At 69.8% G+C, this 53,593-nt stretch carries 33 protein-coding genes and 1 pseudogene (1 of these 34 running past the window's edge); 15 read left to right on the plus strand and 19 right to left on the minus strand.

Annotated elements, in window-relative coordinates:
* From ABZ441_RS15260 to ABZ441_RS15270, 3 genes are all read left to right on the plus strand, one after another.
* Positions 1-205 carry the final stretch of a LacI family DNA-binding transcriptional regulator gene (locus ABZ441_RS15260; RefSeq protein WP_358973145.1) on the plus strand. The gene continues 866 nt to the left of window position 1, outside the view, so the window shows 205 of its 1,071 coding nt (coding positions 867-1,071); the start codon falls outside the window, past its left edge; the stop codon is at positions 203-205.
* On the plus strand, positions 202-741 hold the full coding sequence (locus ABZ441_RS15265) for a GNAT family N-acetyltransferase (RefSeq protein ID WP_358973148.1): 540 nt from the start codon (positions 202-204) through the stop codon (positions 739-741). Before ABZ441_RS15260 ends, ABZ441_RS15265 begins: the two co-directional genes overlap by 4 nt.
* Before the next feature lie 157 nt (positions 742-898).
* Entirely contained in the window at positions 899-1,984 is a 1,086-nt protein-coding gene (locus ABZ441_RS15270) for an exo-alpha-sialidase (protein ID WP_358973151.1), read from the plus strand.
* Positions 1,985-2,017: 33 nt separating this feature from the next.
* Here the strand turns inward: ABZ441_RS15270 and ABZ441_RS15275 are convergent, their stop codons facing one another.
* The 4 genes from ABZ441_RS15275 to ABZ441_RS15290 all read right to left on the minus strand — a co-directional run bounded on the left by ABZ441_RS15275 (position 2,018) and on the right by ABZ441_RS15290 (position 6,334).
* Positions 2,018-2,434: a universal stress protein gene (locus ABZ441_RS15275; protein ID WP_358973154.1), complete on the minus strand. Its 417-nt coding sequence runs from the start codon at positions 2,432-2,434 to the stop codon at positions 2,018-2,020.
* A gap of 1 nt (position 2,435) precedes the next feature.
* Positions 2,436-3,929: an APC family permease gene (locus tag ABZ441_RS15280; RefSeq protein WP_358973157.1), complete on the minus strand. Its 1,494-nt coding sequence runs from the start codon at positions 3,927-3,929 to the stop codon at positions 2,436-2,438.
* A gap of 110 nt (positions 3,930-4,039) precedes the next feature.
* The gene (locus ABZ441_RS15285) at positions 4,040-5,260 is read right to left on the minus strand and encodes a saccharopine dehydrogenase C-terminal domain-containing protein (RefSeq protein ID WP_358973161.1); all 1,221 of its coding nucleotides are present in this window, start codon (positions 5,258-5,260) and stop codon (positions 4,040-4,042) included.
* A 396-nt stretch (positions 5,261-5,656) separates the two neighbouring features.
* Positions 5,657-6,334 carry a uracil-DNA glycosylase gene (locus tag ABZ441_RS15290; RefSeq protein ID WP_205023791.1) on the minus strand — a complete coding sequence of 226 codons (678 nt, stop codon included), beginning with the start codon at positions 6,332-6,334 and terminating at the stop codon, positions 5,657-5,659.
* Positions 6,335-6,542: 208 nt separating this feature from the next.
* On the opposite strand from ABZ441_RS15290, the gene ABZ441_RS15295 reads away from it, so the two are divergent.
* Together ABZ441_RS15295 and ABZ441_RS15300 are read left to right on the plus strand one after the other, a co-directional pair.
* Complete coding sequence (locus ABZ441_RS15295; RefSeq protein WP_358973164.1) at positions 6,543-7,532, plus strand: BadF/BadG/BcrA/BcrD ATPase family protein; 990 nt, start codon at positions 6,543-6,545, stop codon at positions 7,530-7,532.
* A 149-nt stretch (positions 7,533-7,681) separates the two neighbouring features.
* A complete protein-coding gene (locus ABZ441_RS15300; RefSeq protein WP_358973166.1) occupies positions 7,682-8,605 on the plus strand; it encodes a hypothetical protein in 924 nt (307 codons plus the stop codon).
* Between the two features lie 109 nt (positions 8,606-8,714).
* On the opposite strand, the gene ABZ441_RS15305 is transcribed toward ABZ441_RS15300, so the two are convergent.
* The 4 genes from ABZ441_RS15305 to ABZ441_RS15320 all read right to left on the minus strand — a co-directional run bounded on the left by ABZ441_RS15305 (position 8,715) and on the right by ABZ441_RS15320 (position 15,037).
* Complete coding sequence (locus ABZ441_RS15305; protein WP_358973239.1) at positions 8,715-9,785, minus strand: lactonase family protein; 1,071 nt, start codon at positions 9,783-9,785, stop codon at positions 8,715-8,717.
* Between the two features lie 359 nt (positions 9,786-10,144).
* Entirely contained in the window at positions 10,145-11,617 is a 1,473-nt protein-coding gene (locus ABZ441_RS15310; RefSeq protein ID WP_358973242.1) for an FUSC family protein, read from the minus strand.
* A gap of 991 nt (positions 11,618-12,608) precedes the next feature.
* Positions 12,609-13,898: a condensation domain-containing protein gene (locus ABZ441_RS15315; protein WP_358973169.1), complete on the minus strand. Its 1,290-nt coding sequence runs from the start codon at positions 13,896-13,898 to the stop codon at positions 12,609-12,611.
* Complete coding sequence (locus ABZ441_RS15320; protein WP_358973172.1) at positions 13,895-15,037, minus strand: acyl-CoA dehydrogenase family protein; 1,143 nt, start codon at positions 15,035-15,037, stop codon at positions 13,895-13,897. The genes ABZ441_RS15315 and ABZ441_RS15320 overlap by 4 nt, the downstream gene beginning before the upstream one ends.
* Before the next feature lie 1,676 nt (positions 15,038-16,713).
* On the opposite strand from ABZ441_RS15320, the gene ABZ441_RS15325 reads away from it, so the two are divergent.
* The 4 genes and pseudogenes from ABZ441_RS15325 to ABZ441_RS15340 all read left to right on the plus strand — a co-directional run.
* Positions 16,714-18,498: an ABC transporter ATP-binding protein gene (locus tag ABZ441_RS15325; protein ID WP_358973175.1), complete on the plus strand. Its 1,785-nt coding sequence runs from the start codon at positions 16,714-16,716 to the stop codon at positions 18,496-18,498.
* Positions 18,495-20,255 carry an ABC transporter ATP-binding protein gene (locus ABZ441_RS15330; RefSeq protein WP_358973177.1) on the plus strand — a complete coding sequence of 587 codons (1,761 nt, stop codon included), beginning with the start codon at positions 18,495-18,497 and terminating at the stop codon, positions 20,253-20,255. The genes ABZ441_RS15325 and ABZ441_RS15330 overlap by 4 nt, the downstream gene beginning before the upstream one ends.
* 159 nt (positions 20,256-20,414) lie before the next feature.
* A complete protein-coding gene (locus ABZ441_RS15335) occupies positions 20,415-21,557 on the plus strand; it encodes a pyridoxal-phosphate dependent enzyme (protein WP_358973180.1) in 1,143 nt (380 codons plus the stop codon).
* 407 nt (positions 21,558-21,964) lie between these two features.
* Positions 21,965-25,354 (plus strand): annotated as a pseudogene (locus tag ABZ441_RS15340) (amino acid adenylation domain-containing protein); the annotation flags it as partial.
* A 129-nt stretch (positions 25,355-25,483) separates the two neighbouring features.
* Here the strand turns inward: ABZ441_RS15340 and ABZ441_RS15345 are convergent.
* From ABZ441_RS15345 to ABZ441_RS15395, 11 genes are all read right to left on the minus strand, one after another.
* Complete coding sequence (locus ABZ441_RS15345) at positions 25,484-26,050, minus strand: cysteine dioxygenase family protein (protein ID WP_358973183.1); 567 nt, start codon at positions 26,048-26,050, stop codon at positions 25,484-25,486.
* A 58-nt stretch (positions 26,051-26,108) separates the two neighbouring features.
* Complete coding sequence (locus tag ABZ441_RS15350) at positions 26,109-28,745, minus strand: condensation domain-containing protein (RefSeq protein ID WP_358973187.1); 2,637 nt, start codon at positions 28,743-28,745, stop codon at positions 26,109-26,111.
* A gap of 2 nt (positions 28,746-28,747) precedes the next feature.
* On the minus strand, positions 28,748-29,956 hold the full coding sequence (locus ABZ441_RS15355; protein ID WP_358973190.1) for a hypothetical protein: 1,209 nt from the start codon (positions 29,954-29,956) through the stop codon (positions 28,748-28,750).
* A 78-nt stretch (positions 29,957-30,034) separates the two neighbouring features.
* Positions 30,035-30,280 (minus strand): acyl carrier protein, encoded by a 246-nt coding sequence (locus tag ABZ441_RS15360; RefSeq protein WP_205023780.1) that lies wholly within the window; start codon positions 30,278-30,280, stop codon positions 30,035-30,037.
* Positions 30,281-30,320: 40 nt separating this feature from the next.
* Positions 30,321-31,172 carry a 3-hydroxyacyl-CoA dehydrogenase family protein gene (locus ABZ441_RS15365; RefSeq protein ID WP_358973194.1) on the minus strand — a complete coding sequence of 284 codons (852 nt, stop codon included), beginning with the start codon at positions 31,170-31,172 and terminating at the stop codon, positions 30,321-30,323.
* A 224-nt stretch (positions 31,173-31,396) separates the two neighbouring features.
* Positions 31,397-32,377 (minus strand): alpha/beta fold hydrolase, encoded by a 981-nt coding sequence (locus ABZ441_RS15370; protein WP_358973197.1) that lies wholly within the window; start codon positions 32,375-32,377, stop codon positions 31,397-31,399.
* Positions 32,378-32,470: 93 nt separating this feature from the next.
* On the minus strand, positions 32,471-35,962 hold the full coding sequence (locus tag ABZ441_RS15375) for an amino acid adenylation domain-containing protein (RefSeq protein WP_358973200.1): 3,492 nt from the start codon (positions 35,960-35,962) through the stop codon (positions 32,471-32,473).
* Between the two features lie 56 nt (positions 35,963-36,018).
* Complete coding sequence (locus ABZ441_RS15380) at positions 36,019-36,777, minus strand: alpha/beta fold hydrolase (protein WP_358973203.1); 759 nt, start codon at positions 36,775-36,777, stop codon at positions 36,019-36,021.
* The gene (locus ABZ441_RS15385) at positions 36,774-36,989 is read right to left on the minus strand and encodes an MbtH family NRPS accessory protein (RefSeq protein ID WP_358973206.1); all 216 of its coding nucleotides are present in this window, start codon (positions 36,987-36,989) and stop codon (positions 36,774-36,776) included. Before ABZ441_RS15385 ends, ABZ441_RS15380 begins: the two co-directional genes overlap by 4 nt.
* A gap of 36 nt (positions 36,990-37,025) precedes the next feature.
* Positions 37,026-38,732: a condensation domain-containing protein gene (locus ABZ441_RS15390; RefSeq protein ID WP_358973209.1), complete on the minus strand. Its 1,707-nt coding sequence runs from the start codon at positions 38,730-38,732 to the stop codon at positions 37,026-37,028.
* Positions 38,733-39,890: 1,158 nt separating this feature from the next.
* On the minus strand, positions 39,891-40,823 hold the full coding sequence (locus ABZ441_RS15395) for a TauD/TfdA family dioxygenase (RefSeq protein ID WP_358973212.1): 933 nt from the start codon (positions 40,821-40,823) through the stop codon (positions 39,891-39,893).
* 327 nt (positions 40,824-41,150) lie between these two features.
* Here ABZ441_RS15395 and ABZ441_RS15400 point away from each other — a divergent pair, with 327 nt between their 5' ends.
* From ABZ441_RS15400 to ABZ441_RS15425, 6 genes are all read left to right on the plus strand, one after another.
* A complete protein-coding gene (locus tag ABZ441_RS15400; protein WP_358973244.1) occupies positions 41,151-41,375 on the plus strand; it encodes an acyl carrier protein in 225 nt (74 codons plus the stop codon).
* 963 nt (positions 41,376-42,338) lie between these two features.
* A complete protein-coding gene (locus ABZ441_RS15405; RefSeq protein ID WP_358973215.1) occupies positions 42,339-44,330 on the plus strand; it encodes a carbamoyltransferase C-terminal domain-containing protein in 1,992 nt (663 codons plus the stop codon).
* A 421-nt stretch (positions 44,331-44,751) separates the two neighbouring features.
* On the plus strand, positions 44,752-45,315 hold the full coding sequence (locus tag ABZ441_RS15410) for a class I SAM-dependent methyltransferase (protein WP_358973218.1): 564 nt from the start codon (positions 44,752-44,754) through the stop codon (positions 45,313-45,315).
* Between the two features lie 91 nt (positions 45,316-45,406).
* The gene (locus tag ABZ441_RS15415; protein WP_358973221.1) at positions 45,407-47,926 is read left to right on the plus strand and encodes an amino acid adenylation domain-containing protein; all 2,520 of its coding nucleotides are present in this window, start codon (positions 45,407-45,409) and stop codon (positions 47,924-47,926) included.
* Entirely contained in the window at positions 47,919-52,538 is a 4,620-nt protein-coding gene (locus tag ABZ441_RS15420) for an SDR family NAD(P)-dependent oxidoreductase (RefSeq protein ID WP_358973223.1), read from the plus strand. Before ABZ441_RS15415 ends, ABZ441_RS15420 begins: the two co-directional genes overlap by 8 nt.
* Positions 52,535-53,593: polyketide synthase (locus ABZ441_RS15425; protein ID WP_358973226.1), on the plus strand; the 1,059-nt coding region annotated here is incomplete at its 3' end. The genes ABZ441_RS15420 and ABZ441_RS15425, both read left to right, overlap by 4 nt.

Consider the following 53,593-nt stretch of genomic DNA (forward strand, 5'->3'; position numbering starts at 1 on the left):
CTTCGACGACCTGCCGCTCACCCGCTGGATCGGACCGCCGCTCACCACGGTGCGCCAGCCGCTCGTGGAGATGGCGGAGACCGCCGCCCGCCTGGTCCTCGACCTGGGCCGGGGCAAGCAGCCCGCGACCACCCGGGTCGACCTGGCCACGAGCCTGGTCGTCCGCAGCAGCACGGCCCCGCCGTCGACGGGCGCCCGTCCGTGACTCCGGAGCTGCGGACGGCACGGCTGCTGCTGACCCCGTACGCGCCGTGCGACGAGGAGGAGTTCGTCGCCCTGTTCCAGGACGCCCGGGTGTCCCGGTGGATGGGCGACGGCCCTTCCGCGGAGGCGGAGGACCGCGCCGTCTTCGGACGAATCTTCAGCAAGGTGTACGCCCGGGACCTCTTCGACGTGTGGGTGGTCCGCGAAGGCGGCACGACGGTGGGCCATGCCGAGATCAAACCCACCCCGGAGTCCGGCGGGCACGAGATCATCTACGCCCTGGCCCCCGGCGCCTGGGGCCGGGGGCTCGGCACCGAATTGGCCGGGTCACTCGTGGACTACGGATTCGGCGTACTGGGCCTGCGCGACGTGTACGCCACGGTCGCCGCGGAGAACGGGGCTTCCCTGGCGCTGCTGCGGCGCATCGGCTTCCGGCACGTCCGTGACATCCCCGAGGCGGACGGGAGCACGACCCGGCTGCTGGTCCGCGCCCGCGAGGACTCCCGGGAGCAGCCGCCCGGCAGCGGGACGCCGTAGACGTCCCGGCATCGACCGGCGCGGCAGGCGTGCCGGGGACCGGGCGGGCCTGCCGCGACCGCTCCGACCTGGGCCGACACCGCATGTCCCGGGCACTGTCAGTGGCCGGGTGCAGACTGGGCCCATCCGGCACAACGGCGTCTCGGGAGGTCCACTCATGACCGATGTACTGCTCACCGTAGGCACGCGCAAAGGGCTCTTCATCGGCCGCAGACACGGCGGCTCATGGACGTTCGGCGATCCGCATTTCAACGCGCAGGCGATCTACTCCATCGCGATCGACACCCGCGGCGACGAGCCCAGGCTGCTGGTCGGCGGGGACAGCGCGCACTGGGGGCCGTCGGTCTTCCACTCCGACGACCTGGGAGCGACCTGGGTCGAACCGAAGCAGCCCGCGGTGAAGTTCCCGCAGTTCACGGAGGCGTCGCTGGAGCGGGTGTGGCAGCTGCATCCCGCCGGCCCCGAAGCGCCCGGCGTCGTGTACGCGGGGACCGAGCCCGCCGCGCTGTTCCGGTCCGACGACCGGGGCGAGTCCTTCGAGCTGGTCCGCCCGCTGTGGGAACACCCGACGCGGTCCAAGTGGGTCCCGGGCGGGGGTGGCGAGGGGCTGCACACCATCCTGACGGACCGACGGGACGCCGGAGCGGTGACCGTCGCCGTCTCCACCGCGGGGGTGTTCCGCACCAGGGACGGCGGCGAGCGCTGGACCCCTGCCAACAAGGGCGTCTCCGCCGTGTTCCTGCCGGACCCGGACCCCGAGTTCGGCCAGTGCGTGCACAAGGTGACCCGGGACGCGGTGGACCCCGACCGGCTCTATCTGCAGAACCACTGGGGCGTGTTCCGCAGCGACGACTCCGGGGAGCACTGGAGGGACATCGGCGCGGGCCTGCCCTCGGACTTCGGCTTCGCCGCTGCGGCGCACCCCCATCGCGGGGACACGTTCTACGTCTTCCCGATCAACGCCGACGCGGACCGTGTGCCGGCCGGGCACCGCTGCCGGGTGTTCCGCACCAGGGACGCGGGAGAGTCCTGGGAGCCGCTCTCGCTGGGTCTCCCGGACGGCGATCACTACGGCACAGTGCTTCGGGACGCGCTCTGCACGGACGACGCCGACCCGGCAGGCGTCTACTTCGGCAACCGCAACGGCGAGGTGTACGCGAGCGCGGACGACGGTGACAACTGGCAGCAGCTCGTGTCGCATCTGCCGGACGTGCTGTGCGTGCGTGCGGCGGTGCTGGGCTGACCGGAGGGGTCGTCGCGTCCCGGTCCGGTCCGGTCACACCTCGGTCGGGACGCACAGCACCGGAACGGTCGACAGGTGCAGGAGCTTGTGCGGGACGGAACCGAGCAGCGCCCCACGAATCGGGCTCTCGCCCCAGGTTCCCACCACGATGACCCTCGCCCCGTGGCGTGAGGCGGCTTCGATCAGCGCCTGCGCCGGACTCATGTCGATGACCTCGACCGTGGTCGGCACACCGGCCTCCTCGGCCGCGGCGACCGCGTGTTCCAGCCCCGCGCGCCCCGCCTCGCGGATCGCGTCGTAGTGAGCGCGGTACTCCTCGCCGGTGGGTCCGGGCGGCGCAGCGCCGTAGACCAGGACGAGCGGCTCGCCGTACGCGGCGGCCACCTCGATCGCCGTCCGCAGGGCGCGCGCGGCGCCGGGTGACTCGTCGTACCCGAGGACCACGGACATCTCAGGTCTCCTTGCCGCGTACGAGGTCCGGGTCGACGACGCCACGTCGTTCGGCCCAGAAGGACGGCGACCGGAACCGCAGCACCACCATGAGCACGACTCCGATCAGGCTGATGCCGATGCCGATGACGAGCGGGGGGCCCAGCCCGAACCAGGAGGTTCCGCTGTAGGAGTTCGCCGGGTCGGACATGTCCATGACCGACCGGACGAGCAGCCAGACGAGCAGCCCGGCTCCGACCAGCGGGCCGAGGCCGATGAGCAGGAAGTTGCGCACGCTCTCGGTCAGATGGCGGCGGTAGTAGACGACGCACGCCACTCCGGTGAGGGCGTAGTAGAAGGCGATGAGCAGGGACAGTGCGGTCAGCGAGTCGAAGAGGGCGTTCTCACTGATCTGACTGACGACGAGATACCAGGCGATGGCGATGGCGGCCACCCACCACGTGCTCACGTCGGGAGTACGGAACCGGGTGCTGATGTGGGCGAAGTGAGCGGGCAGCGCCTGCCGGCGGGCCATCGACAGCGCGGTGCGCGACGCCGGGATGATGGTGGTCTGGGTCGAGGCGATCGCGGACGTCGCCACGGCGAGCAGTACGATCCAGTCCCAGCCCCCCATGACCTCGCCGGCGAGCAGCGCGAAGATGAACTCCTCCTCGGCGGCGTTGTCCGCCAGGTACGCCGTTCCGGCGAACGCGACGACCCCGAAGCCGACGGACAGATAGGTCACCAGCAGGATGACGGTCGACCACACACCGGCCTTCCCGGGCGCGCTCGCGGAGTCCTCGACCTCCTCGGTGAGGTTGACCGCCGATTCCCAGCCCCAGTAGATGAACACGCCCAGCAGCAGGCCGCTCGTGAGCGCCGCGCCACCCGCTCCGAAGGGGTTGAGCCACTCGGCCGAGGGTTTGACGGAGTCGAAGGACGTCGTGCCCGCGTAGACGCGGTAGAGCGCGACGATCACGAAGATGATCAGGAAGACCACCTGCGCCAGGATGAGGACGTTCTGCACCTTGGCCGACAGCTCGGTCCCGATGACGCACAGCCCGGTCATCACGATGATCAGTAGCACCGCGAGCAGCTGCCGCACGAACTCGTTCTCGGCCCAGCTGTCGAGGCCGACGGCCAGCAGACCGAAGCTGACGGCGACATCCGCCAGTGACCCGACCACGAGCACACCGGTCATGGCGATGGCCCAGCCGCCGAGCCACCCGGTCCAGGGCCCCATCGCCCGGGTCACCCAGGAGAACGTCGTCCCGCAGTCCTGGTCGACCTTGTTCAGGTAGTAGAAGGCCGAGGCGATGAAGAGCATCGGTACGAAGGAGGCGAAGAGCACTCCGGGTGCGTAGATGCCGACGAGTGCCACGATCGGGCCGATGACGGCCGCCACCGAGTAGGCGGGGGACGTGGCGTTCAGTCCGATGACCAGTGCGTCGACGAATCCGATCGCGTTCGGCTTCAAGCTTGCCGGTGGTGCTGAGCCGGCGCGTTCCTCTGCCATGCTCCCTCGCTCGGGTCACTGGCCTGAAGAGCAGGCGGAATATTTCCTTCCACATGCTAGGGAGACACCCGCGGGAGCGCACGTCCGGCGGGTGCCCGTCCAGCCGGCGGTCACTGCTCGCGGATGCCCCAGGGAGTCCCGTACTCCGTCAGCAGGTCGAGGAAGGGCCGCGGCGGCATGGCCTCGGGGCCCAGCACTCCGCTGCCGCCCCAGAGGCCGCCGGCGATGAGTTCGAGCGCGGCGACAGGGTTGATCGCCGTCTGCCAGACCACGGCCTGGGAGCCGTATTCACGCATCGACCACTGGTTGTCGACCACGTGGTAGAGGTAGACCTCTCTGGGCCGCCCGTCCTTGCTGCCCTTCACCCAGGTGCCCGCGCACGTCTTCCCGTGCATCCGCTCACCGAGCCCGGCCGGGTCGGGCAGGCACGCGGCCACCACGTCACGGGGCGAGACCCTGGCGGGGCCGGCATCGCTCTTCACCGGGACGGGCTCCGTACGGTCGAGACCCAGCTTGTGGAGCGTACGCAGCACCCCGATGAACTCGTCGCCCAGCCCGTACTTGAAGGTGACGCGCCGGGCCTTCAGCCAGCGCGGTACGAGCAGCACTTCCTCGTGCTCGACGTTGACGCACTCGACGGGCCCGATGCCCTCGGGGAAGTCGAAGACCTCCGGATCGCTGAAGGGGGCGGTGGTGAACCAGCCCCGCCCCTGCTCGTAGACGACCGGAGGGTTCAGGCACTCCTCGATGGTCGTCCAGATACTGAAGGACGGGGCGAAGTCGTAGCCCTCCACCGTCAGGTCGGCACCGTCGCGGATACCGATCTCCTCGATGTCGTCGAAGAGTTCGTCGGAGGCGTACCGGGCGAACACGTCCGAGAGCCCCGGCTCCACCCCCATGCCGACCAGTGCGAGGCGTCCGGCCGCCTCCCACTCCGACGCCCGGTCGAACTGGGCGTCCCCGAGCTTGACGCCACACTCCTCGTACGGCCGGGAAGGGTGAGGCCGGGACAGGGACATGGCCATGTCGAGGTAATGCGCGCCGTGCGCGAGAGCGGCCTCGAACAGAGGCATGACGAACCGGGGGTCGGTGGCGTTGAGCAGGACGTCGCAGCGGTGTTCCTCGAGCGCGGCACGTACGGCCACGGGGTCGGAGGCGTCCAGCCGGACCGCGCCGAAACGCCCGCCCCGCTCCCCGAGCGCGGCGACGGCGCTCTCCGCCCGTCCGCGGTCGTAGTCGGCGACCGTCATGTGCTCGAAGAAGGACCGGCGGGCCGCGATCCCGGTGATCGCCGTGCCCACCCCTCCCGCACCGACCAGGAGGACACGCATGGGACACCACTCCTCTGCGACTTCGCCGCGGCAACCGCTGCGGCCGGGCCGGCCGGGCCGGTGGAGTGGGGACGTTAACAGCCTGTCTGCCCGGTTGTGGGGAACCGTTCGGGTGTGTCCCGCGCCCGGGGTGCCCACGTCGCGGGGCACCACCCGGACGGGCTCCCGGCGTCATGGCTCACGCTGCGTCAGGCCGGGGCGCGGCCCCCGACCGGCACATCGCTCCCGGAGAAATCCGGCCCCACCGGCGGGGGGGGCCGGTGGGGCCGGGTGCTCACGGACGGGAGGGGGGTCACCGCCGGAGCTCGTACCAAAGGGTCTCGTGCCCCGGAAACGAGAAGGTATGCGACGCCGCGGCCCCTGGGTGCGGGACGCATCGTGTGCCGCACCGGCCGCTCACGGCAGACGCCAGTCCACCGGCTGTTCCCCCGCGTGCACCAGGTGTTCGTTGGTACGGCTGAAGGGCCTCGAACCGAAGAAGCCGCGGTCGGCCGACATGGGGGAAGGATGGGCCGATTCGATCGCGGGCAGGTCACCGAGGAGCGGCCGCACGTTGCGTGCGTCCCGGCCCCACAGCACGGACACCATCGGCTTGCCCCGTGCCGCCAGGGCGCGAATGGCCTGTTCCGTCACTTCTTCCCAGCCCTTGCCACGGTGGGCGGCGGGCTTGCCGGGCGCCGTGGTCAGCGCCCGGTTGAGCAGCAGTACACCCTGCTGCGTCCAGGGTGTCAGGTCTCCGTTGGAGGGCCGGGGAAGGCCGAGGTCGGAGTGCAGTTCCCTGAAGATGTTCTCCAGGCTGCCCGGGAGGCGTCGCACGTCGGGCGCCACCGCGAAGCTGAGCCCGATGGCCATGCCCGGTGTCGGATAGGGATCCTGACCCACGATCAGGACGCGTACGTCGGCGAACGGCTGCTGGAAGGCGCGGAGGACGTTCTGCCCCGCGGGAAGATAGGTGCGGCCCGCTCCGATCTCGGCACGGAGGAAATCACCCATCGCCGCGATCCGGCCCGCCACGGGCTCCAACGCCTCGGCCCAGCCGGGCTCAACAAGTTCACTCAACGGTCGCGCTGCCACAACCGTCACTCTACCGGCCCACACGGCACCGAGTGATCATGCGGCCCCCCACGGAGCCGGGTTGAGCGATAGGGTGCCGCTCGTCTCCAGTCCTCCCCCCCTTTCGGAGTCCCTATGAGGTCCCGCAGGCGTTCGTCCGCGGCCGGCGGTTCGCGTTGCTTCCGGTGACCCGGCCGACCGGTCCCGAGCCGGCGGACGGGCGGCTGCCGTGACGGGCGCGCTCGTCCTCGGGGTGGATTCCGGGGGCTCGGGGCTCCGTGTGGCGCTCGGCCCGGTGGACGCGGGACACCCTGCGTCCACGACCGTCTGCGCCGAACCGGTACGGACGGGCCCGGACGGCATCGACGCCGGGCACCTCCTGGATCAACTGCTGCCCGCTGTGCGCCGGCTGCTGGGGCAGGCGGGACCAGGGGCGGCCGTCACCGCCGCGGCGGTCGGAGCCGCCGGCATGGCGACCCTCGGCGACCAGCTGCGCGCCCGGCTGCCCGGCGCCCTCGCGGACGCGCTGGGCGTACGCCGGGTGGCGCTGGCCGCCGACGCGGTGACCGGGTACGCCGGAGCACTGGGGCAGCGGCCCGGCGCGGTCGTCGCGGGCGGAACCGGCATGATCGCTCTCGGCACCGACCTGGTGACATGGCGCAGGGCGGACGGCTGGGGGCATCTGCTGGGCGACAGCGGCGGCGGGGCCTGGATCGGCCGGGCCGGGCTCGACGCTGCGATGCGGGCCCACGACGGCCGGCGCGGCGGCTCGCCCGTACTGCTGGCGCGGCTCGAGGCGGTCTTCGGACCGGCCACGGATCTCCCGGGCCTGCTCTATCCGCGTACGGACCGCCCCGCGCTGCTGGCCTCCTTCGCGCCCGAGGTCGGGGCATGCGCACCCGACGACGAGGTCGCGGCGGGAATCCTGCGGGAGGCGGCGGGGCACATCGGCGAAGCGGCTGCCGTGGCGTGCCCCGGCGCCGCCGGATCCCGTCCCGACGGCTGCGATATCGCTCTCACCGGTGGCCTGTTCCGCATGGGCGAGCCCCTTCTCGGGCCGCTGCGGGAGGAGCTGGCACAGCAGGTCCCGCAGGCGCGCGTGGTCCCGGCGCAGGGCGACCCGCTGAACGGCGCGCTGGAGATCGCGCGAGCGCTCGCCGGCCCGGGGCTGCGACTGCCGCTCCACCCGTCCCTCCTGTTCGTACCGGGAGTAACCTAGGCGAAACGGGGCCGATTCGAGCGATCGCCCGCCCGGACAGAGCAGGTCAGATGCCTACTTTGCCTCTCGGCAGACATATACGGACAGATAACGCCTGACCACCCCCTCCCCGAACAGAGCGGCACCCAAAACCAGTAGCATGCGGCGCCATGAGCACCCCCACTGGGCCCGCTTCCGGCCTGCCTGTACGAATGCCGCGACCTCGCCAGTCCGGACGGCACCGCCGCCCGGAGCCCGTGGTCGCACCTGAGGGCGCTGCCGCGCTCGTTCTTGCCCTTCCCGGTACCCCTTCCCCGGCCTCGCGCAGCCTGGCCGAGGAAGTGATCAGCATCGCCCGCTCCGAGCTGCCCGGTCTGAATGCACAGATCGGCTATCTCGACGGCGACGACGCCGAATATCCCACGCTCTCCTCCGTACTCACCCATGCCGCCGCGGAGCGCGTCGCGCGCTACGAGCAGGCCACCGCCGCGGGCCGTGAGGTCGCCGAGCCCTCGGGCCCGTCGGCCGTCGTGGTGCCGCTGCTCGCGGGGCCGGACAGCTCTCTGATCCGGCGTATACGGCAGGCGGTCATGGACAGCGGCACGCAGGCCGAGCTGACCGACGTGCTGGGTCCGCACCCGCTGCTCGCCGAGGCGTTGCACGTACGCCTTTCGGAGGCCGGTCTGGCGCGTGCCGACCGTGCGCGGCTGTTCACCGTGGCGACCGCGGCCGACGGCATCGTGCTGGCCACGGTGGGTGGCGAGGAGGCCGTGCAGGCCGCCGGGATCACCGGCATGCTGCTGGCCGCCCGTCTCGCCGTACCCGTGATGGCCGCGGCCCTGGACGTGGAGGGTTCGGTCGCCTCGATCGCCGCCCAGCTGCAGAACTCCGGGTCGGCGCAGCTCGCGCTCGCGCCGTACCTGGTGGGCCCGGAGATCGACGCGGGCCTGCTGGACGCCGCCGCGAAGGAGGCCGGCTGCGCCACGGCCGAGCCGCTCGGCGCGTACCCCGCCATCGGCAAGCTCGTGCTCTCGCTGTACGCCACGACGCTGGGGATCACCCCGGCGACGCCGCAGGGAGCCCAGGCGCACTGATCCACCCGGGTACGGGGTGGACCGGTTCCCTCCGGTCCACCCCGTACACCGTCGTGTGCACCTGTCGGCACTCCCCCGGACGCGGCACCCCCGTCCGGTGGGGAGGGAGTCAGGCGAACACCACGCAGGATGCGGCCGGAACCTCGACGGAACCCGTGTGCACCGGGATTCCCGTACCCGCGTCCACGGCGAACCAGCTGACGTTCCCGGAGTGCTCGTTGGCGGCGTACAGCCACTGCCCTGACGGGTCGAGGGTGAGATCGCGGGGCCAGCGTCCACCGCAGCCCACTGCCGCCGCCAGGACGGGCTTCTCGGCCGTCTCGTCGAGCGTGAGGACGGAGATGCTGTCGTGCCCGCGGTTGGCGGTCCACAGGAACCGGCCGTCGTGCGAGACCACCACCTCCGAGGGGTACGTGCGCACGGCGCCGTCCTCGTCGTGGTCGTGCGGCAGCACCTGTGCCTCCCCGAGCGGTTCGAGCACGCCTCCGGCCGCGTCCCAGCGGCACACGGTGACCGTCGGTTCCAGCTCGTTCAGGACGTAGGCGTGCTCTCCCGACGGGTGGAAGACGAGATGACGCGGCCCGGTCCCCGGCCGCAGCGCCGTCTCGGTGTGCAGCCGCAGCGAACCGCTTTCGGGGTCGAGGGCACAGACGCGTACGGAGTCCGTGCCGAGGTCCACGCTCAGTACCCAGTTCCGTGAGGGATCGGCCAGCACCTGGTGCGCGTGAGGGCCCGACTGGCGGCCCTCGTCGGGACCGTGGCCCTCGTGCACGAGGACGCCGGTCGCCGGGCCGAGTGAGCCGTCGTCCCGCACGGGCAGCGCGGTGACGCTGCCGGAGCCGTAGTTGGCCGTCAGCAGATGGCCGGCCGCGAGGGCCAGGTGCGTGGGGCCTGCCCCGTCGACCGGCCGCACCTCACCGATCAGCCGCGGCGCGCCTTCGTCGTCGACACGGAAGGCCGCGGCTGCGCCTTCGGAGGTCTCGCGGACCGCGTACAGCACGGCGTCGCCCGTTCCGGGCGCTCGGCCGACCGCGAGGAACGACGGATCGGCCACGGCGTCCGTGGACGCGAGGAGGGACAGCGCTCCGGTGTCACGGTCGAAGGCGGCGACGCTGATGCCACGGCCGCCCGCCGAGGTGAACGACCCTATGAATGCCCGCTGTGCGTGGTCGGCGCCCATCGCGCTACCCCTCTTCACGTCCGTCACGATCTTCACGGCCGACGGTAGCAGGCAGCGGTTTTGAGTCCGGACCTGTCGGGGCGACGGGCGAGATCCTCCGTGGCGAAGGGCGTCCGTCAGGAGTCACGCGGCGCACGGCCGGGCGGGAGGTGGGTGCCGAAGTGCGTCGCGCGTGCGGCGGCATCGGGCGGCGGCACGGTCGAAGCCCTCAGGCACCGTGCGAAGCGGAACGCGGGCCCGGCGACGCACGGCCGCCACACCTCTCCGCCCTCCGGGAGGGCGATCGCGACATCGCGGTCATTCGCGCCCGGATCCCGGAGGCCGGGATGGGGCCCGGCCGTACCGCCGCGTGCGACGGCTCAGGCGCCGGCCGGAACTCCGCCGGGCCTCCGCAAGGGGACGGCGAGTTCGAGGAGGGCCCGCTCCAGCGCATGGAGGTGGGCAAACACCGGTTCGACGCCTGTGGGCGGTGTGGCCGTCACGTTGTCGTGACGGAGGTGCTGCCGCACGGACGGCGCATCGGTGAGGGCCTCGACGGCGGTCTCCACCCGCCAGCAGGCCGCGGCGAGCCGGATGTCGTGCGAGGCCTCCGGGTCGGCGGCCACGGAGGCCAGGCCGCGTACCTCGCGTGCACAGTCGTCGAGCAGCGCGAGCACCTGCCGCGCCCGTCGCTTGCGGGCCTTCATGGGGTTGAGCGGATGAACCAGCGGCGCGAGTGACAGTCGTACCCGGCCGAGGATCGCCTCCAGCTCTCCGACGCGCCGGGGCGGGTCGGCGTCCTCGCTCCCGGCGAGCCGGGCGGCGGCCTCCGCCGTGCACGTGTGCACGCACCGCAGCGCCCGTTCCACCCACGCCTCGGTCACCGAGTGCGTCGTGACCGGGAGCACGAAGAGCACCGCCAGTACGGCACCGAGCGCCCCGACAGCCGTTTCGGTGACCCGCAGTACGAGCAGACCCGCGTCGAGCACGCCGAGCAGCCCGTACAGCGTGCTCGCCATCACGGTCACGGCCAGCATCATCCAGGTGTAGGAGACAGCGGCGGTGTAGAAGATCCCGAACACGCTCATCGCCACGACCACGGCGGCCACGATCGGCTCATGGTGCAGGGGCATCGCCACGGCGAAGCCCAGCCCGATCCCGAGCACCGTCCCCAGGAACCGCCTGAACCCGCGGACGACGGCCTCGCCTCGCGAGGTCGTGGCCACGAACACCCACCAGGTGGCGCCGACCGCCCAGTACCAACGCTGGTCGGAGAGCACCTGCCCCAGGGCGAGGGCGAACCCCGCACCCACCGTCGCCTGCACGGCCTGTCGTGTCGTGATCCTCCGGAGCCCCGCCGCTCCGGTGGGGAGGGCGACCGCCACGGGTGCCGAGAGCCGCCGCTCGTAGCACCACACCCCGAACCGCACCACCGAGGAGGTGACGAGCGACAGCAGCACGGCCGCGTACAGCTCGGGCAGCTGGCCGGGCACGGTGTGCAGGAACTGGGCGGAGAAATAGGCCATGAAGCCGAACACACCCAGCGAGTGCCCGCGAGGTCCCCACCGCCGCGCGTACACCCCCGCTCCCACGACGGCGAGGAACGCCAGGTCGCGCGCGACGGGGACGTCGTGCAGCACGGCGGCGAGCGTGAGCACCGGGAGACCGACGACGGGGAGGAGCGCGGTCGTGATCGCCTGTCCACGCACCGTCGGGTCGGTCACCGTGAACAGTGCGAGCAGCGCGGCCAGACCACCGGTGATGGCCGCCACCAGCGAGTGCCCGGCCGCCCCGCACAGCGCGACGGCGAGCCCGATGCCGAGCACGGCCCGGGACGCGAACCGAAGCCGCATCTGCCCCGGGTCGGGTGCGACGAACGCCCTCTTCAGCAAGTTGCCCCGCCCTTTCGCCCGTGGAAGAGCGCAGACATGAGAAAAGCGCCGCATGGATCCCGGAGGGACCCGCAGCGCCATTGACGGACTCATCTCAGCACCTGCAGGGCTGGTGGTTCAACTCGAACCCGGTCTTGTGTACCAATGGCCCATAACAACTCCGGCGTGCGATGCCACAGCAGAGCCAACGGACCAACCTCACGCGCCAGTGCGTTCGCGGCAGGACGAGGACGGACACGAGGCTCCACGACCTCCGCCTGATCACCGCGCTCCATGACTCCAGCACGTAGCCTCCGAACCCAGCACGTAGCCACGGAGGCATGGACCGGGTCTTGAGGTTTCGGCCGCCCCCGGCCCCGTACGGAGCGAGCCCGAGCGTGCGGACACGCGATGCGCCCGGGGATCGGCGTGTCCGCTCCCGATCCCGTGCCGCACGGCGAATACCTCGCCCCCTTTTCCTTCAGCCGAAGGCCACCGGGCGGGGTCGTCGACCACGAATCGGCCGGGGAATGGTCGAGAAGCGGTCGCGAATCAGCCGCGCCCGGCTCCGGACCGAATGCGGTGACGTCGAGCGCACGAGGTTCCGCCTTTCGCCGGCCGAGAGGGGCGGGGTACACCCCTCGGGCGCCGCACCAGGGCTTCCGCGACGCCGCGCCGCAAGCCACCCTGACCCGCCAACAGCGCCGTACGCCAACTCCGTTCGGCCCCCCGGCCGCTGCCCGTGACCGCATTCGGTGTGCACCGTGCGCGACGCCCGGGCCTTTCTCGCACCTCGGCGAGAACCGTCTTCCCTCTCCGACCGCCTGTGGCTATAGTCACCGCATATGGGGAGGTGTGAATTATGAAGAAGAGGCGTCGCGGAATCTGCGCAGGTTTCTGAAACCGGCCCACCCCGGCTACGAGAAGACGAATTGCGGGGGGAGAGGAATTTCCCCCCGCATTTCGCGATCGCTCAGACAGACCTCCACGGATTGTCCAGCGACACCTCACCCAGGGAGCTTCCGGAGCCCTTGGCGATATTGATCAGACCGGCCTCGATCGAAGCCGCGAGGACGGCCGGGAGATCTCCTCCGAGATAGTCGCGACTCGCGCCCACGCCGATGAGGATCCCCTTCCCGGTGGCCACCGCGAGGTGGAAGTTCGGCCCTGATCGCTGGGTGGACGCGCGCCACTGGATCCCGGTGTGCAGGACCGATCCGGCCTCGGGCTCGGCGTCCACGTCGCCGAGGAAGTTGAAGTGCTTGGCGAAGGCGGTGGGGTCCGAATCCCGCTGACCCGCTTGCTGAAGGCTCGTCCGCAGGGCGTCGACGTCGTAGCAGCCGTGCATGTAGGCCGTCAGGCACTGGAGGTAGCCGGCCCGTAGGTATTCCAGCGGGTCGGCCTGCTCGTCGACGGTGATGGTCACCGGGGCGAACTGGTTGAGCGAGCTGACCAGCGGCACCCACCGGGCAGTGAGGCGATTGGCGGCCATCAGCGCGAGGGTCACCTGCTCGGTCTGCTTGAGCCGGGCCAGCGCGAGCGCGCCGACGCCGAGCACCACCGACTGGACCGAGATCTTCAACCGTTCGGAGAGCTCCCGCGTGGCGGCCAGCGCCTCCAGGCTGTACAGCGACGCCCTGCGGCGCTCACTGCCGTCCTCCGGGTCCCGGTCCGCGGGGACGAGTTGGCCCCATGCCTCGGTCCAGTGCTGGACGCTCCGCGAAGCCGGTTCCTCCTGTTGCGCCCGCGCCATCTCAAGCGGTTGCACCACCGGCCCGGTCGCCCCGCCTTCCAGGAGCCGGCCGAGCTGCTCCTCCAGCACGCGCAACGCGCCGTTGTCGGCGGCCACATGATGGATCACGGTGGCCAGGTGGAGCGCTTCACCCTGGTGGGTCGTGACGAACGCACGCCACGGAAGCTCGGACTCGATGTCGATCGGTTCGGCCGCGGACTCGGCGGCCAGCCGAAGAGCCGCCGCGAAACTGTCCTCGGCCAGCTCCACCGCCGCCACCTTGGACGGACGGTGCGGGTGGACCGTCTGGGTCGGTACGGGGCCGCTGAGGTCATAGGTGGTCCGCAGCGACTCGTGCGCCTCCACCAACTGGAGCCAGGCGTCCATCACCTGGGCCGCCCCGACGCCGAACGGCACCTCCCAGACGCTGACCAGGTTGGCGACCGACCGGTGGTCGGGCCCGTGTGTCTCCAGCGAGCGCAGCACCGACAGCTGACCGTAGGTCACCACTCCCGTCCGGAGATCGCTCACAGCTGGGCCGCCCGGACGGCGAACTGACCGAGCATGGTCTGCTGGATCTGCGTGGTGCCCTCGATGATCTCCATCACCTTGGCGTCCCGGTGGTGCCGCTGTACGGACGCCTCCGCGCCGATGCCCTGGGCTCCGTGGATCTGCACCGCGTCGGCGGCCACTTTGACGGCGACGGTCGAGGCCCGGTACTTCGCGAGCAGGGTGTGGTTGACCGCCTCCATCTCACCCTGCTCCTTGCTCACTCCGGCGTGGTGGCAGAGCAGCCGGGCCGTGATGGTGTCGGTGAGCATGTCGGCCAGCAGTTGCTGGACCAGTTGATGGTTACTGATCTCGGTGCCGTACTGGGCGCGACGGGAGGCGTACTCCGTCGAGGCCTCCAGGCAGGCCTGGGAGAGACCGACCGAGCCCCAGGCGGTGCTGTAGCGGCCGAGATCCAGCGCACTGGACGCGACGAAGGTGAGCCCGAGGCCGGGGCGGCCGATCAGGTTCGCGGCCGGGATGCGGCAGTCGTCCAAGGTGATTCGGCCGAGCATCGACCCCCGCAGGCCGAGCAGCCCTTCGATCGGCTCCACCGACAGACCGGGAGTGTCCCGCTCCACCAGGAAGGCGGTGTGCTGCCCGTCGAGCTTGGCGAAGACCAGGAAGAGATCCGCGATCTGGGCGAAGCTGATCCACTTCTTCGTGCCGCGAAGGACGATCTCGGTGCCGTCAGCCGTCGCCGTGGTCTCGACGGCGGCGGCGTCACTGCCCACGTCCGGTTCGGTCAGGGCGAAGGCGGCAAGAGTCCGGCCTGAGGTGATCCGGGGCAGCCACTGCTCCTTCTGTTCCTTGGTACCCCACTTGTGGATCGAGTGGGCGACCATGTCGTCCACGGCCACGAAGTTCCGGATCGACTGGCAGCCCCGGCCCAACTCCTCGGTGAGCAGCCCGTATTCGATCCAGTCCATGCCGAGACCGCCGAACTCCTCGGGAATGAGCGCGCCGAGGTGGCCCTGCTCCGCCAGGTCTTCGACGACCTCCCGGGAGATCGCCTGCTCGCGGTCGAAGCGGTCCGCATGCGGGACCAGGGCACGATCGGCGAAGGCGCGGAACTCGCCGTGGCGCTCGGCCTGCCGCGGGGAGAGGTGACTGAGTATCAACGGAATCCTTGCGAAGGTAGGGGCTCCGGTGGGAGCGGCGGCATCCGACGGGGTAGAGCTCAGCTGACGGTGGCAGCACCGGCGGGTGCCTGCCCGGCGCCGGTGAACCGCTCACCGTTCGTCATCGGTGGTTCCCGTCTGGCGGGACTGCTCCTTCACCCGCAACCGGGGAAGCCGATGGCCGCTCCGAGGTGTGGGGCCGGACGACGGGTGGTCCGCCCGCCTGCGCGGGTGTCGAGGAAGTGCCTCGGATCGTCCGGAAAGGAAGTCCGGGCAGGCCGGTTCGGACCGGGCGGCGGCACGCTCGGTGACGTTCTCCGGGTTCGGCTCCGAATCGAATACCCCCGGGCACCGGGGACGTCCGAGCCTGAAATCCGGGTCGGATTCCCGTCCGCACCCGAGGCGGGCCGGGCTGCGCTCGGGCGGTGATTCGGTTTTGGCCTGGTGGTTGACGACCGGCATTCTGCGCTTCCCCACAAAGGTTCCCGGCCGATGAACCGAATGACCCGAATTCACGCCGGAGTCACGAAGCCGGTGCACCGGCATGCGATCGAGTTGAGAATATATGGACCGTCCGGTGCCTCGTCAATGACGCCGGACGATCATCCTGTCCGCCGGGGGCGGAACATGACTTGATGTCCGATTCCTCGTCGTCCGTCGTGCGGGCCGGCGAGATTCCGGCCGGTCGGCGGGCTCTGCAGCGGGAAGGCGGCGGATTGGGGCACAAGTGGCCGGGGGTAGGAGCCCCACCCGAGCGCCCTGCCCGGCCGCTCCACCGATCGGCGTGACGCCCGCACCGGCCGGACCGCCCGTGGTGCGGGCACGGGAAGGTGTGCCGGTGGTGGGAGCGAACCCATTCCGCGCCCCGCTCTCCGCGCCGTCACGGGCGGGAGACGCAGCGAGTTCCTCCGTCCACGGCGAAGCGGCGTTCGCGCACGCACCCACCGACGACGCTGCTGCTGCTTATGACCGCACGGGCCGCCTTTGTCTTTCCGGAGTGCCTGCGGATTTCCGGTGGGCTGGAGTGTCAGGACCACAGCACCCAACTGCCAACCGAGTATGATTCAGGCCATATTAATGGAATCCAGTCACGGATTCGCCTCTGCCGACCGGACCCCCGACCCACCGGCATCGGGCATACGGACCAAGGTGCAAACTATGGCCCGAGGGGCAGTTGGCATACACATGCGCCTCCCACGACAGAATTTCATGAATGGTTCATTCTCGGCGCGTGAGGTTGAAATGAGGACAACATGGACGAGTGTCTCCGGCCGGACGGCCGAGGCGCGTACCCCCCACGGTCGGGCACCGTTTCTCCCTCGCCATGACTGTCGGGCACCGGACGCACCGTCACCGCCGCTGTCCGACCGGCAGACATTGACAAGCCGCCTACGCACTAAGAACATGGGCCCCACGTTGGAGCACTGCGACCTCACGCCATACGACCCTCATCGGTTGTGTGGCGTATTCCCGTTGACGGCGCGTGGCGGACCGCGGCGAATCGGTCGCCCGCGGGAGCCCTGTGGATATCTGCCTCCCCTCTCCGGCGGTGGCCCCGCGGCAGATCTCCCCCGCGCGACCCGCCCCCGCAGGCCGGTCGACCGCCTCCAGGCCCCGGCAGTCCGCTGCTCCCGTCAGCCGGGCCTGTCCCCCAACCTCATGCAAGGACGGCCGAGATGATCCACGGACGAGACCTGCCCGAAGGCGCGCGCCGGGTCCCCTACGAGGATCCGGGCCTGCCGGATCACCGGAGTCCGCTCCGGTACCTCTGGTGGCTGACGACCAGTCAACGCAAGCGCGTACTTCTCGGCACGACGTGGGGAACCACGTGGATGTCCGCGCTCATGGTTCCGCCGTACCTGATGTCGAAGACGATCGACGACGGGCTCAGGGCCCGGGACACCCAGGCGCTGCTCCTCTGGATCGGCGCTCTGCTCGTCACGGGGGCCGTGGTAGCGGTCCTCGGCATCCTGCGGCACCGCACCATGACGCTCATCCGTGTCGACGCGGCCTACCGCACGGTGCAGGTCGTCACACGCCACGTCACACGCCTGGGATCGACGCTGCCCCGCCAGGTGTCCGCGGGTGAACTCGCGCACCTTCAGGCCGGTGACATCAGCAGGATCGCCCAGACACTGACCATCACGGGCCCCGGCGTGGGCGCGGCCATCGCGTACGTCGCGACCGCGGTGCTCCTGTTCCAGATCTCCGCCGTTCTCGCCCTGGTGATCCTTCTCGGCGTCCCGGCGGTGGCGCTCACGGTCGGCCCCTTGCTGGGGAGGCTGCACGGCGCCGAGAACAGCTACCGGGAGGACCAGGGAGCCCTGACCGCTCTCGCCGGCGACATGGTGACCGGCCTGAGCGTCCTCAACGGGATCGGCGGCAAGCGCATGTTCGCCGGGCGGTACCGGGAACGCTCCCAGGCCCTCGTGCCTCTCGGATACCGCGTCGCCGCCATCACCAGCTGGGTCCAGGCACTCACGGCCTGCCTTCCCATGGTCTTCCTCGCCGTGGTGACGTGGATCAGTGCGCGTATGGCGGCCAGCGGGGCCATCACCGTGGGTGAACTGGTCGCGGTCTACGGCTACGTTGCCGCTCTGCTCGGGCCCGTCTCGTTCCTCATCGAGGGAGCGGACGACCTGCCGCGCGGGCTCGTCTCCGCACGGAGGGTGATCGACATCCTGTCGCTCGCCCCGGCTCCGGAGGAGCAGCGGACCCGGCAGGACCCGCCGGTCGCCCCCGGCCGGCTGCACGACCCCGCGTCGGGCCTGGTGGTCGCGCCGGGAAGGGTGACGGCCCTGGTCGGCGCCCGCCCCGACGAGCCGCGCGCCGTGGTGGACCGGTTGGCCGGGTACACCGACTCCGACGTCACCTGGGGCGAGACCAAGCTGTCCGAATGGGACCGCACCGCTCTCAGGCGGCACATCCTGCTCGCCGACAACGACGCCTACATGTTCGCGGGACCACTGCGTTCCGTCGTCTCCGGAAGCACCGAACACTCCAGCGAGGACATCGTGCGGGCGCTGCACGCCGCCGCCGCGGAGGACATCGTCGACACGCTGCCCGACGGGCTCGACAGCCAACTGGAGAATCAGGCGCGCAACGTCTCGGGGGGCCAGCGTCAGCGCCTGCAGCTGTCCCGGGCACTGCTGGCGGACCCCGCGGTGCTCCTGCTCGTGGAACCGACGTCCGCACTGGACGCGCACACGGAGGCGACCGTCGCCGGCTGGGTGGCACAGCACCGACAGGAGCGGACGACCCTCGTCGTCAGCACCTCGCCGCTCGTGCTCGGCCAGGCCGACGAAGTCGCCTATTTGGTGGACGGGAAGGTGCGGGCTACCGGCACGCACGGCGAACTTCTCGCAGATCAGCCCGGATACGCGGCACTGGTGTTCCGCGGCAGCACCGAAAGCCCCGACGGAGCCGCCGTGGAGCAGCTTGTGGAAGGACAGTCCCGATGAGCCGATCCGACGAGACGCCCCGCCTGCCGATCGCCGACGGCAGGACGGCGCGCCGGGCCGCGTTTCAGCTGTTGAAGGACGACCCCCGTGCCGTCTTCGGGATGCTGCTGCTGACGTCGCTCGCCGCACTCGCCGGCGCGGCCGGCCCCTGGCTGCTCGGCCGCATCATCACCAGGTTCGAGGCCGGTGATCTGTCCGTCTCCCAGGTCGACGGGCTGGCCGCCGCCGTGCTGGGCTTCGCAGCGGCCCAGCTGGTGCTGACGCGCTATGCCCGCGGCCTCTCGCACCGCTTCGGCGAGCGCGCCCTCGCCCGGCTCCGCGAGGAGGTCGTCGACCGCGCCCTCGCGCTGCCGGGGCGGCTCGCGGACGAGGTGGGCACCGGCGACCTGGTCACCCGCTCCACGCTGGACGTCGCAACGGTCTCGGCCACGCTGCGCAACGCGGCCCCGGACATCTTCATCGCAGGCGTCCAGGTCGTGTTCATCTTCGCCGCGGTCTTCGTCCTGGACCCCCTGCTCGGGCTGTGCTCCATGGTGGGGCTGCCGCTCGTCTGGGTGGTGAGCCGTTGGTACCTGGCGCGTTCCCGCGACGCCTACCTCGCCGAGGGAGCGGCCGCCGGTGAGGTCTCCGAGATCCTCAACTCCACCGCGCACGGCGCCCGCACCGTCGAGGCCTACGGACTGCAGACACTGCAGAACCGCTCCCTCGACCAGGCAGTCGACACCACGTACCGCGCCAGCACCCGCACCCTGGCACTGCGGACGGTGCTGTTCCCGGTCACCGAGTTCGCGCACGCCCTGCCCATGGCACTCGTCCTGCTCGTGGGCGGACTCGCCTACCTCGACGGGTCGATCGCCCTGGGTACCGTGGTGGCGGGCAGCCTCTACATGTGGCAACTGGTCGACCCGCTCAACCAGATGCTGATCTGGGTCGAACAACTGCAGCGTAGCGGTGCCTCGTTCGCGCGCATCAAGGGCGTCGGACTGGTGTCGCACACACCGGACGCCCCGGTACCGCCACCTGCGGACGACCTCATCGAGGTCCAGGGCGTGCGGTACTCCTACCTCCCCGGCCACGAGGTCCTCACAGACGTCGAACTGCAGGTCCGACCCGGTGAACGGCTGGCGGTGGTGGGCCGCTCGGGCGCGGGCAAGTCCACCCTCGGCAAACTGCTGTCCGGCGTGGACACCCCGGACACGGGATCCATCCTGGTCGGCGGTGTCCCCGTCGCCGACCTCGCCGCGGCGGGCGAACTGGGGAACCGCATCGTCCTCATCACGCAGCAGCACCACGTGTTCATGGGCACCCTTCGCGACAACATGATGATGGCGGCACCCGAGGCCGACGACGAGGCCATCCTCGCGGCACTGGCCCTGATGGAGGCGGACTGGGCCGCCGAGCTGCCCGAGGGTCTGGACACCATGCTGGGCTCGGGCGGAGTCGACCTCAAGGCCGCTCAGGCTCAGCAGCTCACCCTGGCCAGGGTGCACCTGGCTGATCCACACACCCTGATCCTGGACGAGGCCACCTCACTGCTCGACCCGACGACGGCCCGGCAGGCGGAGCGTGCGGTGGCCGCGGTCCGGTCGGACCGCACCGTCATCGCCATCGCGCACCGGCTCCAGACCGCACACGACGCCGATCGTGTCGCCGTGATGGAGTCCGGCCGCATCGTCGAGCTGGGCACACACGAGGAGCTGGTCGGCGCGGGCGGAGCGTACGCGGCACTGTGGCGGTCGTGGAACGGCGAGAGCTGAGCCTCCGATCATCCGTACGCCCCCGGGGAGCCCTCTCCCCGGGGGCGCACTCGTTTTCGCTCCCGCCCCCCTGCTCGCCGCTCCGCCCCTGCTCCTCCCCATCCGAGAACGACGTGAAGGAAATCAGCCGTGTACACCTCCGCCCCGAAGGAGCGCAGCATGCGCGCGAAGTTCGTACTGGTCTGCATGCTCTGCCAGAGCGAGTTCGACGCGGCGCCGATGTACCGATGTCCCGAGTGCACCGGAGCACTGGAACCTCGATACGACCTGGCCTCCATGGTCCGCCATGACCACGCCGACCCGGAACAGGTCTATTTCGACCTGCTCCCGTTGGCCTCACGGGACTTCCTCGACAGCGGTGTGACCGTGCGGACCCCGTGCCGTCCCGCGCCGCGCCTCGGCGAAGCCATCGGTGTCCCCGGGCTGTGGATCAAGGACGAGTCCCAACAGCCGACCCGCACCACGAAGGACCGGCTGGCCTCGCTGGTGACCTCCGTGCTGCGCCAGTTCGGAGTGAAGGAGTTCGTCGGCTCCAGCACGGGGAACAGCTCGACCGCTCTGGCCCGGGCGGTGCGCATGGACCCCACGATGCGGGCACGGTTCTTCTGCGGCAAGGACTTCGTCGCCAACCACGACATCCCGGACCACAGCCGGACCGCCCTCACCGTGGTCGACGGCAGTTATGTGGACGCCTCCGCCGAGGCCCGTGCGTACGCGGCGCGGGAAGGCATCCACTTCGACGCCGGCTTCTTCAACTGGGCCCGCAGGGAGGGTCTCAAACTCGCCTACCTCGAGGCCTTCGACGCCATGGACCGCGCTCCGGACGTCGTCGTGCAGGCGATCAGCAGCGGCATGGGCATGCTTGCCGCCCACAAAGGTGCGCGGGAGTACCTGGCCCTGGGCGAGCTCTCCGGCATGCCGGCGTTCCTGATGGTCCAGGAGGAGTCCTGCGCCCCCGCCGCACGAGGCTGGCAGGAGGGCCGCACGGAGCTGTCGGACGCCCACCTGATCGAGGACCCTCGCGGTCTGGCGACCGCGATCCTCCTCGGTGACGGCTCGCCCTACTATCCCTACCTGCACTCCATCGCCGCCGGCACCGGCGGCGCCATCGTCTCCACGGCGCGGGCGGACCTCGTCACGGCCCGCCGCATGCTGAGCGACCTCGAGGACGTCGACGTCTGCTACGCGTCGGCCGCTGCCGTCGCCGCCGTACGCGACGGGGCCGCTTCGGGACGGATCGGCCCGGACGAGACCGTCCTCGTCAATCTGACGGGGCGCAGCCGGATGATCGACGGCCTCTAGTCCTCCGCGCCGGGAGTTCGGTGGAGCTGCGGCCCTGCGCCATCGCTGGTGAGGGACGGCCGGCGGCCGTGCTGACGTCGACCGATGAGGAACGCGAGACGCTGGTCCGCCGGTCACGGCGGGCCGGGGCCACGCGAGCGCCGGCGCGGCGCGGCCGGATCGCCCTCGACCCCGGGCCCCGGTGCGGCTGCCCCAGGCACGGGGAGCGGCGGCGCACGCGGGAACGGCTTTCCGGCCCGTGCCGGGCGGACCCACCCACGCAACGGCGTGGAAGGCCGACGGCCACACCACCACACACGAGGGGCGTGCCGGGCCCCGCCGGAGCCCGGCACGGTCCCATGGACAGTCCGACAACAAGGGGAAGTGACGTCATGAGCGACACACCAGCTCACGACATGGCGGCAGAGACCCTGCCGGATCTGTTCGCGGCCCAGGTGGCCCGCACGCCCGACGCCGTCGCGCTGGTGTCCGGCGACGACTCCATGACCTACGCCGAGCTGGACGCCAGGGCGCACCGGATGGCACGGTCGCTGGTGGCCAAGGGTGCGGGACCCGGGGCGGTCGTGGCGGTCTCGGCGCCGCGCTCCGTGGAACTGCTGGTCGCCCTGTACGCCGTGCACAGGGCGGGGGCCGCCTACCTGCCCGTCGACCCGCTGCTGCCCGCGGAGCGGGTACGGATGATGGCCGAGGACGCCCGGCCGTTGCTGACCGTCGGCGTCGAGGACGTCCGACGGCTGTCGGAGAGGGACGGGCTCGCGGCCGCGGAGTGCGAACTCCGCTCCCCCCACCCGTCGGACCTCGCCTACGTCATCTACACCTCGGGATCCACCGGCCGGCCCAAGGGCGTGGCCGTCTCCCACGAGGCCATCGTCAACCGGCTGCGCTGGATGCAGGCCGAGTACCCCCTGGACCACGACGACCGCGTCCTGCAGAAGACACCCGCCGGATTCGACGTGTCCGTGTGGGAGTTCTTCTGGCCGTTGTGCGTCGGCGCGCGCCTTGTTCTGGCCGAGCCGGACGGACACCGTGACCCTGCCTCTCTCGCCGGGTTGATCCAGTCGCAGGGCATCACGACCGTGCACTTCGTGCCGTCCATGCTGCGGCTCTTCGTGGAGGAGCCCGCCGCGGCCGGGTGCACCTCGCTGCGCCGGGTGTTCGCGAGCGGCGAGGCACTCTCGGGTGAGCTGCGGTCGCGGTTCTTCCGCGTCCTGGATGCCGAACTGCACAATCTCTACGGGCCCACCGAGGCCGCGGTGGACGTGTCCTTCTGGCGCTGTCGCCCCGGCGACCCGCCCGGCCCGGTCCCCATCGGCGCCCCGGTCCTGAACACCGTGCTGCACGTCCTGGACGCGGATCTTCGCCGGGTCGCACCCGGGGAGACGGGCGAGCTCTACATATCGGGCCTCCAGCTCGCCCGGGGCTACGTCAACCGGCCGGGGACGACCGCGGAGCGCTTCGTCCCCGACCCGTACGGTCCCGACGGCAGCCGGATGTACCGCACCGGCGATCTCGCCCGGTGGGACGCCGACGGGGTCCTGCACTACGCCGGCCGTGACGACCACCAGGTCAAGGTGGGCGGCGTACGCATCGAACTGGGCGAGGTCGAGGCGGCGTTGGTCCGTCACGACGCGGTCGCCGAAGCGGTGGTGACCGCGGTGCCCGACGAGACCGGCGAGACGCGCCTGACCGGTTACCTCGTACCGGATTGCGACGGCGCAGGCGCCCTGCGGAACCTGTGCCGTCTCGAGAAGGCCGGTCTTGTCGACCGGGAGGAACTGCACACGCTGCCCAACGGGATGGCGGTCGTGGGACCCAACCGGGCGGAGACGGACTTCCTGTACCGCGAGATCTTCGAGCAGGACGAGTATCTGCGGCACGGGGTCGTGCTGCCGGAGAGCGGGGCCTGTGTCTTCGACGTCGGCGCCCACATCGGGTTCTTCTCCCTCTCCGTCGCCCGTTCCTGCCCCGACAGCGTGGTCTACTCGTTCGAGCCGATACCGCAGTTGTTCCGGATGCTGGAGCTGAACACCCGGCTGCACGGGGTCGACGCCAGGCTGTTCGCGTGCGGCCTCGCCGAGGCGTCGGGGACGGCGTCGTTCACGTACTACCCGCAACTCTCGATCATGTCCGGGCGGTTCGGTGACATCGGCGAGGAACGCCATGTCCTGGACGCCTTCGTCCGCAACGAGCGCCCGGCGCACGAGGATCTCCTTCGAGGCGGTCCGGCAGAGGCGGATCTCGACAGTCTGCTCACCGAACGGCTGCGGCACGTCGATGTGACCTGCGATCTGCGCACGCTGTCGGACGTGATCGAGGAGACCGGCGTCGAACGCATCGATCTGCTCAAGATCGACGCGGAGAAGAGTGAACGAGAGGTCCTGCTCGGACTCCGCGACGAGCACTGGGGCCTGGTCAGCCAGCTGGTGATCGAGGTGCACAGCACGTCGGGGCAACTCGAATGGATACGCACCCACTTGGAGGAGCGGGGGTACCGGGTCACCGTCGACGGACTGCGGATGCTCTCGGACACCGGCCTGGTCACCGTCCACGCGTTTCGCGACGGTCCGGCACAGCTGCCCGCGCCCGCCCGGGGGGCGAGCGTCGTACCGGCGTACCGCACTCCGGGCTGGTCCGCCCCCGACCTGTACATCGAGGACGTGCGGCGGGAGGCGGAACTCCGGCTGCCCGCCCAGATGGTGCCCGACCACTTCGTGATCGTCGACGAGCTGCCTCTGACGGCCAACGGCAAGATCGACCGCACGGCGCTGCCGGCGCCCCGGGTCCGGCCCGCCAGGATGCCGGTCGCCCCGCGCGACGCTGCCGAGGAACTGCTCTGCGCGTTGTTCGCCGATGTGCTCGGCGTACCCGGCACGGGAGTCCACGACGACTTCTTCCGGATGGGAGGCAACTCGTTCGACGCCATCCGCCTGGTGGCCCGGATCCGCGAGGCGCTGGGTACCGCCCTGAGCGTACGGAGCCTGTTCGAGGCCCCGACCGTGGCCGCCTTCGCGGAGCTGCTGGCCCGCGGCGCCGGCGGAGATCCGCTCTCGGGCATCCTGCCGCTTCGCACCGGAGGCGCCCTGCCTCCGTTGTTCTGCGTGTACCCGGCGGCCGGGGTCGGATGGGTCTACTCGGGGCTGCTGCGGTTCACCGAGAGCGCCCGGCCGGTGTACTCCCTCCAGGACAGCGGGCTGACGGGAGCCGACCCCGCCGCGGACGTCGAGGAGTTGGCGGACAGCTGTGTCCGCAGGATCCGGGCCGTCCAGCCCGCCGGCCCCTATCACCTGCTCGGCTGGTCGTTCGGCGGCCTCCTGGCGCAGGCGATCGCTACGCGGCTCCAGGCTGCCGGTGAGGCGGTGGCCCTGCTGGCGCTGCTCGACTCGTATCCCCTGCATCACCGCCCCGAGCCCGTCCTGAGCTCGGCTTCCGGACTGCGTGAGCTGCTCGAGTCCCTGGGCGGCGACGATGCGGCGCCGGGAGCGGACGACGGTGTCCTCGCGGGCCTGGAGCGGGAGCAGGTCGACGCCATGGCAAGGGCGTTCAGGAGCAACGTCGGCCTTGCCCACGCCTTCCGCCCGACGGTGTACGACGGCGATCTCCTGCTCTGGACCGCCACGGAAAGCAAAGGCGAGGGGGCGCCCGCGCCGGACGACTGGGCCCCGTACGTCACCGGACGGATCAGGACGCAGCAACTGGAATGCGGCCACGGGGAGATGATGTCGCCACAGGCACTCGACCGGATCGGGCCACGGCTCGCCGCTCTCCTCTCCGGTGGCCCGTGGCCCGGCGACCGCTGAGGACCGAGCGGTCCGGGAAACGGCTGAAAGACCAAAAGAGGGGCCCCGAGGTCATCGCGATGGCGATGACCTCGGGGCCCCTCTTCCGTCGTCCCTGCTCCGGCCTCCCGCACCGGCACAACCGCGGCCTCAGATGACTTCTTCGGCCGACCTCACCGGGAGGTCGTAGGTGCGCCGGATGCTCGAGCCGAGCCTGCCCACGTCGGCTCCGTACACGTGAATGGACACGGTGGTGCACCCGGCCGAGTTCCGGACTTCGTGGATGTCGCCGGGCGGGGCGATGAAGTCGACCGCTTCGGCCTTGTTCGTCGTGACGGCGACGGGGACGAGACAAGGCTTCTCCTGGTCCTCCACGAACCGGTAGCGGATCTCCTCCTCCGCTCCGACATAGGTGCCCGTCACGCACCAGGAGACATGGTCGTGTATGGCTGTCCGCTGGCCGGGCAGCCACACGAGCGCGACGACCGAAAAAATTCCGCCGGGCTCCACATGCAGGATGCGTTGCTTGTACGAGCGCGGATCCGGCTCCAGTTGCTCCGGCGTCAGGAGGCCTTCGCCCCGGAGGTGGGGCGCGACGGCTGCTGCGACGCGCCGTCCGCTGTGCTCCTCGTCGGCTCCTCCCGCCCGTACCGCCGCGCGGATGTCGGCGACGAGATGTGCCAGTGGCGACGACGGGGTCTTGAGATGTTCACTCACGCGGATCGTCCTTTCCGGCTGTCCTCACCGACCTGGCGCCCCTGTCGGAGGCGTCCGTTCACACCCCGAGGCCCTGCAGCGTGCGCAGCGCGTCGAGCAGACCCGTGCGGTCGTCGTCACTCCGTCGCATGGTCGTCACGACCGTGGCGCCGGTGGCGGAGTCGTCGACGCTCTGCTGGAGTGCGGGGGCGAGGACGGGATGGGCGCTGATCTCGACCAGGACGTCGTTCTCCCGCAGAAGGCGGCTGACTGCGTCGGCGAGGAGAACCGGGTGGCGGAGGTTGCCGGCGAAGTAGCCTGCGGTCGCCTGCTGCCAGTCGAGCTCCTCGCCCGTCACCGAGGACACCATCGGGATGCGGCCGGGCTTGGGGGTCAGGGTGCCGACGGCGCGTTCGAGGTCGGCCATGATCGGGTCGATGGCCGCGCTGTGGGCGGGCAGGTCGACGCGGACCATCGCGCACAGGACGTCGCGGCCCTGGAGTTCGGAGACGATGGCCTCGAGGACGGAGCGCTCCCCGGCCAGGATGGTGGTCCTGGGTCCGTTGCGGGCCGCGATGGAGACACCTTCGCGAAGGTGCGGTGTGAGATCGGCCGCGGACAGCTCGAACGCGGCCATGCCGCAGGTGGGGCCCGCGACCCGGCGCTGCTGGTCGCTGTAGTGGTGGACGAGCCGGGCCGCGTCAGGGATGTCGAGTATGCCCGCGATGACGCAGGCGGCGATCTCGCCGATGCTGTGGCCCGCGACGGCGGACGGCAGGACGCCCTTCGACTCCAGCCAGCGGGCGATGCCCACCTGCACGGCGAAGGTGATGGGCTGCATGACCCCGACGTCCCCCGTCCTGGCCTCCGGTTCGTCGAGGAAGAGCTCGTGCACCAGCGACCAGCCAGTGTGCCGGGCCAGTTCCCTGTCGCACTCCTCGAGGACGGTGCGGAACGCGGGTTCGGCCCGGAACAGCGTCCGCCCCATGCCGACCCACTGCTGGCCGTAGGGGGAACAGACGAAAGCGGCCCGCAGCGCGCTCTCGGTGGAGGGCGCCGACTCGGCGGGCCGGCTCCGGTCCGGTTCGTGGAGGGGCGCCCTGTCGAGTTCACTCAGCCGCAGGTGCGGAGCGGTCGCGACCACGTTCAGCAGGTCGGCGAAATCCTGCGTCAGCCGCTCGGCGTCCGCGGGCGTGAACAGGTCGAGGGCGTAGGTGAGGCCGGCGTCGATACCGGCCGGCGTGCGACGGTCGGCGAAGCGCTCGAACAGCTCGAAGCGCAGGTCGAAGCGTGTGATTCCCTCGTCCACAGGCTCGGCGCCCACGGCGAGACCGGGCATGTCGAGTTCGGCGACCGCGTTGTTCTGGAATGCGAGCATCACCTGGATCAGCGGGTGCCAGGCGGGGGAACGAGGGGGATTGAGCGCCTGCACAAGGTGGTCGAACGGCACGTCCTGGTGGGCGAAGGCCGCCAGGTCCGTGCTGCGGACCCGGGACAGCAGCTCTCGGAAAGTGGGATCGCTGTCGGTCCTGGTCCGTAGTACCAGGGTGTTGACGAAGAATCCGACGAGATCGTCGAGTGCCTCGTCGCCGCGCCCCGCGGTGGGGATGCCGATGGCGATGTCGGTGCCGGCCCCCCGCCGGGTGAGCAGGGCCGCGAGGGCCGCCTGTACGACCATGAACACACTGGTGCCGGTCTCCCGCGCCAACTGCTGCAGCGCCTGGTGGGTCGACGGCGGAATCCGGGTGGCGATCCGGGCGCCCCGGTGGGAGGGGGTGTCCGGCCGGGGGGCGGCCGCGTCGATCTGCAACCGGTCGCTCAACCCCTCCAGCTCCGCGCGCCAGAACGCCGTCTCCCGGTTGAGGAGGCTGTTCGGGTCGTCCTCGTCGCCCAGGAGTTCGTTCTGCCAGAGCGTGTAGTCGACGTACTGGAGGGGGAGTTCCTCCCAGTCCGGCTGCTCACCGCGGCGACGTGCGGAGTACGCGCACGCCAGATCCCGGTTGAGTGGCGCCAGTGACCATCCGTCGCACGCAATGTGGTGGATCGTCAGCAACAGCACGTGCTCGTCGGTGCCCAGCCGGAACAGGTGGCAGCGCAGCACCGTCTCACCGGTGAGGTCGAAGGGATAGGCGGCCTCCTCGCTCAGGGCCTCCGGCAGCTCCGCGTCCGTGAGCTCGGTGACCGGCAGTTCGACCGGGGCCTCGTCCGGGTCCAGAACGATCTGCTGGGGCTGTCCGTCCCAGTCCGGATAGGCCGTGCGCAGGCTCTCGTGCCGGGTCACCAGGTCGTCGAGGGCACGCCGCAGGGCGGGGACGTCGAGCTCGCCGCGCAGCCGGTAGGCGATGGGCATGTTGTAGTGCCCCGCCGCGCCGTGCAGCCGGTTCAGGAACCACAGCCGGCGCTGGGTCTGCGAGAGCGGGATCTGCTCCGGGCTGCCGAACCGGCGCAGGGCCGGACGCCTGTTGCCGGAGCCGCTCTCCAGTCGCTCGGCGAGCTGGGCGACGGTCGGGGCCTCGAAGACCGTACGCATCGGGACGTCGATCCCCAGGGCAGCCCGGACCCGGATGGCGAGGCGGGTGGCCAGCAGGGAGTGGCCGCCCAGCGTGAAGAAGGAGTCGTCGATGGTGACCCGGTCCACTCCGAGGACCTGGGCGAACACGGCGCAGAGGATTTCCTCCCGCTGGTTGCGCGGGTCGCGGCCCTTGCTCTCGTCCATCGTCAACTCCCGACGACGGCCGAGCGCACCTGGGCCGGCCAGTCGGAGCTGTCCAGGCCGTACTGACAGAGGAAGGCGTAGACGAGTCGCTCCAGACCGAAGCCGACGCAGCCACTGCGGACCGGGCCGTTCGCGCCGTGTTCGATGTCGAAGGCCTTGCCGAACAGGTCGTCGTGGAAGTTGAAGGAACCGACGGCGATCGTCCGCTCCGGCGCGACGTCCAGCCGCAGCTCGTACTTGAGCTCCATCAGCCGCTGCGACCAGATGCGCTCCGAGGTGTCCGTGCCGCAGAAGAAGGGATCGTTCCCCACCTCGCAGAAGCCGCTCATACCGAGCGTCTCGACGAAGGCGAAGACCTTGCGCATGAAGCGTTCGCGGGAGTTCAGCACGTCTTCCCGGGCGCCCATGAAGACGATCTCCCGGATGGTGAAGTCCCAGAGGCGCTCCAGCGTCGTGGAGTACGCCGCCTCGAAGCGGAACGACTTGCCGCGCGAGGTGACGACGTGCAGTCTGTCCGCCTCCAGCGTCCGTCCGCCGTACTGCTGGAACGTGTGGTAGCACATCGTCGGCGGCAGGCAGTAGTCGACGTTCCCGCAGGAGCCGAGCGCATCGGAGTCCAGGCCGTTGACGGCGTAGGAGTCCTGGAAGTCGCGGTAGACGTCCAGGTCGTTGCGCAGTCTGGTGACGAACATCAGGTGCTGCGGGAAGGACTTCATGTATCCGGCCGTTTCCAGTGCCCTGGTCCGGATCAGTGTCGGGTACCGGTACTCCCGGGCGTCGAAGTCCTCGGCGAGCAATGCGCAGACGGCCTCGTCGAAGTACGTGAAGAGGGAGAGCAGCGGCTCTCCGAGAGCCACCTGGCCCTCGCCCACCTCGGTCACCGCGCCGGACTCCGCGAGGAGGTCGAACATGTCGTCGCCCTGCGGTGCGCGCCGGTGCGGCGAGGTCCAGACCGACCTGGCAGGGGTCACCCGCTGCCTGCGGACGTCGTTGTCCACCATGTAGTCGACCTTGGCGGTCAGGGCGGCGTGATCGAGCGGCTCGGGCGAGTACAGGACCATGCCGTGCACCTCCTGGTCCTTCACGACCAGTTCGTACCCGGTGATCTCGGGCGACACGAAGTAGAGGCGGCGCTCGATCTCGGGGGCCAGCGCCTCGGGGACCGGACTCTGCAGCTCGATCCGGGTCAGGGCGTCGTTCGGGTGCTTCATGGTGATCGCTTCCTCGCCGGTGGGGAGAACGGGCCCGGCGCGCGGCGGCTCGATGCCGTCGCACGCCGGGAGAGGTGCCTAGACCGCTGCCTTGGAGGTGACCAGGCGGACAAGACCGTCGACGGTACGGAAGTTGTCGAAGTCCATGTCGTCCGGCCCGAGGCTCAACCCGAACTCCTTCTCCAGGAACAGCACGAGCTGCATCGCGAAGAGGGAGTTGACGTAGCCGAGGGCGAATATGTCGTCGCTGTCGGCCAGGGGCCGGCCCGCCAGCTGCGGGGTGAGGAATGCGCGGACCCGTGCGCGGGCGTCTTCGTGCGTCATTCTGGTGTTTCTCCTTCGTGGTTTCCGTGGTGCGGAGATGTCAGTAGGTGTAGAAGCCCTGGCCGGTCTTGCGGCCCAGCAGCCTGGCGTCGACCATCTTCTGGAGCAGCGGGGCCGGGCGGAACTTGCTGTCCCGGAAGCTCTCGTACAGGACCGTGAGGGAATTCAGGATCGTGTCGAGGCCGATCAGATCGCCGGTCTCCAGCGGGCCCATCTTGTGGCCGAAGCACTCGCGGAACATCTTGTCCACGTCCTCGGCCGAGGCGATCTGTTCATGGACGCAGAAGATCGCCTCGTTGATGGTCACCATGAGGACCCGGTTGGTGATGAATCCCGGGGAGTCCTGGACGACGATCCCCTCCTTGCCGAGGTCCTTGAGCACGCCCCGGGTGATGTTCAGCGTCTCCTCGGACGTGAAGTGGCCGCTGACCACCTCGACCGCGCCCATCATCGGAACGGGGTTCATGAAGTGCAGTCCGAGGATCTCGGCCGGGCGCTGGGTGACCGAGCCGACCCGGGTGATCGGCACCGCAGAGGTGTTGACCCCGAAGATCACACCGGGGCGGCAGATGGCGTCGATCTGCTCGTAGACCGCGCGCTTGACGTCCCAGTTCTCCGTGACGTTCTCCACCACGAAGTCGGCGTCCGCCAGCGGCGCGTATTCGGTGCTGGTGCGAATCCGGGAGAGTACGGTCTCGGCGCTCTCCTGCGACTGCTGCCCGAGGAGCATGGCGTGCACCAGTACGTCCCGCCGGATCTGGGCGAGCGCGCTGTCGAGCTGGTCCTGCGAGATGTCCACCAGGATCACGTCGAACTTCGCCTGCGCGAACGACTGGGCGACACCCCGGCCGATCGTTCCTGCGCCGATCACGCCTACGGTACGGATACTCACTCGATACCACCTTCTGAGGGTTGCGGGTAGGGGTGCTCCGGGGGCTTCCAGGGCATGTTGGTCAGCTCGGTTCGAGGGTGGCCCGCGATGTCCTCATCGCTCATCGGCTCCCCGGCGGTCCGGCCCGTCCGGGGCCCGGCCGGCGGCCTCGGCGCACGCGCGTCGGCATCACCGGGCTCGTCTCCCGGCCGTCGGCGCGGGACCGTCGCCGCCGGGAAGGAGGGCTACTCGTCCTCGGTGGGCTCGTCTCCGAGGTGCAGCGCCAGTTTCGCCAGCAGTTCGTCCTCGGAGTCACGCAGGAAGAAGTGATCTCCGGCGATCTCCTCCGCCGCGAAGGAACCACTGCTGTACTGGGCCCATTCACCCACCGATGCTTGCGGTACGTCTTGGTCGTCGGCGCCGTGGAACACGGAGACCGGGCACTTCAGAGGAGTGATCCGCGGTGCCCGGTAGTGGTCCAGGATCGTGTAGTCCGCACGAATGGTCGGCAGGTAGAGCTCCATCAACTCCTCGTTCTCCAGGAGTTCCTCCGGCGTGCCGCGCAACTTCCGCAGGCGTTCGGTGAACTCCTCGTCCGAGAGATCATGGTTGGTCTCCACCGGAGTGGCCTCGTGCGGGGCCAGACACGCGGAGACGAGCAGGCGCCGCGGTGCGGGAAAGCCGCGGTCCGTGAGGTGCCGGGTGAGTTCGAAGGCGAGTACTCCGCCGAAGCTGTGACCGAACAGGGCGTAGGGCGTGTGCCGCGCTTCGTCCATCGCGCCGGCCAGGTCCTCGAGCAGGGCGGTCATCCCTGTCAACGCCGGTTCGGACCAGCGTGCCCCTCTTCCGGGAAGTTCCAGCGGCTGCACCGTCACCGAGGACGGCATTCTGCTGTTCCAGTCCGCGTACATCCGCGCCGAAGCCCCCGCGTACGGGAGGCAGTAGAGCGTCAGGGCCGGTGGCTCGCCGGCTGTCTGCTCCTGCCCGGACGGGACACCGGCAGCGCTGATCCCGAGGAGTCCGGCCACCGTCGGGTTCTCATGGATCTGCCGCAGCGGAACAGCGCGGCCGAGCGCTTTGACAAGACGTCGCTGGAGCGCGACTGCCAGGATGGAGTTTCCACCCGCTTCGAAGAAGTTCTCGTCGTCCGAGGCGGGTTCGGCTTCGAGGGTGTCGCGCCACGCCTCCAGGACAGCGGTACGGATGGTTTCCGTCTCAGAGTTCATCGCATGCGCTTTCGTTCAGATCGGCATGGGCCGGACCGGCACGGCCGATCTTGCCGGAGCTGGTCCCGGGAACACCCGGGCCAGGGGTGTTGCTCAGCTCTCGCCCCGCTCCGACCCGCCGGCCGTCTCCAGGGGCTGTGCCGTCCGGCGCAGCACCTCGATCTGTGCGGCCAGCGTGGCGACGGTCGGCGTATCGACCAGGGAGCGCACCGGAAGGTCCAGCCCCAGTTCGGTCCGCAGCCGGCTGACGACGGCCAACAGGGAGAACGAGTCCCCGCCGATCTCGAAGAAGTTGGCCTGCGCGCTCACCTCGTCCAGCTTGAGCACGTCCGCCCAGGCCGCCGCGACGGTGTGCTCCGTCGCGGTGCTCGGCGGCACCACGACGGGCTCGACGGGCGGTGGGGCGCTGGGCCGGGGAAGCCGCCGGCGGTCGACCTTTCCGGTCGCCGAGAGCGGGATGGCGTCGAGCCACATGAACACGGCCGGCTGCATGACGATGGGCAGCTTCGGGGCGAGGTGGGCGCGCAGCGCGGCGTCGTCGAGATCGCTGCCGGGCGTCAGGGCCACATAGGCGACCAGCCGCCGGCCCGACTCCAGGACGACCACGGCGTTCGTGACGTCGGGGTGCCCGCGCAGCACCGACTCGATCTCCTCCAGCTCGACCCGCACACCACGGATCTTGACCTGGCTGTCGACCCGGCCCAGGAACTCCATCTCTCCGTTGGGAAGCCGGCGTACCAGGTCACCGGTGCGGTAGAGACGGTGGCCGGGCCTGGCCGGATCCGGGGTGAACCGGTCGGCGGTCAGAGCGGGCCGGTTGCGGTATCCGCGGGCAACCCCGTCACCCCCGATCCAGAGTTCGCCGGGAACACCGATCGGCTGCGGGTTCCCCCAGCGGTCGACCACCGTGCAGGAGGCGTTGGCGATCAGTTCGCCCAGCGGCATGGAGCTGCGCTCCACCGGCTCGTCGCCCATGCGGCCGACCAGTGCCGCGCCCGCGGTCTCCGTCGGCCCGTACTCGTTCCAGATCTCACACTCCGGGGAGACCACCTTGCGTGTCCGGGCGACCAGGTCCGCGTCCAGGTTCTCGCCGCCCATGGACACGTGGCGCAACGTGGGCATCCCGATGTCCGCGTCCGCGATGCCGCGCATCTGGGTCGGCGTCAGGTAGAGCAGGTGGATGGACCGCTCGTTGATGAACCGGGCGGTGGCCGGGCCGTCGGCCCGGACCTCTCGGGGAAGCATGACCAGGCAGGCTCCGCTGGTCAGCGCGTGGAACATCTGCTCGACGGACCAGTCGAAGTGGTACGAGAGGTTGTGCACGACCCGGGTGCCCGGCCCCATCGGGCGGATGTCCTGGGCCCACTGGATCCACGGCGTGATCGCGGTGTGCGGCAGTCCGACGCCCTTGGGGTTGCCGGTGGTGCCGGACGTGTACATCAGGTACACCAGCTGCGACGGGTGCAGCGCGGGCTCGCGGGCGCCGTCCTCCGCACCGGGCAGCGGAGCGCCGGCGGGACGGTCCTGCCCCATGGTGCCGGTGCTCACGACGTCCACGTTCCCGGGGACGCCTTCCGGCAGCTGGGCACGGAGTTCGGGGGTGGTGACCAGGACCCTCATCCCGCTGTCCGAGACGACGTACGACATCCGGTCGACGGGCGAGAGCGGATCGATCGGCACGTAGGCCGCCCCGGCCTTGAGGATGCCGAGGATCCCGACCATGAGGTCCACGGACGGGTCCGCGCACAGGCCGACCAGATCGTCCGTTCCGATGCCGCGTGCCGTCAGCTCCCGCGCCAGTCGCGCTGCCCTGTTGTCGAGTTCGCGATAGCTGATCCGGTCGTCACCGCTCTCGACCGCATCGGCATCCGGGGACCTGAGCGCCTGCTCCTCGAACAGCCGGTGCAGGAAGAGGTCGGTGGGGTACGGACCGCAGGCCGCCGTGGACCACTTCTCGAGCTGCCGGCGCTCCGCGTCGGGAAGGATGGTGAGTTCCGAGATGCGCTTGGCGGGAGAGGCGACCGCATCCGCCGCGAGCACAGCGAGGTGCTCGAGGATGCGCCACGCCTTGTCCTCGACGAAGAGGTCGGTGTTGTAGTCCAGTGCGAGGCGGTACGTGAACTCGGCCTCGACGACCCTGAACACCAGATCGAACTTGACCGCCCGCATGCCCAGGTCCAGATCCACATCGGTGACGCTGAGTCCGGTCAGCTCCGGTGCGGGCAACTCGTGCTGGAACGCCAGCATCACCCGGAACGGCCCCTGTCGGGAGGAGCGGTCGGCGGAGATCGCGTTGACCACCCGCTCGTAGGGAACGTCCTGGTGCGCGAAGGCCTCCAGTGTCCGGGTGCGGACGTCGCCGAGCAGACCGGTCAGAGTCGGGTCGCCGGACAGATCGCTGCGCAGCGCGAGGGTGTTGAGGAAGCACCCGAGCATGGTCTCCAGTTCGGGCAGGTCCCGGTTGGTGCTGGGGATGCCGACCACGATGTCCGTCTGGCCGCTGTACCGGCTGAGCAGCACGTTGAGCAGGGTGAACATGGTCATGAACGGAGTCGCGTCGTTCTCCTTGGACAGCTCGCGGATCCGTCGCGACACCGCCCGGGGGAGCTCGATGCCCACGGACGCCCCGCGGCTCATGGTGGTCTCCCTGGCCGGCAGGTCGGTCGGCAGATCCAGCACGGGCAGCGGTCCGCGCAACCGCTCCTTCCAGTAGTCCAGCTGCCGGTCGAGCGTGGCCCCGCCGATGGTGTGCCGCTGCCAGGCGGCGTAGTCGGCGTACTGCACCGAGGGCGGCTCCGCCGCAGGGAGCGTTCCGCCGGCGGCTGCCGCGTACAGCTCGAGCAGCTCGGACATGGCGAGCTCGTAGGAGTGCACATCGGTGATGATGTGGTGCAGGTTGATGAGCAGGACGTGCCACTGCTCGTCCAGGCGGTACAACTCCACGCGCAGGAGCGGACCCCGCTCCACGTCGAAAGGCCGCTGGGCGGAGACGAGGAGCTGGTCGGCCAAGGCCTGCTCCTGCTTCTCCTCCGGCTCGTCCCTGAGGTCGACCACGGTCAGCGGCAGGTCGATCCTGGCCTGGATCACCTGCTCGGGAATCCCGTCGACAGCCGTGATGGTGGTACGGAAGACCTCGTGACGGTCGGCCAGCGTCTGGACGGCCGTCCCCAGCGCCGCGATGTCGAGCGGCCCGCCGATCTCGTGGGCCACGGGGATGTTGTAGCGGGAGCTGGGCCCCTGGATGTGCTCGTCCACCCACAGACGCTGCTGTGTGAACGACGTGGGGGCGTGGAAGACGTCATCCGTCCTCCCACCGAACGGCTCGATGGTCGCCGCCGCCGTCCCGGAAGCCTCTTCCCGCATCCCCTCGATGGCTGTGACCAGCTGGGCGAGCGTCCGGGCCTCGAACAGCACGCTGAGCGGAATCCGGATGCCGAGCTCCTCACGGAGCCGGCCGATCACCCTGGCTCCCTGGAGCGAGTTTCCGCCCATCGCGAAGAAGTTGGCGTCCGGGCCGGGTATCTCGGTCCGAAGGACAGCCGTCCACACATCCGAGACAACGTCCACTACGGACCGCTGCGACATGTTGTTCCACCCATTCCATCGATCGGAAGCACGGATTTCTTACGGAGAACTGCCGTTCAGCGGACGCTTCGCTGCGCCGACGGACTCAGCAGGCGGGCGATTTCGGCGAGGACGGCCGGACGGGCGGAGTACAGGAAGAAGTGGTCGCCGTTGAACATCCGCAGGTCGAATCCACCGGTCGTCAGCTCGCCCCAGCGCGACAGCGTCCCATTGCCCTCGGCCTCGTCCTCGGTGCCGCCGAACGCGGAGACCGGACAGTTCAGGAGCGGTGCGCCGGTGTACCGGTAGGTCTCGACGACGGCGAGATCGGCTCGGATCACCGGGAGCAGCAGGCTCATCAGTTCCGGGTCCGCCAGCACCGCCTCCGGTGTGGCTCGCCAGGAACGCAGCTTCTCGACGAGTTCGTCCTCCGGTCCCGCGTGATACTGCGGGGCAGCGGCGTCCCTGGTCTGTGGCGGCGCGCATCCGGAGACGAACAGGCGGGTGGGTGTACCCGCCTCCATCCGCTGCAGCGAGCAGGTGAGGTTCCATGCCACCAGGCCGCCCATGCTGTGCCCGAAGAAGGCGAACGGGCGGTCCAGATACGGGATGATCGCGGGCACCAGTGCGTTGAGCACATCGCCCATCCGGTCGAGCGGCGTTGCGCCGAGGCGGTCCTCGCGGCCCGGCAGCTGGATGGCCCACGGCTCGATGCCGTCGGGCAGGGCCGCGCCCCATTCGCGGAACGCCGACATGCCGCCCCCTGCGTACGGGAAGCAGAACAGTCGCATATCCGCCTGTGGCCGGTTGGCGAGTGGCCTGACGAGCGTGTTCATCGGTCGGTCTTGCCCGCCGTCGCCAGGCGCAGGGTCAGCGGACGCATGTCCGTCCAGACCTCGTCGATGTGCGCGAGGCATGTCTCCTTCGAACCCTGCTTGCCCGCGTCCCGCCAGCCGCCGGGCAGTTCGCGGCCCGACGGCCATACGGAGTACTGCTCCTCGGAGTTGATCACCACGACGTACCGGTCGTCGTCAAGCTGCTCGTCCATGGATTCTTCCTTTCGGTGAAGTGGCCCGGCACCGGCTCAGGCGTCCGGCGTCGTGGGCCGGGAGCCGCGCAGAGTCCCCAGCCGGCGGCCGCTCCTCGGCGCGGCCTGCATCGTCCGGCGCGCCTGCCGCAGTGGTTCGGACAGCGAGTCCAGCGCGATCGCCCTGTCGCCGAGAATCTGCAGCAGTACGGTCTGGAAGCCCGACTGGACCTCCTGGATCTCGGACTTCGCGAGCCGTCGGGAGTTGTAGTTGAACCGCATGCTGAGCCGCTCCCCGTCCGGTTTGCCGTACAGGCAGAGGTCGAGTTGCGAGGTCTGTTTGGCGGGCGGCAGGAAGCGCGTGAACTGGAAGGCACTCGAGAAGACCGGGTTCCGCCCGGGCCGGGCCTCCGCCTCGACCTGCTCGAGCAGCCTGGTGAAGGGGTAGCGGCTGTTCGCGTACGAGCCGATGCTCGTGTTCCGGGCTCGGCGCACGACGTCGTCGAAGGCATCGGAGCCCGACATCTTCATTCGGACGGGGAGCGGATTGACGAAGTTGCCGATCATTCCCTCCATGTCCTTGGTGTCGCGACCGAAGAACGGGACGCACACGACGATGTCGTCGTCGGAGCTCAGGTCCCGCAGTGCGACCACGAACGCGCTGAGCAGCAGGATGTGGAGCGTTACGTGCAGATCCTTGGCTAGCGCTCTGAGGCCCTCGGTGATGTCGGCCTCGACGCCGAATTCGAGCGTCTCGTTCACCACGTCGTCCGCGGGTGCGTCGTAGTCGCCGATCCGCAGCCTCGGCAGCGGGGCGGCCAGCTGATCGAGCCAGTACGCCTCCATGGACTTGCTCTGCGCACCCGACAGCCATTGCTGCCGGCCCCGCACGAACGTGTCGAATGCCGTCGGGAGGGGTGCGAGCTGCGGTTCCTCGCCCGCCGCGCAGGACCGGTAGGAGAGCAGCAACTCGCGCAGGAGGATGCTCATGCTGGTGCCGTCCGAGATGATGTGGTGCAGGTTCGCGAGGATGCAGTGGTGATCGGACGCCAGCCGGTAGATCTTCACCCGCACCGGCGGTGTACCGAGATCGTCGAAGGCGGTCGCGTTCTCGATCCGGATGATCCGCTCCAGTTCTGACTCGGGGTCGGCCGCACCGGTCAGGTCGACGAGCGGCACCTCGAGGTCGTGGACGGGCAGCACGCGCTGGCGCGGGCCGTCCGCGGTGTCCTGGAAGGACAGCCTCAGCGCCTGGTGCCGGTCGACCAGGAAGGACACGGCCTTGCGGAAGGCCGCGACGTCCAGCGTTTCGTGGAGGTGATGCCACAGAGGCAGATTCGAGTCCGCCCGGCTCTCCCCCAGTTGATGCTGGACCCACAGCCCCTGCTGTACGTTCCACAGCTCGAACCAGGGCTGATCGTCCTGACCGCCCTGGTCGCCCTGACCACCTTCGTCGCCTTGGCCGCCCTGGTCGCCCAGCCCGCCCTGACCGTTCTGTGCGCCGAAGCGCTCGGTTGTGAACGGAGAGTCAGAGGCGTCGGACACGTTGGCTTCGCCGGTCGCCGCCGTCACCCTCGCCGGGTTGAGCCGCGAGTCCCGAAGGATCCGTTCACGCCGGACGTCGACCTTGGTCCGCACAGAGTCGACAGCTCGGTTCCCCTCCGGCCGGGCCGCCGCTTCGGCGTACTCCGGCCGTGCGGCCTCTTCCTCGGAGACGCCGGCTGCGCGTAGCTCCTCGTCATCGAGGAGGCTTACCGCCTTCACCCCGCCCCGGGGGTACTTCCAGAATTTATCGATATCAGGTGCACCCGGGAAATGCCCCGCCGTGTCAATTAGGGCGACATCACTGAAGAATTCCTCAACGCCTTCGGCGACATCACGGGAGTCTTCCACCTGGCCAACCAATCCATAGATCAACAGCTCGCGACAGACACAGAGCGGGAGCGAACCGAGTAAGAAGAGAACAAGCAGCCTTCGCGGTTCGGGAATGTGACGCATAGTGAAGGTCGACGGGCCCCACCGGGAAGGAATGAACGGTGCTTCCGCAGGCGTTCGGCAGGCAGATCGCCGCCCTGCGCAGGAACACCCCTACCTCGATTCCGCATACCAAGTGGGCGGCATAGCTCAGCCACTGTGGGACACATATTCTTACGGGAGATCCCCCCTGTCAACCCCCGAAAACCTGGCTCCGACGGGCGCCGCAGCACGGGAGTTGGCCATGTCCGCCCCGCCGCAGACCATGTTGCGCGCACGGACCGGACGGCACGTCTGCCGCCCCGGTCGGCCGATCGGGGTCGAGTCGAGAAGTCGGACGCTGCGGAATGACGTATATCGCCCGGCCTCAACCGGCCGCCGCGACGCCGGCCTCTCGGGCCTATAACGGACGCGTGTCATGAGATTCGGCAAGTACTCTCCAACCAAGTTTCTTACGAGTCCTGTTGACGAGCGTGAGAGCCACACCCCGGAGCCGCCGTTATCTCTCGGTGCCAGATCCGTACTCCTGGGAAGTATCGCTCGAGGAGCCCGTCCGTCTTCTCATTGGTGCCGCACCGCCAGGAGCCTCGAGGGCCGGGCAAGCAGAACTCCAAGTCGCGAACGAGCCGATCGGTGGGCCTGTGAATTCGGCTGGGATACCGAGGCGGTGCGCAGGTGACGGCAAACCGCAGGAATTAAGCCTTCCCTAGGCCGCCTCGATATGGCCGGAAAACTCGTCCTGGGAACGGCCCTGGTCGGCGATCAGGCACCGCACTCCGGCGTAAGGGCTGGGGAGCCCGTCGCGCGCGGCCGCCCGGCACGGCTTCCGGACGGCGCGTCACATCACAACGGAGCAGGGGCTGCCCCGTCAGCGGCACCTGGGAGCCCACCCCGTCTCCGGTCCGGGTACAGGCACGGATGCCGCCGGTGTTCGGCCGGCGGGGGTGATCAAGCGATCGCTTCGAACAAGTCGCCCTTCAGGGAGCGCGAGACGAAGCCGTCGGGCCCGCTGGGCAGGTCGCCGACGACAGTGGTGCGATGGACGATTCGCTCCTCGTCGAACATGAGGCCGTCCACCGGCCCGGCATGGGCCACGGCGCGGTTGTCCCACATGACGAGGGTGTCCTGCTCCCAGCGGACCCGGGCATGGATCTCGTCGCGCCCGGCGAGTTCGTCGAGGAGGAAATCGAGGAGGGCCGTGCTCTCACGGGGCTTGAGACCACGAATCGCCTGCAGGAAGACGGCGCTGACGAACAGACTCCGCACCCCGGTCTCGGGATGGACCCGCACCAGGGGATGGAGAGCGACGAAGGGGCCCCCCGGCTTGCCGTCGAAGCGGGGCGTCCGCGAGGGATTGTTCCGGGAGTGGATGGCCTGCAGGGTGTCGAGGTATCCCCGAAGGGACGGCGACAGACCGGCGTAGAGCGCTTCAAGATTGGCGAAGAGGGTATCGCCGCCGGTCGGGGGAATCTCCACGCCGCGGAGGATGGTGATGGAGGTGGGATTGGCCACGAAGGTGCTGTCGATATGCCACTCGGTGCGCAGACGCCTCGGCGCGGTCCCACCCAGGGGAAGACCGAGGCCGCCCGCGGACTGGGCCAACCCGGGTCGGTCCTCCGACAGTGCGGTTCGCAGTACAGCGGGCTCTTCGCGCAGCCCGTTCACGATGGGGTGGGCGGCGGTGGCGCCACCGAGGACGTCGGTGAGTGCGACGTGCTGTGCGTCGTTCATCGGCTGTTCGCGGAAAACGAGAACTTTGTAGCGAAGCAGGGCCTCACGCAGGTCGGCAACAACGGCCGGCTTCAGATCGGAAGCGAGGTCGACACCTTCCACCTCCGCACCGGTAATTGGCGTGAGAGGCCGGCAGCTGATTTCTGACACAAGTACCCCCAAGTATTGTGGCTATGCGATGAATCGCCGGGCAGCCTACCCCAGGCTTCGTGCGGAATACAGCCTTCCGAACAGGACAAACAGTGCATTACCGAGGAATTCAAGGGGTTCACTCGTCGGGCACGTTTCGATCACGAAACGGACATCAACCCACGTACCGCCTTTCATGCCTCACGCCCGTACCATGGCCACCCGCGAATCCCGGCCAAGGTCTTGACACTACCCATCCCTCGGAATAGCATCATTTAACTTGATAGGCCTCGAACATAAGAACGGATACGGGGAAACGGAATGTCGAACGAAAAGTCCGATGACGTGATGTCGGTGATTTCCGAGGAATTCGCCCCTCTCGAAGTCTCACCTGACAGTACTTTTGACGACCTCACAGCCGATTCCGTATCATTGCTTCGCCTGATGGTGGCAATTCAGAGTAAATTCAATGTCGATCTGGATGTTGTCGACATGTTCACCGTAGGCAATGTCGGCGATCTGGTTCAGCTCGTCGAAGAGCGAATGGATCGCAGAGGGGTCACTCAGACGTAATCGGGCACCGACGGTGAACGGGCTCAGGAATACGCCGGGCGGGCGCTTGCTCATGGTTTCCTTCGCGTGATTTCCAGCCGACGCTTCGGGACGATGCACACCTCGGGAGAATGCCCGATCAACGCCTTTCGCCCTGGCGTCCGGCGGCAGCAGCGGATCGAACGGGGTTCGGCGCCGACAGCGCTTTCCCCTTCCCCCGCTCAGCTGCGGCTCCACGCGGCGAATCCACTGCCCGTCACCGCCACGGCTACGGCCGACATGCTTGACTGCGTGAGGCCGACACAGGTAGCAACGGCACTGCGCCCCATCCATGATCGAGCTTCTGTGCAGGTGCTCACCGAGCCCTGAGCATGCGGACGCCCGCTGAACCCGGTAGCGCGATGCCGCAGCTGTTCGGCCGACGTCGGCAAGGACAACGGGAGCTGATCCGGCTTCGGGCCGTTAAACGTTTCGTGGGCGGTGGGCGGGGGGAACCACGGGGAGATCACTGCAGCGCTGCGGGTGTGCGAGTGGACGGTGGAGGGACGGGCGCCGGCAGCGGCGTGAGCAAGGTGTCGGGGGCCTGGGCACTGCTCGAGCGCCATGGTCGGCCCTGGCAGGAGCCGGGCCGTGGAACGGGACGAGGGGGCGATCGTGCTGTGGCAGAACGAGGGTCCGGCCCAGGGCACAGGCGGCCCGGGGAGCCCGTCCGGCCTGCCGCGAAGCTGCTCCCCCACGCCCCCGGCCACGATCCGTACATGGGCATGTGCGCCCTGGTCGCGCACGGAATCGACCCTCACGGCCGCCGACGACGACCACCGGCCAGGACCTTCCCGGCGCCCCTCGACAAGAGCGAGTACGGCCCGCACCCGGTCGACGGCCGCCTTACCCGGGCCGGCCTGATCATGAACGACCGGCTCGGCGGGACACCGACATCACGAATCCAAGTTCAGTAGCCACCGCCTGACCTTCAAAGGGGAAATCGTGACCGCGCGCCCAGATACGAAGTACTTCCTCTCGAGCTACATTTCCGCACCCGACAGCCTGTCGGTGATTGCACCGCGCCATGATCAGAACATTGCACTGTGGCGCAGTCGCGACTCGCGAGTCGAGCTGGTCAGAATATGGGAACTCGAGCGCTTCAGTGGACAGAAGCACCACTACTGGCCTCTCTTCACCGTGGACCGGTACAACCGCATGCTGACCGAACTGCTCGCGGCCGAGGGACTGTCCTTGGACGATGTGAGTACGTCGTGGGGTACGCCCGGCCTGCCGCATCACTCAGAAATCAAGTTGCCGGCGGGCGCCGAGGAATTCCCGGTGCACAGTCTTTCCCACCTCTACAGCGGCCTCCTTCTCGACTCCGAAGTCTTTCGAAGTGAGACCATCATCGGACTGGCGGTGGACGGTCGGCCCGACTTCGGCCTCGACCGAACGGGCAAGAAGTACTGGTATGCAGGCTGCGTGTCCGACAAGGGCGACGTCGACTTCGCTGCCGTCGAGTCACCGGCTCCCATCTATGACGCCGCCTCAGCCGAATTCGGCAAGGAGCCGGGTACCTTGATGGCTCTGGCGTCGGCGTGTACGACCGAAATCGCCTACGACATCGACACAGCGGTGCAGGAACTGCAGCTGTTCGGTGGCCGACGTATACCGTTGATCGATACGCTTCCGTTCGTTCAAGCCATCATACGTTCGGCGGAATCACAACTGCCGTCGCTGGAACTGGACAGCCGCTTCACCGCGCAGGAACACCTGCAGTCCGCCGTCATGAAGGTGGTCCAGACGGCTTGCGAGCTCGTCATGGTGCGAAACGTCGATCGGCTGCTCAGCTCGGGAGCGGTGGACCCGCGCGAGGCATATCTTTCCCTGAGCGGGGGGTTCGCCCTCAACTGCCCGACCAACTCCTTCCTCCTTCGCCGATACGGCTTCAAGGGGCTTCTCGTCCCTCCCTGCGCCAATGACTCCGGTCAGGCTCTCGGACTCGGCCTCCTCGGCCTCCTCGGCGCGGGCGAGATTCATGACGGCAATTTCCGTCTGAACGGCCCTTACCACGGATCCGAGCTGAACGACGTGGAAATCGCGTTGCGGCACTTCGACGACTTCGTCGAGAATGTCCAGGACTTCACAGACGACCAGTTCGTCGAGGACCTGAGCCATGGGCCACTGGTGTGGGCGGACGGGGCGGCGGAGATCGGCCCGCGAGCGCTGGGCCATCGCAGCATCCTCGCCGATCCCCGTTCACCCCGGTCGAAGGACCTGTTGAACGAGTACAAGAGCCGGCAGTGGTGGCGCCCCGTTGCTCCGATCGTCCTGGAGGAGCACACCGGTGAGTGGTTCGAGGATCCGTGGCCCTCGCCCTACATGCTCGAGACGGCGTACGTCCACGAGTCCAAGCGCGACCTGGTTCCCGCGATTCTTCATCTCGACGACTCGGCGCGGCGTCAGACGCTGAACCAGGAGACGAACCCCCTGCTCTACCGCGCCATAGAGGCGTTTCGGCTGGGCACGGGGGTCCCGATCGTGTGCAACACGTCTCTGAACGACAAGGGCGAGCCGGTGGCCGACACGGCGGCACAGGCCCTGAACTTCGCCATCCGTAAGGGAATCTCCGTCGCCTACATCGCCGGCCGCCGGGTTCAGTTGCGCGTGGACGCCGACAGCCGGGCCCTGGCCCCCGCACGCCGGCACCCCCGCCGCGAGGAGCTGTTCGCGAACCAGGAACAGGATCGTGACTTGATCTGGGACTCCTGGGCGAAGCTGGGCTACAGCACCACGGCGATGGTCCTCATGTCCCGCTCCCCCGAGCTGCGCGATCAGGAGCTGGCGAAACCTGCGATGGTCAACCAGCTGGCCGACGTCGCGACCGCTCGCGACGAGAGCGGCACGCTCGCCCTCGCAGCGGACAAGCATGCCCGGATGTTCGGGCCGACCGCTGTCTTCGATCCCGAGTCGCAGGAGGGGGCGGCCTTCTGAAGTCTCGGCGGGCACGCTGACGGCCAAGTCGCAGTCGGTCGGCGCCGGTACGCGGCCCGGTCGGACCCCGGTGCGGAGCATTCGCCTCACAACCGGATGCCACGACCGGGCGGTCGGCTGTGAGGAGGGGGAGGTCTGGGCTCAGGCGGAAAGCGCCGCAGCGGCTCGGGAAGTCCGGCTGGCCCCCGAGGAGGAGGCCGGCCGGATCAGGAGAACTCCGCGCGCCAGGGCCCGGGCCGCATCCGGTACGTGCCGGGGGCCAGGGTTCCGGACGGGCGCCGGACGCCCGCTCCCCCGACCTCCGCCGTTCACCGGCGGCCCGACCGACGAACGTACCGCCAGGACCGGCTTTGCAGCAGTATGGAGAGTCAGAGCAGTGAACACAGAATCGCTTTGGGCACGGACCTCCGACGTGGATTACATGAGCGAGGCCAGACGAGCCGATCATCCTTCGCACGCGGTCGTGACCGAGCGGATCGCGGCGCTGCACTCAGGGGTGCCGTTCGAGCTGCTCGACTGCGGCGTACTCTCCGGGGTCACGTACCGCCACCTGCTGCGGGCGGGCCTGGAAGTCGACTACACCGGCATCGACATCGGCGAGGCCGCCATCGCCGCCTGCCGCGAAACCCACCCCGAGGCACGGTGGCAGCAGATGAGCGTCACCGACCTCGCCTTCCCCGACGACTCGTTCGACGTGGTGAACTGCCGCCACGTGTTGGAAAGCCTGCCGTACTACGAGACCGCCGTCCGCGAGCTCTTCCGAGTCACTCGCCGTACGGTGGCGATCTGCATGTTCCAGGTGCCGCGGGAACCTGAGGCGCTGCTGCGCCGGGAGACGCCCAACGGCTACATCTGGCTCAACCGTTACGCCCCCGGTCCGTTCGAGGCGCTGCTGCACCAGCTGTCGGAGTCGGTCGAGATCGTCGATGTCCCCGCGGACAACCGTCGGAATCAGGTCTACTTCTGCACCAAGCGATCCTCGTGACCGTGGCCACCTCCGGCAGGACAGACGACGTGTGTCCTCCCCCCGACCCTCTCAAGGCAGCCTCATGACACTCCCGCACTCCGCAACGCCTGTGACCGGTTCGGAAGGTGGCGGGCACCTCGCCGAGCTGCCCGGCGCGCCGGAACTCCCTCTGGACCGGCCGCATCCGGCCTTGCGGGACCTCCGCGCCGACTCGGTGCCCTTCGTGGTGCCCGCCGCAGCGACGTCCGCGCTGCGGAAGCTGGGTGAGGCCTGTGGCGTGGGGCTCCCGGCGGCGGCCTTCGCCCTCTACCTGACGCTGTTGCACCGGTACAGCGGGCAGTCCGAGCTCGCGGTCGGGGTGTCCAGCGGCGCCGGGACGACCGCCCCGGTCCGAGCCGATGTGAGCGGGAGCTTCCGGAAGCTCGTCCGGGTGGCGGGCTCCCGGCTGGCGGAGGCCGAGGAGGCCCGTACTTCCACGCCCGCGCACCCGTGGCCGGGCTTCTCCTTCCTGTCCGCACCGCCCGTGGCCCCCGCGAACACGTCGTGCGACCTGGATCTGCGGCTCTCCCACCTCGACGGCCGGCTGACCGGCCTCCTGGTGTTCGCGACCGATGTCCTCGATCCGCCCACCGCGCGCCGCGCGGTGGGCCACCTGCTCCGACTGCTCGAAGGCGCGACGGCGGATCCGGACAGGCCGGTGGACGAACTCCCGCTGCTCACCACTGAGGAGGAGAGCACCTTCGCGGCACTGAACAGCGTCGTGGGCGAGCCGGCGGACCAGAGCTTCCACCAGTTGTTCGAGGCGCAGGCCGCCCGCACCCCCGACGTGATCGCGGTCCGCGCGGAGGGTGCCGCCCTCAGCTACCGGGAACTCAACGCCCGAGCCAATCAGTTGGCCCACCTGCTGCGCGCGCACGGCGTCGGCCCCGAGGTGACCGTGGGCCTCTGCGCCGATCGCGACGTGCGGCTGATGGTGGCCGTGCTCGGCATCCTCAAGGCCGGTGGCGCGTACGTCCCGGTGGATCCGAGCGACCCTGCCGAGCGGCGGGACGGCATCCTCGGCGACGCGGCCGTGCGCCTCGTGGTGACGACGGCCCCCCTCGGCACCGGGCACCAGGTGATCCGCCTCGACGCGGACCTGGGCGTACTGGAGGGCAGCCCTACGGAGAACCTGCCCACCGAGCGCTCGGCCTGCGCCGATGCCGCGTACCTGCTCTACACATCCGGCTCCACCGGGAAGCCCAAGGGCGTGGTGATCGAGCACCGGCAGCTCGTCAGCTACACCCGCGCAGCCATCCAGCGGCTCGGCATCGACGGACCGCTCAGCTTCGCGATGGTGCAGCCACTGGCGGTGGACTCCAGCGTCACGGCCTTCGCCCCCACGCTGTGCACCGGCGGCGAGGTGCAGCTGATATCCCGCGCGAGTGCCCTGGACGCGGGGAAGTTGGCCGACTGGGTGCAGACCTGGGGGGTCGACTGCCTGAAGATCGCCCCCTCCCACCTCCGGGCCCTCCAGACCTCCCCGCGCTTCGCCGAACTCCTGCCGCGCCGCCTGCTCGTGATCGGCGGCGAGGCCTCCGACTGGCGCTGGCTGAGCGCACTCCAACGACTCGTGCCGCACTGCAGGGTCTTCAACCACTACGGCCCGACCGAGACCACCGTCGGCGTGCTCACCCTCGCCGTGGCCGACCATCCGGACGCCGAGTGGGAGACCGCGCCCATCGGCGTTCCGCTGCCCGGCACCCAAGCACACGTGGTGGACCTCGCAGGCCGCCCCACGCCGGTCGGCGTCGCCGGCGAACTGCTGATCGGCGGCGACAACCTCGCCCGTGGCTACCATCGCCGGGACGACCTCACCGCTGCGGCCTTCGTCCCCGACACCCTCGGCGGCCTGCCCGGCGGCCGCCTCTACCGCACCGGCGACATCGTCCGCCGCCTGGCCGACGGGACGATCGCCTTCCTGGGGCGGCGCGACGACCAGATCAAGGTGCGTGGCTTCCGTGTCGCGCTGGGTGAGATCGAGGCCGCCCTGAAGAGCCACCCCGAGGTACGCCACGCCATCGCCGTCGTCCGGGAGGACACCCCCGGCGACCGGCGGGTGGTCGCCTACGTCGAGCCGGGCGGACCCGGGTTCGGCACGGCCGGGCTGGAACGCCACCTGCGGACGCGGCTGTCGCCGCACATGATCCCGCAGGCGATGGTGACGCTCGACCAGCTGCCGCTCTCCGGGCACGGCAAGGTCGACCGCAGCAAGCTGCCCCGGCCCGCGGAGCCTGCCGGCACCGCCACACCGCTGCCGCCGGGGAACGAGCTGGAGCGGCTGGTGGCGAGTGTGTGGAAGGAGGTCTTCCGCGCCGAGACGGTCGGCGCCGAACAGAACTTCTTCGACCTCGGCGGGCACTCCCTGCTCCTGGTCGAACTGCACCACCGGCTCCGGGCGGCGACCGGCAGGGAGATCGAACTGCTCGACCTGTTCCAGCACACCACCGTCCGGGCCCAGGCCGAGCTGCTCTCCCGGCAGAAGCAGGGGGCGGCACCCGCCACCACCCGCAGCAGGGGGGCGCAACAGAACGCCCTGTTGAAGCGCCGCCAACAGCAGCTGCAAGCGAAGCGAGGTCACCATGAGTGAGTACTCCCCCGAGGCCGGCCCCACCCTGGCTGCCGGGCCGATTTCCGAACCGGTCGATGAATACTCCGAGTTCGACGACAGTCTCGACATCGCCGTGGTCGGCATGGCCGGCCGCTTCCCCGGTGCCCGCACGGTCGAGGAGTACTGGAGCAACCTCAAGGCGGGCGTCTGCTCCGTCACCCGCTTCGAGGACGATGAGCTCGCCGCCCGGGGCGTGGACGCAGCCACCCGTGCCGACCCGAACTTCGTCGGCGCGGGCTACGTGCTGGCGGACAGCGAGAAGTTCGACGCCGCCTTCTTCGGCTACTCCCCGCGCGAGGCCGAACTCATGGACCCGCAACACCGGGTGCTGCTCGAATGTGCCTGGACCGCCCTGGAGAGCTCCGGGCACGACGCCGAGCGCCACGACGGCCTGGTCGGCGTCTACGCGGGCACGGGCAACAACACCTATCTGCTCTTCAACATCGCCTCCCAGCCCGGCGCCGAGCAGATCCTCGGCGACAAGCAGACGGTGATCGGGAACCGGCCGGACTTCCTCGCCAGCCGGGTCTCGTACAAGCTCGGCCTGGAGGGCCCGGCCCTCAACATCCAGTCCGCCTGCTCCACCTCGCTGGTGGCCGTGGTCGAGGCGTGCCAGGCCCTGCTGGCGTACCAGTGCGACACGGCGCTGGCCGGCGGTGTCGCCGTCGACGGGACCCGGAGCAAGGGTTACGTCTACCGTCCGGACGGCATCTTCTCTCCGGACGGCTACTGTCGCACCTTCGACGCACGTGCCCAGGGAACGGTGGGCGGTGACGGCGTCGGGATGGTCGTGCTCAAACGCCTCAAGGACGCGATCACCGACAACGACCACATCCACGCGGTCATCAAGGGCGCCGCACTGAACAACGACGGTTCCCGCCGGGCCGGGTTCAGCGCGCCCAGCGCTGCCACGCAGGCCCGCGCCATATCCACCGCGCTGGCGAACGCCGACGTACCGGCGGAGAGTATCGGCTTCGTCGAGCTGCACGGGACGGCCACCATCCTCGGTGACCCGATAGAGTTCTCCGCGCTCACCTCGGCCTACTCCGGTGTGGGGGAGCGCAGCTGCGCTCTGGGGTCGGCGAAGACCAACATCGGGCACCTCGACTCCGCCGCCGGAGTCGCCGGACTGATCAAGACCGTGCTGTCCGTGGAGCACGGTCAGCTGGCGCCCACCCTGCACTTCGAGCGGCCCAACCCCCGGATCGGCCTGGCCGGGAGCCCGTTCTACGTCAACACCGAGCTGCTGCCGTGGCCCGAGGGCGACGGTCCGCGCCGCGCCGGAGTCAGCTCCTTCGGACTCGGCGGCACCAACGCCCACCTCATCCTCGAACAGGCTCCGGAACTGCCGCGCGGGAGCGGGCAGGCTGAGGGCGCCGAGCAGTTGCTGGTGCTCTCCGCCAAGAGCCCGGAAGCCCTGGAGGCGGCCACCGACCAGCTGTACGACCACCTCCGGGCGCACCCCGAACTCGCGCTCGCCGATGTCGCGTTCACCCTCCAGCATGGACGCCGGGCCTTCCCGTACCGGCGCGCGCTGGTCGGCGGGAGTACCGGGGAGGTGCTGGAGGCACTCGACGCCCGCGACGACGGCCGCCTGCTCACCGCGACCGCGCCCGAGGCCGCACACCGGCCGGTGGCCTTCATGTTCACCGGGTTCGGCACACAGTTCCCCGGCATGGCCCGCGATCTCTACGCCCAGGAGGCCGTGTTCAGGGCCGCGCTGGACACGTGTGCGGGGCTGCTGGAGCCGCTGCTCGGCACGGACATCCGGGACATCGTCCTCACGGCCGACGGGTCCGCGGCCGCCGCCCCCGGGCAGCAGCCCTTCGACTTCCGTCGCATGCTGCTCCAGCCGGAGCGCAGCGAGCACCCGCTCGACCAGCCGCGGCTCGGCTACCCCGCGGTGTTCGCCCTCGAGTACGCGCTGGTCGAACTCTGGTCCGCGTGGGGGGTCGAGCCCGAGGTGATGATCGGCCACAGCCTCGGGGAGTACGTCGCTGCCTGCGTGGCCGGGGTCTTCTCCCTGCCTGACGCCCTGCGCCTGGTCGCGGAGCGCGCACGGCTGATCGAGGAGCAGGGCGAGGGTGCGATGCTCGCCGTGCCGCTGTCCGAGGAGGCCGTCGCCCGCTACACCGACGCGGACGTCTGCCTCGCCGCGGTCAACGGCCCGCAGACCTGCGTGCTCTCCGGCACCGTCGAGGCCATCGACCGGGTGGCCGGGGAACTGCTGGCCGCCGACATCGCCACCCGCCGTCTGACCTCCCGCTTCGCCTTCCACTCCCCGATGATGGATCCGGTTGTCGCGCCTTACGCGGAACTGGTCCGTTCGGTCCGGCTGAACGCTCCGGCCGTACCGTTCGTCTCGAACCTGACCGGCACCTGGATCACCGACCAGGAGGCCACCAGCCCCGAGTACTGGGCCCGGCACGTCCGGGAGAGTGTGCGGTTCGCGGACGGCCTGGGCACCCTGTGGTCGGTCCCGGACATCGCGATCGTCGAGATCGGCCCCGCGCCCACCCTGACCCCCGGGGCCCTCCAGCACCCGGCTGCGGCCGGCACCGACCGGGTCGTCGTCCCGTCACTGCTCGGCGCCTTCCGCGGGCAGAGCGACCGCGCCGCACTCCTGCGGGCCGCCGGACAGCTCTGGCTCGCCGGCCGGGCACACCCCTTCCCGGTCCCGGCGGACGTCAGGCGGGTGCCGCTCCCCGGTTACCCCTTCGAACGGCGCACCTACTGGCTCGAGCCCGGCACCGCCCAGCCGGGCGGCGGCTCGGCCCAGCAGCGCCGCGGCACCCTGCCGCAGTGGTTCTACACTCCGTCCTGGCAGCGGCTCGCCGCCGCGCCACCTCCCGCCGAGGCGGACCTGGCCGCTCAGCGCTGGCTCGTCTTCGCGGACGAGACCGGTGTCGGCCGCCGGCTCGCCGACCGGCTCGAAGGTCTCGGTGCCACCGTGCGCACGGTCGTCCAGGGAGCCGAGTGGCACCGCAAGAGCGACCGCGAGTACGTCCTCGACCCCGCCCGGCCGGACCACTTCCGCCGGCTCGCCGAAGCGCTGCGCGCGGAGGGGACCCTGCCCGGCCGAGTGGTGCACTGCTGGAGCGTCGGTGACGACGCCGACCGGGCGACCGCACCCGAGGACGTTCGGGGTCTGCTGCACCGCTCCTTCGACAGCCTGGTCCACTGGGTCCAGGCCACCGAGGCCGAGCTGATGACGCAGGAGCAGCGCTGGGACGTGCTGTCCACCGAGGTCTACGACGTTCTCGGGGACGAGCCGCTCTGCCCGCCCAAGGCCACCGTCCAGGGCCTGTGCAAGGTGCTGCCGCAGGAGTACCCCTCGCTCAGCTGCGTGCAGTTCGACCTGCGAGTCGACAGCCGGCAGGCCGTGCCCGGGCTGGTCGACCAGTTGCTGGCCGACCTCGCCGCCCCGCCCGGCGAACGCACGCTCGCGCTGCGCGGACGGCACCGCTGGGCGCCCACGTACGTGACCGGCGCGCCGCCCGCGCGCGGTGACTCGCCGGTCCGGGCGGACGGGGTGTACCTGATCACCGGTGGCCTGGGGAAGATCGGCCTGCTGATGGCCCGTGCCCTCGCCGACCGGGCGAAGGTGCGCCTGGTGCTGCTCGGGCGGGCAGGTCTGCCACCCCGGTCGAGCTGGGCAGATCCGCAGCACCCGGAGTCCGTGCGGTCGGCGATCCGTGCCGTCCAGGAGATCGAGGCGCTCGGTTCAAAGGTCCTGGTGACCGCCACGGACGTCTCCGACCGTGCGGCCATGCTCGCGCTGAAGGAACGCGTCCTGCGGGACTTCGGTCCGGTAGACGGCGTGCTGCACTGCGCCGGTACGACCGGCACGGCGGCCCACCGGGAAGTCGCGGTACTGGGCCCGGAGGAGGCCTCGTGGCACTTCGCCCCCAAGCTCTACGGCACCCAGGTACTGCACGAGGTCCTGGCCGACCAGCAGTTGGACTTCGCTGTCATCTGTTCCTCGATCGCCTCGCTGCTCGGCGGCCTCGGCTTCGGTGCGTACGCCGCCGCGAACGCCGCGCTCGACGCCTTCGCCCAGCGGCACCACAGTGCCGCCCTGCCCTGGACCAGCGTCAACTGGGAGGCCTGGTACTTCTCGCACGAGGACCGGGCGGACTCGGACCTCGGTTCCGCGGTACGCGAGTTGGCGCTCACTCCGGCCGAGGGACGCCTGGTGGTCGATGGCATCCTGGATGCGGCGCCCCAGGCACAGATCGTCGTCTCCACCGGAGACCTGACGTTGCGTCAGGAGCTGTGGTCCGACCCGGTCGCCGACGTACCGGCTCCGGTCCGGCGGCACGAGCGCCCCAACCTGCGTAACCCCTTCGTCGCGCCGAGTGGCGAGACCGAACACCGGGTGGCGGGCATCTGGCAGGAGCTGCTCGGCGTGGAGAGCGTCGGCGTGCAGGACAACTTCTTCGAACTGGGCGGCAGTTCACTGCTCGGCCTCCAGGTCGTCCACCGACTGCGTCAGGAGCTGGCCGTGGCCGTACCGCTGACCATCGTCTACGAGGGCCCCACCGTGCGCACGCTCGGTGTCCTCATCGACAACCTCCGGGCCGCGCAGTGACGACAGCACGCGGTGGTGTCGCGATCGTCGGGATGGCGGGGCGTTTCCCCGGTGCCGGGGACCTGACCGAGTTCTGGTCGAACCTGCGCGACGGTGTCGAGTCGATCGTCGCCCTGACGGACGAGGAGCTGGCGGCGGCCGGAGTGCCGCCCGAGGTCTTCGGACGGCCGGACTACGTCAAGGCCGCACCCGAGTTCTCCGGGAGTGACCTGTTCGACGCGGAGTTCTTCGGGTACACCGCCCGCGAGGCCGAGATCATGGACCCGCAGCACCGGCTCTTCCTGGAGACGGCGTGGGCGGCACTGGAGCACTCGGGTCACGACGCCGCCCAGTACGAGGGCAGCATCGGTGTCTTCGGCGGCGCGGGTGCCAACCGCTACGTCCAACACGTCTACTCGCACCAGCAGGTCGTGGAGACCCTGGGCCAGACCCAGATCCTGGTGGCGAACGAACTCGGGTTCCTGGCCTCCCGGGTGTCGTACAAGCTCGACCTGCAGGGCCCCGCGGTCTCCCTGCGCACCGCTTGCTCGACCGCTCTCGTCGCAGCGCACACGGCCTGCCGCAGCCTGCTCGCCGGAGAATGCGATCTCGCCCTGTCGGGGGGCGTGCACGTCGACCCGAATCCGGGGACCGGCTACCTCTACCAGGAGGGGTCCTTCGTCTCCCCCGACGGGCACGTCCGCCCGTTCGACGCGGACGCCCGCGGCACGGTCTTCGGCACCGGTGTCGGCGTGGTGGCACTGAAGCGGCTGGAGGACGCGCTGAACGACGGCGACACCATCCACGCCGTGATCAGAGGATCGGCCGTCAACAACGACGGTGCGGTAAAGGTCGGCTTCACCGCGCCGAGCGTGACGGGCCAGGCCGCGGTCGTCGCCGCCGCGCTCACCGACGCGGGCCTCTCACCCGCGGACATCGACTACATCGAGGCACACGGCACGGGCACCTCGCTGGGTGACCCGATCGAGGTGCAGGCGTTGTCGCGGGCGTTCGGCAACACCGGATCCTGCGCCCTCGGCTCACTCAAGGGCAACGTCGGCCACCTCGACGCCGCC

The sequence above is a fragment of the Streptomyces sp. NPDC005752 genome, assembly GCF_040630715.1.
Lineage (GTDB): Bacteria > Actinomycetota > Actinomycetes > Streptomycetales > Streptomycetaceae > Streptomyces.

Coding starts and splice junctions, on each gene's coding strand:
- ABZ441_RS15325 (WP_358973175.1), top strand. CDS start 16,714: ATGATCCACGGACGAGACCTGCCCGAAGGCGCGCGCCGGGTCCCCTAC.
- ABZ441_RS15275 (WP_358973154.1), bottom strand. CDS start 2,434: ATGTCCGTGGTCCTCGGGTACGACGAGTCACCCGGCGCCGCGCGCGCC.
- ABZ441_RS15385 (WP_358973206.1), bottom strand. CDS start 36,989: ATGGACGAGCAGCTTGACGACGACCGGTACGTCGTGGTGATCAACTCC.
- ABZ441_RS15310 (WP_358973242.1), bottom strand. CDS start 11,617: ATGCGGCTTCGGTTCGCGTCCCGGGCCGTGCTCGGCATCGGGCTCGCC.
- ABZ441_RS15335 (WP_358973180.1), top strand. CDS start 20,415: ATGCGCGCGAAGTTCGTACTGGTCTGCATGCTCTGCCAGAGCGAGTTC.
- ABZ441_RS15330 (WP_358973177.1), top strand. CDS start 18,495: ATGAGCCGATCCGACGAGACGCCCCGCCTGCCGATCGCCGACGGCAGG.
- ABZ441_RS15300 (WP_358973166.1), top strand. CDS start 7,682: ATGAGCACCCCCACTGGGCCCGCTTCCGGCCTGCCTGTACGAATGCCG.
- ABZ441_RS15270 (WP_358973151.1), top strand. CDS start 899: ATGACCGATGTACTGCTCACCGTAGGCACGCGCAAAGGGCTCTTCATC.
- ABZ441_RS15380 (WP_358973203.1), bottom strand. CDS start 36,777: ATGAACACGCTCGTCAGGCCACTCGCCAACCGGCCACAGGCGGATATG.
- ABZ441_RS15360 (WP_205023780.1), bottom strand. CDS start 30,280: ATGACGCACGAAGACGCCCGCGCACGGGTCCGCGCATTCCTCACCCCG.
- ABZ441_RS15280 (WP_358973157.1), bottom strand. CDS start 3,929: ATGGCAGAGGAACGCGCCGGCTCAGCACCACCGGCAAGCTTGAAGCCG.
- ABZ441_RS15420 (WP_358973223.1), top strand. CDS start 47,919: ATGAGTGAGTACTCCCCCGAGGCCGGCCCCACCCTGGCTGCCGGGCCG.
- ABZ441_RS15305 (WP_358973239.1), bottom strand. CDS start 9,785: ATGGGCGCCGACCACGCACAGCGGGCATTCATAGGGTCGTTCACCTCG.
- ABZ441_RS15285 (WP_358973161.1), bottom strand. CDS start 5,260: ATGCGTGTCCTCCTGGTCGGTGCGGGAGGGGTGGGCACGGCGATCACC.
- ABZ441_RS15375 (WP_358973200.1), bottom strand. CDS start 35,962: ATGTCGCAGCGGTCCGTAGTGGACGTTGTCTCGGATGTGTGGACGGCT.
- ABZ441_RS15350 (WP_358973187.1), bottom strand. CDS start 28,745: ATGGACGAGAGCAAGGGCCGCGACCCGCGCAACCAGCGGGAGGAAATC.
- ABZ441_RS15410 (WP_358973218.1), top strand. CDS start 44,752: ATGAGCGAGGCCAGACGAGCCGATCATCCTTCGCACGCGGTCGTGACC.
- ABZ441_RS15400 (WP_358973244.1), top strand. CDS start 41,151: ATGTCGGTGATTTCCGAGGAATTCGCCCCTCTCGAAGTCTCACCTGAC.
- ABZ441_RS15355 (WP_358973190.1), bottom strand. CDS start 29,956: ATGAAGCACCCGAACGACGCCCTGACCCGGATCGAGCTGCAGAGTCCG.
- ABZ441_RS15370 (WP_358973197.1), bottom strand. CDS start 32,377: ATGAACTCTGAGACGGAAACCATCCGTACCGCTGTCCTGGAGGCGTGG.